Genomic DNA, 53,415 nt, shown 5'->3' on the forward strand with positions numbered 1-53,415 from the left:
GAAACACACAGTCCCACCGCCGCGGCAAGGACGCGACGGTACCCTTTCATTGGAGGCGCACCCGCGGGTTCTCGACGACGACGTCGGCTTCAAAAATATACCCGGCGCCACGTTCCGTTCGGATATATTTCGGGGTTGAGAGGCTTTGTTCCAGCTTGCGCCGCAGGCGCAGGATCAGCACATCGACGCTGCGGTCATAGATCTCCTGGTCATACATGCGCGTCGCCAAAAGGAGTTGCTCGCGCGAGAGGATCTGCCGCGGCGCGTTGAGGAATGCCATCAGCAGATTGAATTCACTGGCCGTCAGCTTGATGGTTTCGCCGGACGGATCGGTAAGGCGACGATGCCGCGTGTTTACGCGCCAGTTATCGAACGTGAAGATCTTGTTGGGTGCGGATCCCTTCCGCTCAGGCTTCTCGCGCATCGCGACCTTGACGCGAGCAAGAAACTCCATGAGGCTGAAAGGCTTGGCGATGTAGTCGCTGGCCCCCAGTTCGAAACCGATCACCTTGTCTGCTTCGTCGAGACGATCGCCACTGATGATGATGATGGGAATGTCGGACTTGGTGCTGAGGTTACGTACGATCTGCAGACCGTCCTCCTGGCGAAGATTCAGATCGACAATGACCAGATCAGCTTCCTGCGCCGCCATCTGCCACGTTAGCTGCTGGCTGTTTTCGACCGCCTTGGCTCCGAACGCATTCTGCGAGAGATAGTCGACCAGCAAATTTCGCATTGAGCTATCATCGTCAACGACAAGGATGTTCTTCATGACTATTCCTTTCCCCAATACATATTCGTTTCAAAGGAAGACAGTCACGAAAATTAAGGACCAAGACATGGTCCGACAACGCGCATCTGGCGCATGCCGCGATAACATAAACGTATGAGGACGATGGCGCAGCTTCTGAGCCCACCTCCCCGAAGCTGCACAGCAGCGGAAATTTCAGTTGTAAGAACGACAGTCTCAATCCTGTGGGTTTCGTCAGCCGAGCCGGCGCGGGTCTCGTCTAACGTTTGATCGATATTCGATAATAGATTGTTTTAAATACATTTTTTGAGAATTGCGGGCGAGCCGTCGGAGACAACGGTTGCTTTGCGCATCGCTACGATTACATCTGCAACCCAAGTAAAGTTGACACCCGCGCGCTTTAAAGGGCTTTTATATTCAAACAAAAATATTCAAAGATGTTGATTCATGAATATATTGCTATTTATTCGATACTTATTGTGTGCGTCAGTTTTAACGGGCAATAAAAATGCTCTGAATTGGTATTTAAGCTACGGATCAATTTTCGTATATACTTTTTTAATCGCTATTCAGCCGGAGCAAGCGCGTGCTGCGGTGTTCGAAGAACTCACAAACAACGAGGTCGTCGAAATGGAAGACGGGGCATCCGCCGATCCTCCCTCGTCATCTGAAAGAATGCCAGCTGCGCAGAAGACTAGGCTCGCGCAGACGCGAGCTCGGTCGCAATGGTCGAGCGCCATTCTTTTCGACATCGGTCGAGCTCCCGTGGGGCAACGGAAGAACATTGGCCGCTCCGCGCGCCAACCGGCTCTCGCCGCAACCGCGCCACGGCCGCTGTCGATGAAATTCAACTCGCGCCAGCAAAATATGCGCCGGATGACTGTCGCGGTAGGCCTGAACTACTCCGCCGCTGACAGCGTGAAACGCGCTCGGATCGACGGTAAGCTGTTTGCGGCGCTGTTCACAGCGATGATTCACCGCGAAAGCAATTTCGATCCCAATGCCGTTTCCCCCGTTGGCGCCCAGGGACTGGGCCAGCTCATGCCGGGCACGGCACGCGAACTAGGCGTCGAGAATGCTTTTTCCGCCAGTGAGAACCTAGATGGCGCCGCTCGATATCTGACGTCCATGCTAGACAAGTTCGGCTCCGCCGAGCTTGCACTTGCCGCCTACAATGCCGGGCCGGGCGCCGTACAGAAGTACGGCGGCGTACCTCCATACCGTGAAACCCAGCAGTACATTGTCGATATTTTCCATGCCGTCGGCCGTAAGCCAAGCTTTGCTGCCGATGCGTCATCGACGCCGGCAGGGAAGACTTTGGCTAGACGCAGATCCTGAGCCAGCAGTTCCCTCGAACTCGCCAGCCCCGACACCCCAAACAAGGCTGCCACACCCAAGAAGGAAATGGAAATGGCATCATTACACAAATACCTTCGCGAACTTGACTATGCAAAGCTGCTCTTCGCGACCATCATCTTTTCCATCGCCGCGGCGGAGCCGAGCTATGCACAGAACTTCTCTGGCATCCAAGCTTTCCTGACCAATGTCGTCAACGCAATCACGGGACCCATCGGCATTGCGATTTCCTCCATCGCGGTGATGGCGGTCGGCTTCTCGTTTATGACGGGTCGAATGGATTGGACGTTCGCGGTCTCTATCGTCCTTGGGATCGCAATTGTGTTCGGTGCCGCAACATTCACCTCCACTCTGACGAGGCTTTAATCCCGTCATTTTATAATTATCAGGGAGACAAGAATGCGGACACCTCTTTTCATCGGCCTCACCCGAGAAGTCACCTTTGCCGGGCTTCCGGTCATGTATCTTATTTTATTGATGATGATCTCGATGTTGGGTTTCATCCTGACTGGGTCCCTCACCTATCTCATCGTTGCTTCCGGCGTTGGATACACGGCGCTGAGGACACTTGCTGTGTATGATCCTAAGCTCATTGGAGCCTACATCTGCGCCATGCGGCAAACACGCATGAATCCCGGAATCCTGCGTGGAGACGGGATGGTGTATCGTGCTTGAGGCGCCTGCAACACGCTCGACAAGAAGCGTCAGAGACAAATGGGGGGATAACAGCCCGCTGCTTGTTGGAGGGCTACCATATCTCAGTGTCGTCGACGACAAAACGCTGCTGTTACGCGATGGCGATCTGATGGCATCATTCATTGTTGAGGGCATCAACGCCGACACGATTGACAGCCGTCACACTATGGATCTGTCCAACACAGTGTCACGCTTCATCGCGCAGCAGCGAGCCGACGTCGCTTACTATGTCCACCGCATCTCGGTCGAAACCCACCCGAGCATGCCGCCGATCACGACAGACCCATTCTCGGCGGAAATTGACCGCCGTTGGCAGATTTATCTCCAGACGATCGGTCTTCGAAACCGCATTACCATGGTAACGCTCGTGATCCGTCCTCCCCGCAAGATCAGCAAACTGCTGTCGCTCGTTCGCGGCAAGGAGGTCCACGGCCGGGAAGAACTTGCGCTGCGGGCAGCGAGGCTCGATCAGATGATCTCGGGCTTCATGGTAAGTCTGAATGACGCCAAACCGACGCGCCTGAAAATCTCTGATGGCCGTTGGCTCGGTTTTCTCAAGACGCTGATTTCGGGGAGCGACGCGATCGTCATTCCCGGACAAAAATTTCTGCCGGTCGCCGATCTCCTCGCCTCCTCGAACGTTGGGTTCCAGGGGCGTGTATTCACATACGAGGGAACAGCCAGTGAAACCCGGCGCTACGGAACGATAGTTTCTGTCAAGGATTATCCAAGTGAAACGTATCCGGGCATCTTCGATCGCCTGAACCTTCCCTACGATACGGTCGTCAGCCAAAGCTTCACACCAATTGACCCAATTGCCGCCCAAGGCAAAATTTCTCGTGTTCGCAAGCAAATGCGCGCGGCAGAAGATGCCGCAGTCTCACTGATGGCGCAACTCGAGGAAGCCGAAGACGACGTAGCGTCTGGCCGAGTGACCTTCGGCGACCACCATTGCAGCATAGCCGTGTTTTGCCAGAGTCTCGACGAGCTAGAAAACGCTATGAGCCAGGTAAATCGCGCTATGCAGGACGCGGGTGCTGCGATAGTTCGCGAGAACTTTGCGGCACGCGCCGTCTTTTTCGCCCAGCATCCGGGCAATTTTGCCTATCGGACCCGTCCGGCGATGATCTCGTCGCAGAACTTTGCGCAGTTCTGTGCTATGCACGGCGTTTCTAAGGGTAACCCTGTGGAAAAGAGCCCTTGGGGCGATTCCGTGACGATCTTGCCAACAGCCCGGGGCGAGACCTTCCGTTTCAACTTCCACATCGCCGGGGGTCACGGTCAAAGGACGGTTGGCCATTCTCTCGTGCTTGGCCAGACAGGCTCCGGCAAAACGCTTGGTACGGCGTTTCTGCTCAGCCAGGCGCAACGGCTCAATGCACGCACCATCCTGTTTGACAAGGACAACGGCTTTGAGATGGCCGTGCGCGCCATGGGTGGCTACTATTCAGCGGTCCGAATGGGCGAGGACACGCACTTCAATCCGATGCGCGCGGAATCCGATGCCCGCGGGGTCGCTTGGCTGGTCGACTGGCTTTCCGCGCTTGCGCAGAACGATGGCGCCAGGCTGACACCGGTCCAGTTGCAAGCGCTCAGCGACGCGGCCACGGCCAACGCAACGGCAGACCCACGCCTACAGAACTTCGAGGAATTCCGCAGCCAGTTGCGCGCCACCGATGACGACGGCGACCTTTACACTCGCCTCGGCCGCTGGGACGACACCGGCCAGTTTAGTTGGCTTTTCGGTGGAAAGGAAATGGACCGACTCGCCTTTAACAACCACATCACTGCTTTCGATCTGTCCGAAATCTTCGACAATGACATCGTGCGTACTGCGTGGCTGAGCTACGTCTTCCGCCGCATCGAACGGCTGGTCGAGGACGAACACCCGACTCTGATCGTCCTCGACGAGGCATGGAAGCTGCTCGACGATCCCTATTTCGAGGCCCGTCTCAAGGATTGGATGCTGACGATGCGAAAGAAGAATGTTGCGGTCGTCCTGCTCACGCAGCGCGTCTCCCACATCAAAAATAGCCGTGCTGGCGACGCCATTCTCGAAAGCGCAGTCACCCGCCTCGTCTATCCGAGTTCCTTCAATACGGAAGCGGAGCTGGCGCCGCTCAATCTTACCCCGGCCGAAAGCGCCTTCCTGCAGATCAGTAACGTCGACAACCACCTTGTTCTCTTGAAATCCGGCAACGACAGCGTTGTGCTTGACTTCGACCTGGGTGCCTTGGGCAAGGGACTAAAAATTCTGGGTGGCGGTCGCGGCGAAAAGGCACCTACCGGCTGGCGAGACCGCCCCGATTTTCAGATGGAGATGCTGCAATGACTCTCAGATGGACCGCGCTCACGATAATGTTGACGGCACTAGCCTCATGCCAATCTGTTCCAACAGAGCGGAGAAACAACTGCGCCTGCTTGTGGCAGGTGCCAGGATTCTCGAATGTACTAGGAGGGACCGTCGTATGAACCCAGTCTTGAGACTAGCCATAATCTTCAGTGTTGTGGGCGCGGCATCGGCCCCCTGGACAGCCGGCTTACCGAGAGCGCAGACCTTGATTGCCCCGTTGTCGGATCCGGTCATTGGTCGAGCCCCAAGCAGGCCGACCAACGCAAGCGAATCCTACGACGAGCGTGCTATCGAAGAGTTAATGAGGATGGTCGCGCTAACAAAAATTATTGGTGGCGGCGTTACTCAGCTTTTCGATTCAGCAGTAGCGCAGACGGCTGCTATCACCGGGCTGCGCGATGCGCAGATCGGACGACGAAATATACCTTTTCCTTTTCAGCAGGAGGATGTGGGGGGCCGAGATGGTGGTCCAGGCTTGCTGGAAATGGCCACTGGCGCACTTGACGACGCCGTCGACGCCCCTGAGGAATTTCGAGCGGCCCTGAGCCGCTTCAAGCAGACATACAAGCTCGATAAAGCGTTCGCACTAAAGAACGATCGCGCAGCAAGCCTTGCATTTGCAGCGCACGCATCTGCCCAGGGAGCGATTGCCGCTTCGACAGCCGAACAAAGCTTCAAGCGAGCTAACGACAGCATGTCCCGCATCAATGGCTATCTCCAAGCTTTGGACAACAGCAGCGATATCAAAACAAGCATAGACCTGAACACGCGCGTCATGCTCGAAATGACGCAGCAGATGAACGAAAGTCTGCGCACGCAAGCCGCGATCGCTTCGGTTGCTGGGACATATTTTATGGTCCTAGGCGGCGAAATAGGCGGCGACGACGCGTGGTCCAACCTTATCAATTTCAACAGGTGACGTCATGGGAATAATAGTAGACGTCATGAACCATATCGATCAAAGCGTGATCGAATACGCCGAAGATGTCTTCAATGCCGTCGCTATTCCGATCCGTAGCCTGCTACAAGCAATGGGCTTAGTCGGATTGCTGTTCATTGCAGTAAACACTTTAATCCAATTCAGGCAGATAAACTACTCAGAATACATGGGCTGGGGCATCAGATTCATTTTAATATACTCATTTGCTACGATTTGGGCGAACTTTAGGCTCATTTACGATGCTGTCAGCACGCTTCCCGATGAATATATATCGATTGTAATGCAGTATTTTTCAACAAGAATCACGACGCACAGGACAGATATACTAGATCCTAGCAAAATAAATGACATGTATACGGCGATGGACGAATTCGCGCACGCGATAATATGGATTGCGTGGGACTACATAAGAGATGTCTCGATTAATAATATTGGTAAAACCATGCGGAATTTGTTGATTGGCCTCGTGATCATTCTACTCGGCGCGATATTCACTGCAATATCAGCGATACTCGTGGCGTTCAGCAAGATCGGATTTGCGGCAGCAGTTGGATTGGCTCCCTTGGCCATTGTCCTCCTTATGATGGAACAGACGAAAAATTACTTCGAAACCTGGCTTCGGTTTACGTGCGGCTTTTTATGCATTCCACTAATAACAGGGATGTTGATGGCGCTTATTTTTTACATTGCAAGCGCAATGCTCACACAGTCCGATGCTGGCAGCGACAACAAGGATGCCTATTTCTACTTTCTATTTATGATGGCAGCAGCAGTTATAATGCTGTCGCAGGTGCCGACAATGGCGTCAACTCTGGGAGGCGCTTCAGTTGCCGCTGTGGGCGCGAGCATGGCGAGTAGCCGAGGTATGATGAACAATGCTCGCAAACTAGGCCACGCTGCCCAGCGCGTTAGAGATGGTGCAGGCGTGGCAAATCAAGCGAGACGAAATGGCGCAGGGCCAGGCGGCATCGCCATGGCGGCCATCAGTGGTATGCGGCAAAGCGCATTGAGCAGGGGTAGTCGCCGCGACCAGCGTTTGGCGAGCCGCATGCATGAAAAGCCAAAGGTCAGCGAGAAAGATGTAGCAGCCGCGACTAATGCAGCCGCGACTAATGCACCCGCAAATAAAGTACCTGCCGCCTCGAGCGCTACGAACACGGATCTAAAGAAGCCCCAGGACAAAACCGTCGGCCAAATGCGCGTAAGCGATCTTGCAGACATGCTTAAAGCCGCTTCGGCAAGAAATCAGGCGACAAACAAAACATCCGGGGACAAGGGTTCCGAAGCAACCAGCACCTCAGACAAAACCAATGAAAAGAACGCGGCGGAGCAAAATCGGTCCTCGCAGGCACTTAAGGAGGCGGCCAGCACGAAGATGCAAAGTGGAGAAAAAGATATCCGCTCGGCGTTGGAGCCAGGCAGTCGAGCAGGACCCGAAAAACGAGCTAGCTCGCAACATCCTAGCGGCAACTCGGCTCCAAAGACAAAAGACAAGCCTGAGGATGATTAACGATGACCCCGCAGTTCTTTGAGAAATTGTTTGCTCCGACAACTGTTGAACGCCCAGTGGTGGAGTCCGACGCACATCACGCTTTTGAAGACGAATTGTTTTTCACGCTTCGACAGCAGCGCGATGATTGGGCAAAAGTCGCAGTTGGTTCCGCGCTCGCCTGCCTATTAGGCATGGGTTGCCTGATAATGATCCTACCACTCAAGGAGACGGTCCCTTTTGTCGTGATGGTGGATAAGACGACGGGCGAAGCCGAGAAATTGGTCCAGGTTCGCCCGGCTTCTCTAGATCAGCAGGACGCCGTGCGACAAGCTGAACTAGTGTCTTACGTCATCGATCGGGAGACTTACGATCCGTTAGACAATTCGGTACGTATTCCCGACGTGATGCGGCGCTCTTCCGAGAATGCTTCTGCGACGTTATCTCAGCTCTGGTCGTCTTCCTCGGACCAGTATCCCCCGACTGTCTACGGCGAAAATATCCGCGTCCGTGTCAGCGTGAAATCTATCTCGATAAATCCCGCGACTGAGCGCGGCGCCAGCGATGTCGCCCGCGTCCGGATCACCAAGTATCGTGAGGAAAAGGGGCGCCAAATCGCCGAGCGCAGCTTCGTTGTTACCGTTGGCTATCTATTCCAGCCGAAGGAACATGCGACGCTTGCGGACATTTGGAAAAATCCACTGGGTTTCATGGTTACTTCGTACCGGATCGACGCCGAAACCTCCGGATAGCTCTTGAATGAAGATGGCCTGTATGATTCAAAAATTTCTTTCTACTTTATTTTCTACGTTTTTCCGCTGCAGCTTTCGCCGGCAGTATTCTCACAGAAACGATCCAGCCGACTGCATCGTCTCACCGTCTAATCGGCGCCGGCCTCGATTCCCGATTTTCCAAGCTGACGGATGCAGACCTAAAGATGGCACCATGTCCGCAACTTCCTGCTTTCTGATTGCCCGGAAGCGTCCCGCAAATAATTGCATCCAAGGAACTTTTAAATGTTAAAGAAAACTACATCAATCCTCTTGGCTTGCACCGTCGTGGTTCCGGCCCTTGCTGCTGAGGAGGTTCCGGCGCCCGCGGCCGCAACCTCTCATTCGCCTGCCGACGCCTCCCCCAAGCCCCCCCCTACCTCGACCGCCGTCGATCCAAGGATCAGGACGTATGCTTACGACGAGAAGAAAGTGTACCGGCTCGACCTTCACTTGAAGTCGGTCACGGCGTTACAGTTTGCCAACGGCGAGGAAGTTCAGTCGATCCTCATTGGCGATAGCTCCTCTTGGGAGGTGGTGAAGCTGAAGAGCGGCAATGTCGTCAGCATCAAGCCAATAATACCGGCCGCAACGACGAATATGACAATCTACACCGACAAACGCGTCTACTCTTTCGACCTGCGCTCGAATGGAACAGCCGCGTCTGGAAATGAGGGCGTGACGCTGTTCCGGACGATGTTTACCTACGCCGACGAGAAGAAACCTAAGCCTGTTCAAAGCGAAGCGAACATCGACCCGGTCAACACCGACTACCTAGTGTCAGGAAAGGCCAAATTTCGTCCTGGATGGGTTCAGGACAATGGCCGGCAGACGACGTTCTTCCTGCCGCCGGGAGCACAGCGCCCGGCAATCTTCAAGGTTGGGGCAGACAAGAAGGAAGAGCTCGTAAATTCCCGCACACGCGGGAACTTGGTCATCGTTGACGGCACGAGCGATTTTTGGGTGATGCGTATTGGTGACCAGTTCGTCTGCGTCGGCGCAAAAAGTGCCGTCAAGCAGAAAGCCGGTTTCATGGGCCGCTTGGAGATTGTTGATGCGCGATAACGAATTTAGTGCAAGTTCAGAAAATCAGATCAATCTCGAGCGGGACCAGCAGGTGGCTGACAGGCGCGCGCGCCAGCGTAGCGACGCCGGGGGCGCGAACAGGAAACTCATCATGACGGGCGCTCTGCTAATCACTGGCGGCCTCCTTGTTGTCGTCATCGCCGGCCCATCCGCCGCCCTGCAAATCTTCGGCGTCACGTCTGTAGAAACGCAAAGAACGTCGCAGATTGACCTCAAGGTAGATAAGGAAGCAAACGAACCGGTGAAGCTGGATTTCGTTGTTCCGGCCGATCCGGTCATCGAGACGCGGGAGGAGAACCCCAACGTTGGCTTGAGCGAAAAATTAAAAGAGCTTCAAGCGCAGATCGCGCTCATGGAACGCAACCTCCAGCCTGGCGCGTCTAACGAGCAGATCAAGAAAATGCTATCCGACTATAACGCGTCGGTCACACGGCAACTGGAAACTCATCGCAAGGAAATGGCGGAAGAGAACTCCCGTCTCAAGGCGGAAGCCGATCAGGCAAACGAATTGCGCCGGCGTGCGGAGGAGGCCGCGCGCCGGCAGGAGGAAGTTCTGAAACAAATGAGAGACCTAGACCAAAAGCAGCGCGAATCCGATGCCGTCGTTGTTGATGAAGGTGACGATGATGATTCGCTCGCGAATGATCCCGAAACAGACGATCTCACGGTTGAGCTTGACGGGAATAGGCGCTTTTTGAAGACTAACGCAAAGAGTGTCGTTGAGACGTCAATATCAGAAGATCTCACCGAACCTTCAAGCATGGTTGTCCAAGGTACGATTATCTCAGCCGTTTTGGAAACCGCGATCGACACAAGCCTGCCCGGCAGTTTGCGCGCGCAGATAACGGAGCCGGTCTACTCGTTTGATGGTTCGCGGGTTGTGATGTCGGAAGGCACCATCCTGATCGGTGAGTTCAACAACGACGTGAGCTTTGAACAAAAGCGCGTGATGATCGCGTGGAACCGCGCCGTAACACCAGACGGCAAGTCGATCGCGCTCGGCTCGATCGGAACCGATCGGCTCGGCCGCTCCGGCACGCTCGGCAATGTCGATAACCGCTACTTTAAGAAATTCGGTGCGGCCGCCCTAATCAGCACGATTTCTGCCCTACCGACTCTACTAGAGGCGAGCGGCGGTGATTCTGATTCCGAAAACGGTTCCCGCACGAACGTGACCATCAATCCGGGGGGCAATGCCGCAAGCGAAATCGGCAATGGTATCGGAAGCCAAGCCAGCGAGGTGCTGGGCGAGTACCTGTCACTGCCACCCCTGATCCGCGTCCCTCAAGGCGAAGAAATCCGTATCTTCGTGAACAGGGATCTTTTGTTCACATGAGCCATCATAACTATCACAACAACAGCCATCATGAGAACGAACAAAAGAATGGGGTAGAGGCTGGGCATCACGACCGAGCCCACCGCCCGCGGGAGATTTCCTATGTTGAGCAATATCTAAGCCCGCTAAAGGACTACCTCACGAACGACATGATCAACGAAGTTGTCATCAACCCAGACGGCTCAATCTTTGTCGAGGCATCGGGCGCTTCCCATATGAGGGAGATCGACGTATCGCTTTCCGCACATGCGATCAAACGCCTCGGCGCGCAGCTGGCCGGTGAGACACGCAACACGCTCGGAGCGCTAAATCCGATCGTTTCCGGCCGCGTCAACGTCTGGGGCTTCCCACAGCGGGTACAGGTCGTGGTGGAACCTGCGGTCGAGCATGGCGTGTCGTTATCGATCCGCAAGTATATGACAAGGGCGCTCGACAGCCAGCATATCACCTTCGTTAATGGCGGACAAATCCGCATCGATGAGGAGCGCCGCGAGCGTCATCGCAACATTCTTGCCCTGGCCGAAGCCGGAAACCTGCAGGAGCTCTTCCGTCGGGCGATCCATGAGAACTTTAACATCCTGATCGCCGGCGGCACCTCCTCCGGAAAAACCACGGTGGCGCGGTCCCTAATCGAGATGATGGACGTCAACGAACGGCTAATCACCATTGAAGACGCACAAGAACTTTTTCCGCCACACCGAAACCAAGTTGGACTGGTTTCTGATCGCAAGGCGAACTCGCCACGTATGCCGTCAAAGCTCCTCGAAAGCTGCTTGCGCATGCGCCCGGATCGGATAATTCTCGGGGAAATCCGCGGCACCGAGGCTTACGACTTTTTGGAGGCGATCAACACAGGCCACCCCGGTGCAATCACGACCATTCATGCGGATAGTCCCGCTCTGGCATTCGACCGACTAGCGCTGATGGTAATGCGCTCTGGTATCAAATTGTCACATGGCGAAATAATCTCCTACGCCAAACGGACGATCGATCTCGTCATTCAGGTCGGCCGCCGCAACGGCAGGCGCGGTGTTCTCGAAATCTATTTGCCCACGCAGGACGGGGGCCATCCATGATGCAATCAGTGAAGAAGAAAGTGGACCGCAATGGCTGAGGGTATTGACCGACGGACAGGACAGGAACTCGGCTTGGACGGCCAGTATGCTGGCAGGCCCGCCTTCCAGATCGTCAACGACGCACATCATTCGTTCCTTTTGCTGACAGGTCGGTTGATCAATCTCGAATACGGCTCGTTTGGAGAAGTCTTCAAGAGAGATCCGGCTTGGCCTCAGATAAACGTGGAACGAAGGGCCATTGCGGAAAAACTCTTGACGCTCGGAGGCAACGCGCTCGACGCAGCTGACTTATCGAAAAAAATCCGTCACTTGAACGAAGTCATCGACAAGATTGCTGCGGAGTGAGCCATTGAACGAGCTTTTCGAAAATTTTCAATCCGAAGGTCCGCTGGCAATGTCAAAGGACATCGCGATTTCGATTTTTGAAGACAAGATTATACCTGAGCTCGGCGTTAAGGCGCAAAGAGGACAAGGTTTAGAGCGACCGACCTGCATCATGGTGGCCGGAGAGCCTGGTGCGGGTAAATCCACAGCAATCAAACAGGCCGAAATGGGCCTGTCGGGACCGACGCAGAAGTGCTGTGGTGATGACTTTGTGGCTTATGTCCCGGGCTACTTGGAGCTTGCGAAAGAAGACCCTAATAGAGCACTGTCTTATGGCAGAGCCGCAGATCCAGGTTTTGCAGTAGAACTCTTAAACCGCGCTGCGCGCATGAGGTGCAATGTGATTAGGGAGCATGCAATACCGCACTCAAGTGTTGCCGTCGGGAAAAACTGGAAGGACCAAGGGTATCGGACTGAATTACATGTTATTGCGACGCCAAGCTACCAAAGCTGGGCGGGTGTTGTGGCTCGGGCAGACACGGCGCTGCGGAACAGTAACCATATCGGAACCAACGTTGTCATGAACCGTAACAAATACGACGCTTGCTACGGAGGATGGGCCTACGCCGTTTTCGAAGCTGAACAGAAGAAGCAGTATGATCGCATTGTTATTACCCGACGAGACGGCATCATCGTGTATGATAACGAACTAGTGCGGCAGCATGACGGGAGCTCACGGTGGAAATATAACATGCAGGGACTTGATAGTTTTTTTCTTGAGCGACACCGGAAGGTCGACGACAAGGCACGCGAAGAAACGATAGAATTGTGGGAAAAAGCTAGACTTAACAGTGATTTGCAAAAACACTTTGGATCGTACATCAACGTAAAGAGCTATCACGAAAGGTACGCCGAATACCTGCATGCCCCCGCCAGTCGCGTCGATATTTTTAACCTGACAGAAAAATATACGGTCGACGATCTAAGTGCTTGGAAAATGCGAATCGGACGAGAACTTCATTTCTACAGCGAAATCGCTAAAAATTTTCCTTTGTCTCAGGAATTCAATGCGAAGCTTCGGTTATATCGTGACGCCACGTTTGGTATCGCCGATCAACGCCTACGAGCGCCAACTCATCGCCTCGCCGGAACGACGCAGATCGCACATTTTGGACAAGGTCCTCAATCCCTACAACTGGCCAACCGAAAACGCGATCTCGGTCAGTTTACACAGGCAAGCACCGAAACGGGGCGAAATGGACTTTCGTTGAAAAGACTGAGACCATCGTCACATTTCCATGATGTCGCAGAGCAACGTTCGGCTCGTGGTCACCCTCCTCGTACCAACCAGGTGCAGAGCGCTATGCCAGCAGCAGAAAACCTGGATGCCAGTCGGGCGATAAAAGGAAGTAACCAACGACCTGCGCTGGAGGCTCGTAGTCGCGCCGCAGAGCGCGATTTCTGATTTGCGAACTTTTTTTCTTCCGGCTGGTACTTATCGCCATTTCCGGAAACAACATGGCGCATCAGAAGACCGGGGTGCCCGTTGTAGGCTTTACAGCCTTGTCTGCTACCTTTCCAAGCTCGTGCGGTCCCGATCGCGGGCATGCGCAGCGTCGAGTTCCTTTTCAATGTCGGAGTTCGTTCTCAGCGAACGGGAGCGCGGCTGAGAGGTTCCCGGCTGCTGCACTTTGACCAAGCGGTTCATGGTACCGTCCGTTCGCATCGGAGGCCGGTAGACGTCCGGCCGCAACAATTGTGTATGTGACAACGCGGTAGAGCGAGCAGCGTTCGAGGCGCTTTTCGGAGCGGTGATGGAAACTAGCTTAACCTCCTCCCTCGACGCTTTGCGCATTGATAATATTACAATCTTCCGACTACCATCCTGCGTCTTCGCGCTTAAGGCTGGATCAAGATAGATCTTCACTTTCTCGTCCGGGCTTTTGCCTACATCACCGTCTTCCGAGGCCACATCAGGGCTGTGCAAGCCCTCGATCGACGCGGAGGGGTTCAGTGTGGAACCTGATAGGCTATGCTTTAAAGTTGGCAAAGCGGAAGACTGAGCAGTCAATCCAGGCGAGAGATGTCGATCTTGCGCAGCCGGCCACGTCGGATCAACAAGACCGGCCAGCAGTTCTCGCTTGAAATTTGGATTTTCGTCGAGTCCTTCGAACATTTCGTCTTTGGCTATGGTAGCATCCGACACACCGGAGTCGGTCGACCACGCGGAAAACCGCGACGTCTCCATAACAGCGGGCTGGTGAGCGAAAGCCGACCCACTGAAAGCGCTGCTCCGGCCTGAGCCGGGCCAAGCCCGAAAATTCCCTTGAATTGTTGAAACGCGAAACGGATCGTCCATCCCCCCGGCAAGTAGCTGATCAGACATGTAGGTCGACGATGGAGGGACATTGATAGCAGCGGTCGGTAGTTCTGGAGGCGATGTGCGATGGACCTGCCGGAGAAAGTCGCTACGGCCGAGGTCGCCTTGGATGAGTGGCCGTCCGATTTGGTCGCTGGTAACCTTCTTGGCAGCAGCATGATGCTGACGCGCAGGTAGCGGCGGCAAGGGTTTGTCAAGTCGATTTTCAGGCTCGTCCTTCCGACTGAAGACGTCCTTAACCTTTCTTAACAAGCGTCTTAATCTTTGCTCTTCGGCCGCCACAAAAGTTCCTTTCGCCGCTATTCAATCCAGTTGCTGGCTTCTGTAGCCATCCAATTGCAGATGTCTGAGATGCCGCATTTCAAGTTCACCCTGCACGAAAGCTTTCAGCGCGAAGCTCAGTACGCGCCACCTCGATTATCTCTTCAAGCAATGATTGCCATTCTTCTTCGGTCACGCGCATCCGATCGGAGAGGAAACAGCTACCTCGCAGAAATTCGGGCGGCCACGTTTCCGTCGCTCGCTCTGTAGCGACACGCGTCGATTCCCAACGGGTCATGATGTTTCCTTCCGTCCGATCTCTGAATTCTGACAATTTCTTGCATCGTCCTGGATTAGGGCGAGATATCCACCTTGCGTCACCGGCTACGGCCTTGTGGGCGGCGATCCATGCCACGCTCCATCGCTGCCGCGTCTTGAAGCTCTGCTCGGCTCAGGCGACTACGTTCGTCGGATGCTACTGGCGAAACAGGAGAGGTGGGTCCATTTAAAGGCCCAACGCGTCCATGCTTGTCGTCCGGTGACTTGTCTGCCATTTGTTGAACCCCTTCCCGTGTGCACCTCCAGAAGCGCGGCTTGTATGCTCCATCCGAGAGCAGCACCCGCGCCAGGCCAGCGCTTAGCATCCGTTTTTTACTCCGGCTCGGATGGTACTTAGCAGCACCCAAGCTCGTAAAGTGTATTACAATTTCAGGTGTAATCTGCCCTTATACGTTTCAAATCTCGCGAGCCACGCCAACCTCACGGGTCTGCAGGGAGATGATTCGGTCGAGTAAAGCCTGCTGCGCGGCGAGAGCGCGAACTGCTTCCTCGCTCGGGGCTGCAGGCTCCGGTTCGATGTAATAGGGCTCCGCGGGGGCGGCGCTAACTTGCTCCTCGCTATAGCCCCATTCTACGCCGCCGTCGCCTTCCCCACCGACAGGCTGGTCATCCTGTGGCTCACCTTGATACATTGGAAGATCAACCGCACCCGGCATGACGTACTGCACTGACATAGCTGGCGACGCTGCGGGTTCGAGGATGGGCTCCGGCTGCGAAGCGGGTTGCGCAACGAACTGGGCGTGATCGATGGGAGCCGGCTCCGGTAGCGGTCCCTTTTGTGCCTCAAACAACTTCTTTAAAATACGGTCTGAATAATATTTGACCTTATGGAGCTTCACAGGCGGCTGACCTTTGATCAGGACAATCTCCGTAGCGTCATCAATGATGCGGACCTGCTCCGGTCGTAGCAACTGCGCGCCTTGGTTCGAAATAGAAACATTGGTGTCAAACATGTTGCTTGTACTGTAGGATGTCGACCTCTCCTTGAAAGTATATTCTCCGATCGATTTTGAAATATAAGTTGGCGTCTCATCGTCGGCCGTCGCCATGAAGACCTGCAACCCAGTATTACTAAGAAAATTTTGCTTGCCGGTTTCTTCGTAGGCCCCTGTCAGGGCTGACAGGCTTTGGATAATGAACATAAAGCGGCCGTTGTAACCAGCGATCGTGGTAATCGCAGTTTCGATCAATTCCAGTTTGCCAAGATGCTTGAACTCGTCGAGCAAGAACAGGACCTCGAACGTTTCGTCTTTGCCCGGCATGGTACGCTGTAGGATTGAGACGATCTGTTGGAAGAATAGCCGCACCAGTGGCGCGATCACCTCGAGATCGTTTGGGCTCACGCACAGGAAGATCGATGTCGGATCGCGACGCAAATCGTAAATCGAGAAATCCGAGGTGGTTGTCGCAGCCTTGATGAGCGGGTCGGCCCAAAGGTTGAGGCCCCCGTCGCCGAGCACCGAGGTATAGGACGTGAGGATCTTGGTATCGTTGCCGGCCATGTTGTCGAAAATGCGCTGCGCTTCGACGTTCTTCGTCTCCGCGGCCAGCTGTGCAAACATTTTGTACTTCTCGCCGGGCTGCGCGAACAGGTCATAGACGGCGCCGATTGTCGGTGTGCCACGCTCAATGCACGCAAGGATGCCCGCGACGAATAGATCACGCGCGCCATCTATAAAGCCTTCCGAGCCCTTGCCCTTGGCCTCGATCAAATTGTGGGCGAGACGACGAGTTTCGCTGAAGCGGCGATCCTCCGGCATATTGACGAGGTCTAGAACCGGGTTGTAGCAATGCGTGCGCCCCTGCGGATCAAAGGGAGAGAACTTATAGACGCGGTCGCCACGGGCAAGGCGAGAACGCGAGGTCATCTCGAAGAGTTCACCCTTCACATCAAGCGCTAGGATCGAACCGTCGAAGGTCAGGAGCGTTGGGATGACAATGCCCACGCCTTTGCCGGCGCGCGTCGGTGCGACCACGAGACTATGTGGCTGGTCCCCGTTGGTCAGATACCGCCCGAACCCGCGCGGTCCGGATGTCTTGCCGAAGATCGGACCGTTGATGCGGCTATACTTCTTAATGTACCCACCCGAAACCAGCTCCCCGAATCGCGCCCAACGCGCCGTGCCATGATGCTGACTGTTCCGAAGGAGAAAGGCTGCAAGGACCAGAGTGATGAGAACGGCCGTGAAGGCAATTATCCATAGGCCGCGGATGAAAACCTGTGTGGCATAGCCTTTGTAGAGAGGCGTCTCCCACCAGTAAGCGAGCAAATCGAAATTCTCTAGAACGGAAGGGTTGAAGCCGTTCTGAAAGCCAGCGTAAAGCGTTGCTAAGAATAAGCCGACAACAATGCCAAAGCCCAATCCAAAAAGAAGTGTCTGTAATTTTCCCTTCGTGTCCATCTCACAGATCCCGCTGGTCCCATTTCTCTCGGTTGCGGATCAACGCGAGCTATCGTGATCGCGTTTTCGGGGGTTCTTCCTTCTCGTCATTTCAACGCCCATTGCGCGCGCATCTCCGCTGCCACCTTGGTTGCCCGGCGCGTCGGTCGACATCCGCCCCTGGATTGTTGCAGCGCCCAGTTCCTGCTCTCGGCGATACTGGGCGCGGGTTACTGGCCCCTGACGCTCCATGCTCCCAATTGGCGCGCTTTCTGCCGGTGGGTTCACCGTAAAGGTGAACGGCAACTGCTGTGGATGCGAAGAGGAGTCCGTCACGTTGATGGGTCGAACGTTCGCCGCCTCCCGAGCAGCTTGAGACCGCGTTTTGACAACACGCTCAATGTCGTCTCCCCGGCGACGTGCCCGAGCCACCCTGCGCGCCTCCTCTCGCTCCGCATTCTCGCGGCGCAAGCGCTGAGCGCGGGTCTCGATGGAGCTATATGCAGCTTGCGTCGCGGGATCCGTTTCCGTCTGAAGCCGGCGAGCGCCACGAGCACCGGCACGGGCGGTTTCGGCTTCGTTCCGGCGTTCTTCATCCACCTCTCGACGTCCGTCCCTTCCGCGGCGACGCTTTCGCGCGTTGCCTTCATCGTTGAGAACATCGCGCTCCCGCAGCCCCCGAGTATCCTCACGCTGGCGCGCCTGCTGCTCGGCCACTTCACTAAATCTCCGTTGTCGCGATCTGCCGTGGGCCGCGCTATCACTCCCCATACCGGTGTCGTGCGCCGGCGCTCCATCGGTGGCCGCCTCGGGTATGAACCCGGTTTGCGCCTGATCCGGGGTCGGGTCCCGCAGTGGCAGGAGCGGCTCAGAACCGGCCGCATGAACGGTGTCGCCTGACGGTCGGAATTCGGAGCCCCCGCCACTGCTCGATCCGCCTCCGGAGGTGGGCGCTTGCTGCGCGGCCCGCATAGCCCTTAGCTCGATCGTCGCGGGGCCGGGCCCGCCCTCTTCGGGGATGCCAGCCTGCTGTTGTGCAAGATGATAGGCTCTTTGCAAATCCCGCAAAGAGCCTGCGTCTTTCAATGTCGCGACGTCGAACTGAGATTGGGCCGGCTCGTCGGACGCTTGCTGTCCCCGAGGGGCCATGCCACCACCCGCAACCATAGCTGACTTTTCCGCCTGGTTGTCTGTATCGATTGGTCCGTTTCGGTGGACTTCCGCTGCCGCCTTGGAATTGGGCCCGTTACCGTCCGTACCAGACGAACCGTCGCTGTTATCCGATTCATTGTCGTCGGAATCATCGGGATTCAGGTAATTGGTGATTTCGTTCTCGGGCCAATGCTCTCGCAGAAGGACGTCTTCTCGCGCCCGGGCGTGCGTTTCCGCCTCCGTCAAAGGACCAGCTTCCTCCGCCCCCTCACGTTCGGCCGCTTGTGCCGTCGGGTGCGCATTCATGATGCTCCTTTCACGCGCACGCATGTAGGTCTGCGCGATCGACGTTGAGCGTCCCGGTAGACCCCGGGCGGCGCGCGACGTGGCTTCAAGATCGATTCCATGATGACGGGCCACAGTGACGAGTTCTCTACGCATGAGGTCGTAGTTCATCAACTCGTTGCCGGGGGCCACCCACAATAGGGGGTGCCCCCCTCGTGAGCGATCCTCATTGAAGGCACGGCGATTGACGATGACATGTAGATGAGGATGCTCACGGTCAGTGTGGAATGCGGTGACGTAGTCAAACTCAAGACGCTCAAGCGTTCCCGCAAGTGTCGTGCCGAACATCAAACGCGCCCATTCACGACCCGCGCGGCGGGCAGCGTCTTGATAGGCCTGCCTTCTGTTTTCTGGATCGTTTACGACGTCATAGCCGGGCGGCGCGAAATCACGGAATCGAGGAAAAGACACAACGATGTGTGACGTCATGTCCTCGTCGCCATCGGAAACAAGTTGGCCTTCCACATAGTTGCCATGCTGGCCGGCCCATAGCCGAGCCCACTCCTCCAGCTCGCTATACGGCATGATCGCGTTGCCGTGACGCGCGGAAAATTGAAGTTTTACGTGCCCACTGCGTGTTAGATATGTCCATTGCGAACAAATTCGCGAGACTGTTCGCGCGCCACCTCCACGCACGACGTGAATGATTGCCTGGTGTGCCATGATATCATACCGTCCCGAAGAACCTCACCGCTTTGTACATTATGCTTTCGCGGCGTCCCTGAGTTGTAGCTTGCCGTCAAGGCGGCGACGCGCGATATTTAGCATCGACATCAGCGTCGCATCTAATCGCGCAAACTTGTAGCCAAAGGACGCGTGCAGCGCCTCGAATTCTTTCATATCGACCTTGCCGCTTTTTGTGTAGGAATCGTTCAGATCGGAGATATTTCGGGAGATGTCACCGATCGCTCGGAGCATTTCCTCAAGGCAATCCTGGGTACCGTCGTTAACCTCGAGAAAGCCCCCGATCCTGCGGGCCGCGATCCGTAGCGCCATGTTGCTGCTCAAGCCAAGCGCACTCGCCTGTTCGGCGAACGCCTCAAATTCCGCCTCTCTCAGTCGAACGCTGACAATCTTGTATCCGCGCAGATCCGACGGTTGCTTGCGTCCGTGGACAAGGGTGGTCGCCACCTCCTCGGGCAGCAACATTGGTTCTTTATACGACATTCGAAGATCCAATAAATTTCGCGAGATCAGTCTATCAAAAAACTTCACGCCAATGACAATTAGGTTGCAAGAAATATCTGGTCATGGTCAACATAAAATTCAATATTTCCAGACATTCCTATTACAACTGAAATGAATTATACCGTTAAATCTGTCTAATCACTATTGAATCGACCTTATACACTCTGTACGAATAAACACTATTACATATTTACTGCTGTATTCCGCCAAATTTCAAAAATCGACGGGAAGGTCATTGATGAAGCTGATCACATGCTGCTCGTTTAAAGGAGGTGCGGGTAAAACCACGGCATTGATGGGACTGTGCTCCGTCTTGGCGATGCAAGGAAAAACCATTGCTCTTTTCGAGGCCGACGAGAACCGCCCGTTGACGCGATGGAAAGAAAACGCGGTCAAGCGCAATACCTGGGACGATCGATGTGAGGTTTTTGTCGCTGACGACCTGCCGCTACTTGAAAATGCCTATGACGAAGCCGCCGCGCGAAAATTCGACTATGCCTTGGCCGACACGCACGGTGGATCAAGCGAGCTTAACAACACGATTATCGCGAGTTCGAACTTCCTCCTCGTGCCGACAATGCTAACGCCACTCGACGTCGACGAGGCACTTGCGACCTATCGCTATATCATCGAGTTACTACTCAGCGAAAACCTAGTCGTTCCGACGGCGATCTTGCAGCAACGCGTTCCGATCGGCCGCCTTACGACGTCGCAGCGCAAGGTATCCGACATGCTGACCGCGCTGCCTTTGACCAAGCAACCAATGTTTGAGCGAGATGCCTTTGCAGCGATGAAAGATCGGGGCATGCTGCATCTTAGCCTGCGCAACGCCCGCGTCGATCCCGGAATGCGGCTAATGCTGCGAAATCTCGACGCAGCCATGGAAGACCTCCGGCTTCTTTCCCACTCCATGCATGAGGCACTGGAGCAGTAACGTGCCTATCCGCAAGCCAGAGTTAACCGTGGCAGAAGCAAGACGTCTTGCCGGCATCCGAGCCGCGGCCACTGAAAAAATTACACGGTCCGGTGGAGATGCTGCTGCGGAAACTTCCGTCACATCTTTCATGAGTTCCACGCCAACGACAGAGGTGAAAGCCGCCGCCGATAACGAAGCTGCCAGGTCGCGCGAGCCGGTTGTGCCGCGGCGGCTCAGACGAGCAACTAAGACCCCGACTGCCACTCTAACAAGGCGTAGGGACGTAAAGAAAGTGCAGATTTTTGTCTCCGCCCTCGTTCCAGCCCCGAAAACATCGGCAGTCTTCGACATCCTGATCAGGCAATATCCGCCACAGAAGGCGCTTCAAATGATCATGCGCAAGGCGCTCGAGGACTACGAGGAAATGCTGAGCGATGGCACGTTCCAAAAACAACCGGCAACCTATCAGAGCAGCGACGACGCGGACGCTCTCGTGCTGACGTCACGCATGATGCCGACATCGTTGCTGAAGATTGCGATGGCTCATTTTGACCCAGTGGGGCTGGAAAGTAGACGGGCCTTCGGCTTCAAGTTAGCAACAGCTGCACTGGCAAGCTTCTTCGCACGGGAACGGCGATAGCGTCCAGCACGGTTAACAGATGAGCGTTGAGAACCCGTTTTTGTGGGTTGAAATCGAGGCTACGGCGGAAGTACTCCAGCTTGGCGCCCAGCTTCCGATCATTCGGGACCCCTTCGACCTTCTGTTTGGAGAGATTTACATAACGACCCCGTTACAGCGGCGGGGCTTGGGCAGCAGCACCTTCGTGACATAGGTCTCAAACGAAGTAGGTTCCGGCGAGTTGCTCATCAGTGGCAAGCTGAGGCCGTTCAGACATTACAGCTCCACGGCGCAAGGGTATGGATTTCGCTGCTAGGCCGGCCATTTGCCATGCGCTCGAGCGTCTGCGTCAGCCAGGCTTGGGGATCGACGGAATTCATCTTTGCAGTCTGCTGCGTCGCGATTGTCGCCCATGTTTTGCCTCCGCCGTCACTGCCAGCGAAGAGACTGTTTTTCCTTGTTATCGCCTGAGGTCTGATCGCTCGCTCGACGATGTTGGAGTCGATCTCGACACTGCCGTCCATCAGGAAGCGCTCGAAGACGTCACGACGCTTGATTGAATACCGTAGAGCCCCGGCGAGTTCGGATTTGCCTGACACTCTTGGCAAAGTCGTCTGCGAGAGAGTGAAGAGGTCACGGACCATCGCCGCCGAGCGTTCCTGTCGGGCAGCGACACGCCAGCAGCCAGCCAGATAACGCCGTCGTTGCCGCCGTCCTTGCGGAGGAGTTTGCTGCAGGCCCCGTCCCCGTGAACCTGCAGAATCCCGCGATAGCCGCTGAGGTGCCGTGCCACGCAGTCGGTCGCCCGACTGTCGTCGAAGCGATAGGCCACCATGGGCGGGCTTGTTGCCTCCGAACGTTCGGTCATCCCTGGCATAGGCCCATGGCCATGCGGTTTTCGCCGACCCGGACCCAGGCGCCAGTGTCGGCAGGTTCGTCTCGTCGGCAAGTATTCGTTCCGCCTTCGTAATTTCGTTCAGGATATAATCGGCGAGGATGTCGAGCTTGAACCCCAGCTTTCCCATCCATTGAGCCATGAGCCTGCGGTCAAGTTCGACCTTGTCGCGGGCGTAGATCGCTTCCTGCCGATGGAGTGGTAGTGGTATGCCACCGGCGTATTTGGACACGGCAATCTGGGTCAGAAGCGCTTCGGTTGGAATGCCCGCCTCAATGATATGTGTCGGGGCCGGTGCCTGGATCACGCCGTCTTCGTTCTTAAAAGCACATTTGGGACGGCGCGTGACAATGAGACGGAACATCGCTGCAACGACACCCAAGCGTTCGGATATGTCTTCTCCGATCAGAATTTTCGTCTTGCCCGCATGCTCCGGCAAGTCTTCCGGCTCGATCACCACTTCGATACGCTCCAGATGCGTCGCAAAGCCCTTGCGTGGCCTCGGTGGACGTTTGCCATCTTTGTTGGTGCCACTCGTAACCTTGGCCCTGATCGCCGCAATGCCGGTCTCGATCTCCTCAAAGACAAAAGCGTGCTGCTCGTCATCAACACTGGCCGCGGCAAGTTTCTCTGAACGCCGCCCGAAGCGCGCGCGGTCAAAAGTTTTCAGGACCTCTGTTTGCCGCTCGATGCACTCATTGGCATTCACCCCGCCCGGTTAATCATGTCGCCTGTAACCACGTTGACCACGCCCCACGCGCAAACCGGTCCCAAATCCGCATGAAGAGCAGCAGACACCGAAGAGCCCCTTGTTCGGCGCGAGCATCATGACGCCAGCCGAATAATTGTGATGGGATGTATGCCGATGCGACGAGTAACTGTCGAGACACTCGCTCCACGCTCCATAGCCTCAGCCACCGCTCGCTCCTTTAAATCATAGGACCAATGCCCCGCAACTGCCGCGGCGCGCCATCCAACCGTTCAATCATATGGAAGTTTCCAGTCCCAGAGATAGGCGCAGACATAGAAGCTCACAGCTGGTGAAAAGTCATCACGCAATAGCTGAGCCCGCGCTACTGACGGCAGATGGGGTCAGCTTCCCGCTTACGAGGGAAGCAACGGTTCGGACGGATATCCAATAGGGCGAACGAACACTACGACGTCTTGTAATCCTGGGAGCAAGTGATCGTATCTTGGGTCAGATCTGGCAAGATGCAGCCACGCGCCTGGTTGGCCAGCATTCTCCACAGAAAGCTGACGATTCTCACGATCGTGGCGCTGACGCGCCGGCGTGACGTTCCCAAAAGCGAGGGAAGACCTCACGCTAGTCGCCTCGGACACCTCTCTGGGGCCTGTCGGCCAGTTCAGCGCGCCGCTCGTTGGCCGAAGACTTCTCCTTCGTTTTTCCGGTCAAGAATGCCTCAGCCTCCCTGAAACTCATGGCCTCTTCGAACCTCGCGCCGATTTTCAACGCGACATCGGAGATCGTCACAGGCAGTGGCGTCAATGCCAGCTCTCGCACCATAAGCCTCTCGGAGTGAGGCCCACCCTGATGACGTTCCGCGACACTTGCGTTGAATCGGCACCAATCATATTTGTGAGACAGGTCGGACGCAGCTCTAGCAATGTTGTTGAGCGCATCAGGAAACCGGTCAAGCTCCTCTTCTGCCTTTGAAAGAAGGCGATGCAGGTCAAGTTCGGAGTTTTGCCGACTGGTGAGCTTATTTTCGTACGTCTTTATACCACCAGCCAGGTCTGTGCTCCGTTGGGCATGACGTTTGAAAAGCGCGAAAGCCTTTGCAGAGAAAAAGGCGCCGCTTCCTCCGCCGTTTAAGATGTTCACCGAGGCGTCGGCAACTGACTTGAGCTGCGGAGTATCTAAGTGCACAGCATTGAGCGCGAATTGATGCAACATCCTAGCTTTTTCCATGCCGTCAGGCGCATCCAGCGCGGCGCTCAACAAAGAGGCATTATACTCACGCCCAATAAATTTCATTACGGCATAAATATCGTTCACATGATCAGCAAGATACTTCTTTGACCAGGTCGCCGGGTTGCCTTTGCCGTCCGAAGCCTCGTACTCAAAGAAACCATTTTCGTCATCGAGACGACGTTTAACATGAGCGCTTTCGATGAACGTCTTGGTCAAGCTGACGGCATGGAGAGCTCCTTCTACTTTTGCAAAATACAAAGATTTGTTATCGAATAGTTCGGAAAACCTTCTTGATAACAAGCGATACTTCGCCAGGTCATGCGACCCATCATAAAGATCTCCGATCGCCGAATACGTCGCTATTAATTCAACTGTCTCGGCCGCTAGCTTGTGGATGCCAGGACCGTTTTCGTTCTTCCGCAATCGCGGAGCGAGACCCCCAGCAGAACCACTTACAGCAAAATCGATGATATCGCCGGCATCGGCACTCAGCGACTTCGTCTTCCGGCGATCAATCTCCAGCCCCTTGAACTCGGCCGGCTTTCCGGCCAACCGAACCGACCGGCGTGGTTCAAGCTGGCTTTGCTCCAGGCCGTCGCTGGAGCGCTTCCTCTTACCCAAGCGAAAAACCGATTTTTCCAAATGAACGCCTCGTTGAAATCCGGCTGACGTTTCATCCTGACATAGAGTGCGATCGCGATCGTCACTTAGTTGGCTACGTTTGAAGGCAACCGCCAACGTTGTTGCGTTCCTGCGCTGCGGCCATAACCATCGATACAAGCGAAAACTCACCACGGAGGGCCTTACGCGTCAATATTCTGAGATATCCCCCGGCCGAATTGATCTGGCCTGCTCGTTCGAGGATGCATGCGATTGCCGTCGCCGCGCCCTCCGGCCCCATTACCTCGCAAGCTTCCCGATAGGCAGAGGGACTGACGCCAAGCATCGATCGGACCACGACGGCTGCCGCCATCAGCTCGCGCCAATCGGAAACCTGGCCCCGTGGGCCGTACGAGACGATTTCCGGGCAGCATCGCGTCACCATGCCAAGCGGTAGAACTTTCGGCTCGTTTGCCGACGTCGGTTTTTCTGCAACCGGTATGTCGCGCGCGGCCGGACCGGCATCCCTGGTCGCTGGCTTTCCTTCCAAAGCCGGTTCAAAATCAAAAATAGATTCGGGTTTTTGATTCTGTATGTGGCCGCGGACTTCGTTGGCATTGGCACCTGTTTTTTCTGCTTTCCAGTGATTCTCCAGCCGCTTAAGTATGGCTTGCTTCATACGTGTGAGTGCCTGCTCCGCCTCCGTCAAAACTTTGGCACATTTGGCGCGTGTCGCTGCTGCGATCAGCGCTCGGAACTCTGCCTCAATGTCAGCGCAGTTGATGCCGGCAACTTCTTCCGACACCGCCGAGATCAGCTTACGGACATCGCGCCGCAAGAGCGTTATGCGTTCGCGCTGGATACGCATCTGCCGGCGTTGCGCGACAACGGCTTGTGCCAGAAGGGCAAACTCCGTGCTCCGGGCAAGGAGTGGCGCCAGGCTGAAGCCATAGGCCGCCTCCAGCTGCCCATCATCGCCCTTGCGGACGTAGCGCTTGCCATTCGGACTGTCGCGACGATGGATGATCCCGACCTTGACAAGGAGGTTGATATTTTCGCGCAACGTCGTCTCCGCGATACCGTTCGCACGCGATGAAAGCTGTGCGTTGGACGGAAAGACGATCAGGTTTTCATCCGCGGAGAGCTCGATCGTCGGATGAAAAGACAAAAGCGCCCTGAGAACAGCGATCGCGCGGTCACGCAACCCGAGTTCTGCGCGCACGTCGCAGATATCGCGCAGCACCATCCACTTGTCGACTGGTTGGCGCAAACGTGCACTTCCAACCTCGATCTGGCCTTTCACCTGCGCGAGCGTCACCGCCCCCCGACCAAAAGGCGTGGTTACATTTTCCGCTTCTATCATTCTTCACCTTTCAAAAAAGGCAAAAGAAACCGTTCACCCGGAGGCGTTCATCGCTTGATTGTATGTGGCGGAAGTGCTATCTACATTTCCTGCGAGAGAATGAGATAAGGCTTCCATCGGTAAACGCTTGGGGGCCTTTTTCCTTTTGCGAATTGACATCACATTAGCATCGACCAGTTCTGATCGTTGCCGTATTGGGGGCAAGCCCGCGGTTAAAGAAAATCTGGTGGGCTCGACAATAGCGGCCCATCGCGTTGCGGACCCATTGTCCGCGGATCACAGATACGCTTTTCGTAATGCTGTCCCCATTTTTGTAGCGCGCGCAGGATGGGCTCCAGCGTCTGGCCAGAGGGCGAAATCGAATACTCGACACGCGCCGGCACTTGCGCATACAACTTGCGCACCACCAAGCCGTCACGCTCCAGATCACGCAACTGGTTGGTCAACGTCCTTTGTGTAACTGCCGGTAAACGACGCCGCAACTCGCTGAATCTGGCGGTTCCGTCCAGGAGATGGAAAAGGATGATGCCTTTCCACTTCCCCGCAAGCAATCCAAGTGCCAATTCGATGGGCGCAGAAGCTTCTTTCCCGGCATGGCAATGTGGTTCTTCCAACATCTTGGTACCCTTCTTATACTATGCAGCGTTTACAATTCCAGACATCTTTCAGTAGTGCCGTCAGATTCTCAAGTGGGCACACTGTAATGCTTCCGCAGAACGGCCTACACCTGTAACAGTCCTGACCCATGGCACTCACCGCTCGCACCTCAACCGTCCCTGAGCCAATTCACCCTGAGGGCAGACAGATAACAATTAGTTCCCACCATCATTTCATGCTTTGTCGAGAAGTGCCTATCCCAATATCCCAAGAGGACCTTTGAAACGGCGATGTTCAAAATCAATTATGGCGCGAGCACTACGTTGCCGGTGGCTTTTCCAACGCAGGTCAAGATGTAGCCGTCATCTACGTCGCTCTTAGAAAGTACTGTCTGGTTGTCCATCTGTACCGCGCCGGAGATCTTTCGCATTTTACACGCGCCGCATACGCCGGCACGGCAGGAATGGGTCAGGTTGACGCCTGCGACATCCGCAGCCTCAAGGATCGTTTGTCCCGGCGCGATGCTAAACTTTCCTGAAGCGCCCTCGATGGAGATTTCGCCCGTTGACGATGTCGTCGGCGCAACCAGCGTGCGAGGAGTGGCACGGGGTATTGCCAATGGCTGGGAACTCGGGGGCGCTTTCGTTGTGAACGCCGCATTGAGGCCAGCGTTTGATCTGGGTGGCAACTGCGCGGAGTTTGCCGCCTGTCGTGCCAGATCCCCGGGACCGGTCTCGGTGGATTTGCCCACAGAGCCAGCTTTCGCCGCTGACGGCGCTACCGGGGAAGCAGTTGGCGAGGGCTTGCGTGCAGCGGGCACGTGTGGAGCGACCGGCACTACACCAAAGCTCTCGTCGTGATATTTCTCAGGAGGCAATCCCAGCTCGACCAATAGGGACTTCGCAACAGCCATATAGCCGGGCGGCCCGCAGACGAACGTTTCCCGCTCCTTGAAGTCGGGTACACAGGTCTTTACGAGCGTCTCGTCTAGCTTGCCGACCAGGCCGTGCCACGGCCGCGACGGCGATGCCGCCGCTGGTACTACCACCAATTTCAATTTCTCAGACAGGCGGGTACTGATATGCAGAAGCTCTTGAGAAAAAATGATGTCGTCGGGCGTTCGCACATTGTTGATAAAAACAATATCGGCGTCAGATGCCGTGTCTACCAGCCAGCGCAGCATGGACATGTTTGGAGTAATCCCACTACCTGCTGAAATGAAAAGTAGCTTCCGCGAGGGGTAATCGAAGCAGGTAAACTTGCCCGACGGGCCGCTGATTGCACACTCAAATCCCTCCACCATGTTGTTGAACAGCCAATTTGACATCCAGCCCATCGGAACTTTCTTGACGGTGATCGAAAGCGTATAGGGTCGTGAAGGCGATGAGGAGATCGTGTAGCTCCGCCGCAGAATTCCGTTCGGCAAGGAGATCTCGATGCTGATGAACTGCCCCGGCTTGTAATGAAACAACGATGGAGGATCGGAAACGAAGCTGTATGTTTTGGTATCAGCCGTTTCCCAGGTGACGGAAACACAACGGACGTTTATCTTCCCCCCCGTCCAAACGGATGTCTGTCCCGGAGACAAGGCCAATGCCGGCCATCTGCTCGCTGACAGCGAAGGAGACGCGACCGAAGGCGGAGGTGTGATTGGAGCTCCAGGGCGCTGGTCAAGCATTTGGAGGGGCGCTGGCCGATAAGCCTTGCCGAGGATCAATTTTAGGTCCCTGCGAGCTTGCTCTCGAAATTTTTGCTCACCCTGGGCGACTTTGAAGCCGAATGCGCTGTTTTCGAGCCGCTCCATAAACTTGCCGAGCGCTAAGCGAAGATTGCCACCACGTTCCACGCCCAAGACCGTCTCTGCACGATCGATGGCTTCACTAAGGGTGCCACCATCGACTTTAAACACCTCATCTTCATAGTCTCCCCAAAATGAAGAGTACTTGTCCAAGAGTTCTATGAGAGCGTTTCGAAGATCCTCATTTTGAATCCAGCTTGTATCTCGAATTAAAACTTGAAATTTTCGCACCTCGAGCGCGGTTATGTTCTTTTCCACGTCCGAAACATAAACAAACATGGAGAAAACGATCTTTGCAACCTCATAATTTATATTCGATGCCTCAATTTTCCCCACTGCATTCATTAATTCGTCCTCTTTAATAATATAAGTTTATTGACGCTATTTGGAAAGACACTTTTAGAAATACAATGCAGCTTGCACAGTTAATCCTGCGCTTGCCTACTCATTCGGGCCAGTATGCTGGCCTTGTTCAAGCCTTGCCTCGACGACGCTGCGATGACCTCCGGGGTCGGTGGTACCTGGAGAACTATCGCGAAGTCGCTCGTCACTTCTGGAACAATCGGCGAGCCCGGATAAGTAAGTTCCGCTTCCACGAAGTCTCCAGCGCCCAGTGCGACTTCGGGAACGAAATCCATGCGCCTTGGATCAAAAAACCTGATCTCCCCGCGTTGTATCAAGAAATGGCAGTAAATACCGCTTTTGGCCTCTACTTTGCTGCTCTTGACGTAACGCACGGCGTGAGATTGCATAGCGATGTCGGCAAGATCCGCGAGCGGCAATTTTGCGAGATATCCATTGCGTGTCAGCATCGCAAGGCGCATAACCGGATGAACGACGAGCGAATTGCCCATATCGGAATTGTCTTCACATTCAATCTCGATGTGAGGAGCATCGTTAGTTACGCCACCAAATGTCACGATGCTCTTCGATTTCAAAACAACGGACTCTTCGACAAGCTGCTTGCCGTTTGCATAGATCTTTCCCTCATCGAGGCGGACCAAACGAACCTCGCCATGCCGCAACGTGATTGCGGCATGATAAGCCCAAATGTCCGGATGACTTATCGAAATATCGTTGTCGAGCGACCGGCCAATCGTTACGTGACTTTTCGTTGACGTGAAGAGTTGGTTACTTTGCCCCCCGACCCTAATCGTTGCGCGTAGTGACGCATTCTCGGCGCTTACATCCGATACGCTAGCCACTCCAGCCATGTATTCGAAGGCGGCGACGAGCAGCGGATGCTCGCGGTTGGGTAGGCCGCCGACAATTTCTTCGGCTGTGTCCCGCGCTACTTTTTGATCGATGTAGCCGAACACCATGAGGCCTACCGCCTTGATAACCGGATCTTTGAACTCGAGCATGTGCCGGAGGTTAGTTGCCGTATCGAGGCTTAGCAAAACGGTCTTTCGGTGCGTCCAACGTTGCCCCGCGGATTGCGAATAACCTGCCGCCTCGGCGTCCGCGTCACCGTTAAGGATTGCGAAGATTTTGGGGTCGAGCGCCTCTCGCCAGCTGATATCCGGGTTTCGGGGAACACTTTGCCTCAGAACATGGGTGAGCTCTTGACCCAATAGCGAGGCTAGACCTTTAGCGAATTTGAGATGGTCCGGCTCCGCGCTCCCATTATGAAGGATCGATAGTGCCTCGACTCTTATTTCCTGCTCCCGCGCCTTCATTGCACCATGCAGCAGATCGACCAGCGCCGTTCCAAGAGGATCGGAGACAACAACTGACTCAATGCACAACCGCAAGGATTTCTGCCGAAACAGGCATTCGAGCATCTGGTCGAAGCCTTCAGAAACAACCGGGACATGCGACGATAGGTCCTGAGCCACACGCTCGTGGTCTTCATCGTTAATCTGCAAGCTCTGACGCAACACTTGAATCGTTGCCTGAAAGCTAGCGTCAGCGAAGACTTCTTGAAGGGAAGATCCCTTTTCAAGCCGAGTCATCAATGCATTGCTGAGAATAGTACGATAGTGGCCCAAGGACTCCTGCCGTTCCTCGTCGGTTATGAAAGGCATGCCGGCCCCGGGCATATTCGTGAATCCGAGCTGTTCCAATAACGTTTCGTGCTCTTCCTCAGAAATATTCATTTGAGCTCGAAAATCTTTCAAAAGCTTGAGCGATCCAGCACTAGCGGTCCGGCCATTGGCAACCGCTTCTTCAAGGATATTGCGGTATGCGTCGAGCCTCTGCTGCTGGGAAAATCCGGGAAGAACTTTCGTCAGGAGGTATACTTCCTCAGCCTTGAGGCTTTCAAGCTTGCGGCCGTCGAGAAACTTGCTGACATTCACCTTCATCTTCTTCAGCTCGCCCAGAAGATTGGAGGCAATGCTCTCCTGCTGGTAGCGGATTGGACTCTGCTGCAGCGCCAGACGCAACCAGATCGTCGTGAGTGCAACAATCCCTATATCGATGACGCGCCCTACAAGTTCGGGAAACAAAAGGATATTCGGGCGCCCACCGAATAGATAGAAGGCGTTGATCGAAGCCCAAGCTGCAACGCAAAGGCAATGGTGTACGATCAATTTTTCGGAAAAGTTTTCCTTCCTGCTGCAATAGCGACGGTACAGGTTTTCCAGGCCCCATCCAAGCAGAAGCGCCGTCACGCAAAAGAAGGCCAGAATAAGGGGGGCAGATAAGAGCTTAGGGATGGGAAGTGCCTGCCCGTTCAAGAAAATGCCTGCTCCCAAAATTCTGGTCGCAGCGCCCTCTTCGTGGGTCCAGATACCGGAGAAGTAGTAGTCCCAGTTTCCGGCATAAAGATAATAGAATCCGTAAAAACCCAATATCAACCCGAGAAACATGTAGTATACGTTTCGGCGCTGGGGATCGAGAATTCCGTTCCAGTAAGATCTCTGGAGGTCGATGTCCCCGCAATTGGCGGTACATGCGACGCAGGCGCTGACATCGCCGTTGGGCGTGGGCTTACGACACATGGACTGCGGAACCGCGGGGCGCGAGAAATGTGGCGCGCTTTCCATGATACCGCCCGGCTCCGTGTATATCTTCTGGACGATGTTTGCCGGGCAGAAATAGTTGCACCACGTTTTCCCGCCCCAAAGTACGCCCGTCAGCATCGCTAGGCAGATGACCGTCAAAAGAGCTATGGCGAGCGCGGTTCGGTCCGTGTTAATGATAAGGAGACGCGCTGTGATGCCGGTAAACAGCATCCCGAACTGGATGTACCAGCTATTTCTAGCGATCCATCCGTTGGGGGAAATCAAAGGTATCTTGCGCTTGATGAGTCCGGTACGACGCTCTAGCTTGCTGCTGAATCGCCGGATCCCGAGGTAGCCGGGGATCTGAGATGCCAGCGAAAGCGGGCACACCCTGCGCCATGCCTCGTGACCGAAAACCATTAAAAATAAAGGAACGATCGGGACGAGCATCGTCCAAAAAATGCGCGTTCCCATGGCGTACGGGGTTGCGACTAGTTTCTCGCCCTGGATGTTGACAATATGGTCGTCAACGCGAAACGGACTATCGAGTTTGTCGGGTTCCGTCAGAGTAATCGAGAAAGGATCCCAGAAGAGTGAGGCAATCAATACTAGCCAGCCGACAAGAAGCAGGCTGCGTACGCTGAGCATTCGCCGTTCAGAAACGCGTGAAAACATCCCGCTCCTCTTAATGCATCTAAGTCGCAGCTTGGCACCAGAAACCCATGTCGGCGAATTCCAGCAACCAAGTCGTTCTCGGTTGAAGCCAGGTCGATTTTCTGGGCGCAACTTGTTGTCCAAGCTTCAGATTAATAGTGATTCCATGGCGGCAAACCGTCGTTTTAGCTATGGTGGAATAACAGCCGCGCATGATTGTTTCCGAAGCATTTCCGGCTAACAATGCGGCGGCTATTACTTCCGGTTGCAAAAGATGATGAGGCGCGGCTCGTGAGAAAAAAATGCGAAGCAGAGTGCCTCGAAATCCGATTTCGTTTTGCTTTCCGCTCGGCATGTAATTTTTCTAGGCAGGGCATGCTGCGTTTGGTTCCCTCGCCGGGCAAGGCCGTTTTGTGCACAGCAACAAGCATCGGGTTTACGGCCTTCGTCGCCATAGCGAATGATCTATCGCCGAACGAGCCAATCACGCCAGTACCGATCGAGACAAAGCTCGATCAACGCAAGGTCACGCTAGGCGGAAAACTTTTTAATGACAGCAGGCTTTCAGCAGGAAACGGGCTCGCCTGTTCAAGTTGCCACTTAACGCATCTTGGTATGAGTGACGGCTTGGCGGTGTCACGCGGCGCGTCGGGGAGTCCAGGCGTACTGAACACGCCCACACTTTTCAATGTGGACTTGAACTCTAAATATACATGGAGCGGCGGAATGACCTCGCTCGAACAGCAGGCCCATAGTGTTGTGGAAAGTAAGACCGCTATGGCCACCCGATGGGAAAAGGTCGTCAAAGGCCTAAATAATGACTCTGCCCTTGTTGCAGAATTCACTACGATATACCCTGGCGGTATAGAGCAGGATAGCATTGTCGATGCTCTTGCGAACTTTCAGCGCTCGCTCAATACACCAAATGCTCCGTTCGACCGCTATCTACGAGGCGAAGCAGCTGCGATCAGCCCGGGGGCGAAAGCCGGCTATAAGTTGTTTAAGGATTTCGGTTGCATATCATGCCACCAGGGCGTGAACATTGGCGGCAACATGCTGCAAGTTTTCGGAATTTTCGGCAATCCGTATTCTACTACGAGGGGAAGTATAACTCCTGGTGCTGCCCTGGAATCCGGTATTTCTGAGGACCGCCCCGTTTTCCGTGTTCCGACGCTGAGAAACATCGCACATACCGCTCCTTACTTCCACGATGGTTCCGCTCAGACTTTGGAAGAGGCGATCGGTGTGATGGCCTCGCATCAGCTTGGCCGGACGTTGACAGCCGATGATACAGCCAAACTTGCAGAATTCTTGAGGACATTGACTGGAGAATATCAGGGTACATCTCTTGACGATCGATGAAGCCGAAAATGTCCAAAGCAGCCAGCCAACAGGAAAGAAACGGATCTTGAAGAACTCCTCGATCAGAGATTTTGCCTCCTTGAAAGCTGCATGGATCGCATGTCTCATCCTCATACTTGTTTTCTCGGCAAGCCTTGGCGGCTTAATCTGGCTGTTGCGGACCCCAGACAACACCGTTCCCGCCTTCCGCGACGATTTCGAAGCCATGCGTGGCCTTGACGCGCAATGGGATACCGAAATTCTCTCGCTACAGCTTGGGGTAAGCCCAAACTACGACGCCGTTACCGATGCCGCAAACAACCTTAAACTCGGCCTTCAGGGCCTGCAGAGCACAATAGCGCGGCAACAAAGCCTTTCTCCTTTGGCCGCGGACTTCAAATCCTATGTAAATACGGTCAATGAGAAGAGCAGGCTGGCCGAGCAAATGAAGGCCAGCTACGCCATGCTTCGCAATTCCATGAGCGTTCTTCCGGATGCCATTGCAGACTCCTTTGCTGACCCTGACTCATTGAAGATGGATGAGCCAGCCAAAAAACGAATTGCGGACCTTGTGACTGAAGTCATCACTGGCTTAGTGAGCTTCTCGACATCGCCGTCGCCTCTGCTGCGCGAAACTGTGATGGCTCGTATTGAGACTGCACGTAGAGCCAGTCGCCGCGTATCGCCAAACCTTCAGCGCTCCCTAGAACGGTTTTTGCTACAGGTCGAAGTTGCGGCAAAAGAGAGGCAGAGAGGCAACGACTTGATCCTTTCTATGAGCTCAATTCCAACAGATTCGGCTGCCGATCGAGTGCAAAATAAGATACAATTGCTCGAAGCGGAGCAAGCCGACCGTTATAAATTACTATGGTATGCAACTGCATTATTATGCTTACCCCTAAGCCTTTCAATAATCTCACTTCTATTCGTCTTGAGACAAAATTACATTAAGGTCGGCGAGGACAATAAAGTGCTTCAACAGGCAAATCATGATGTGGAGGAAAGACTTTTACAGTCTGCAAAGCTGACGGCTCTAGGCCAGATGGTCGCCGGAATAACCCATGAAATAAATACGCCGCTTGCATACGTAAAGGCCGTATTTGAGGTGATTAAGGAACGACTGACGTCGGATCCTGAGATTGCCGTCGGCGCCCAAGTGGGTGAAAAAGATGAAGCCTTGCGTGAAAAGCGTGAGGAAATGCAGCTTCTCCTAGAAGACGGCTTGCATGGGATCGAGGAAATAACGACGCTCGTCAAAACGATGAAGAATTTTAGCAGGCTAGACAAGGGGCATATTGAGAGCTTCTCGGTTGAGGAAGGGATAGAAAGCGCTCTATTGATTGCAAAGCCCCAGTTGAAATATGTCGCTGACATCCGAAGAGAGTTTGATTTCGTCCCTCCTATTATGGGATCGCCTTCACAACTCAGGCAGGTATTATTGAATCTGATTGTGAACGCTGCCGATGCAATGGCCGAAAGCGGTAGAAGAGGCACATTGACACTACGGACGCGCATTACGTCATCCGACACCGTCGAAATCGATGTCTGCGACGACGGCCCGGGAATGACGGAGGAACAAATCACTAAAATATTTGATCCGTTCTATACCACTAAGGCCGTTGGTAAGGGAACGGGTATGGGACTATCCATATGCTACCGGATCATCGAAAATCATGGCGGAACAATCACAGTAAATTCAAAACTAGGTAAGGGCGCTGTGTTTACAATAACGCTACCCCGACAGGATGACAAATATTCTGATTTCATACCGCAAATGGAGGCAAGTAGCTCAAATGCGAACATTTGAAGCCGCGTGGAGGAAGTCTTTCTTGTGTGTATTAATTGGTGCCACGATCAGCCTGAGGTTCGATAAATGAGTGACAAACCCGTTTTGCTTTTCGTCGACGATGAAGAACGCATTGTGCGTCTCCTTAAGATGATCTTTCGCAGCGAATACGAGGTCTACACGGCACTAAGCGCCCGCGAAGCCCTCGCCATTCTAGAAACCATTCCGGTCGATGTGGTCGCCAGCGACCAGCGCATGCCGGAATGTACAGGTATTCAGCTGCTGTCGCAGATACGCGAGCGCTGGCCCGACACTATACGTATCCTTCTGACAGGATATAGCGATCTTGTTGCGATCATCGGAGCTGTCAACGAGGGTGAAGTGTATCGCTTCATTAACAAACCTTGGGACCAGACAGAGCTTCGCACAGTCATAGCCGATGCTGTCGAAACGGCGCGCAGTTCGAGGATGACGCGAAAGAACATTACACCGATCTGGCAGGACGACAACGCAGAGCCGCAGTTCAGCATTGCGTCCCAGTTGCTTGCGATCGATGGCTGCGACAGCGATCGTCAGGAAGTGGTCGAAATGTTCACCTACGATTATCGGGTGCATGCCGCCTCTAGTATCAAGGAAGCAATCAAATTCATCATTCAAGAGCAGATCGGAGTTATTGTTACCACTACGGAGGTAGATGGGGTGGATATGACAGAAATGCTGTCGGAGGTGGCACGTATCGATCCGGCAATCACAGTCGTTGTCATGACGTCTAAGCCGCAAAGCGACACCATCATCAAGCTTATTAACAGCGGCCGAATCTATCGCTTCGCGATCCAGCCGCTCAGCCCCAACCTCTTTCGATTGGCAGTCAACGCCGCGATGCGCGAACACCACCGCCGTCTTGCCGATCCCCGTGTTGTACGCCTCCGCATGCAGCGCGAACTCAACGGCGATGCCAACAATAACGTGGTGTATGAGAGCTTCGTGAAAAGCCTTCGCCGCTTTACCGAGGTCAGTTGACACAGAGGCACCGCTCTTGGGGTCGTACGAGCGCCAAAGACCGGCTCGGGGACAGAGGTGGTTCGGTTTGTCTGAATAGTTTCGGGCGTCTTGCTAAGTGGATTTCTGCCTCGATTATGCCGCCACCATGATTGGTGCCAGCGCGTTGAAGTCGGCCCGATCCGGCGTCTGCCGCTCAAGGGATGAATGTGGGCGTCGGCTATTGTAAGAGGTCAGATATCGGCCAATGCCGACGCGGGCCTCGGACACGGTCTTGTAGGCGTGGAGGTAGATTCCCTCGTGTTTGATCGAACGCCAGAGCCGTTCGACGAACACGTTGTCCCGCCACGCACCCTTGCCATCCATCGAGATGGCGATTTCCGCTTTCTTCAGCACCGCCGTGAAGTCCATCGAGGTGAACTGCGATCCCTGGTCGGTATTGAATATGTCGGGTTTGCCATAGCGAGCCAGTGCCTCCTCGACCGCTTCGATGCAGAAGGATGAGGGCGACCGGTTGGATTAGCGTCGTAACGTAAATGACCGGTGATACGATGCCAATGCTTCCGTCATTTGACGTTTCTCAAGCGTCGACTGGCCTTCGGCTTCATCCGCCGGTGATCTGGTGGCGCGGTGTTTTTTCAACCAGTTCCAGCTCCATTGTGAGCTGGCCGACCTTGCGTTCGAGTGCCGCAATGTGTACTTCGTACTCGGCAATAACACTAGCCTCCGCTTCCTCTTTGTTCCGTGCACCCCGATCGAACTGCGTGAGCCACAACTGGATGAAGTTGGCCGAAACGTAGGTGCGCTGCGCATCGCGCCGTTCAATAACGCCGTTTCGGATATCATGGCAAAGCCGCAATTTGGATGGCGTCGATATGGACCTCGGGGACTTCATAAGCCTTCTCCGATTGAGGCCCGCGGAGTGTATCAGTTTTTCCGTCTCCCATGGTCCAGCTTGAGGGGTTCATTGCAACGCCGCGTCAGTTCTCAGTGGCAATCAACACTCAGTGCAAATCGACAATACAGACGCCTAAACATAGGCATAAACACACGCACACCCGTACAGATATACGAATGTTACGTTCTCCTATTTCCTGTATGCGTATAATTTCTATGGCCAGCAAAATTCCATGGTTTGAAGTCACGTGATCTGCCCTAAACAGATAGTTCTCATTGTCACGTGTAATGGCGTGATACCGGGATGGCAGTCGGTATCGGTAACTCTCTTCTGGCGATGGGGAAAATGCCACGTCACCGCAACTTCCATTTACAGGGTTGCCCTTCCGCCGACTGCCCTCGGCGTCTCACATAAAGCGGGAAAGATATGCAGTTAACCAATCATGGAACGCCACGTTTCCTCGCAACGGCGATCCAATTCATAACCGCCCGAAATACAGTCAGCTCATATCACGTCAGCTGACAATTACCTCAAGATTACAGCGCACTGCTGATCTGCCGCTAGGTCGCCGACCAGTTCTAGCCCCTGAAAAACCTGCTCAACTAAGATGCCACCCTCCTGACTTATCCCCAGCAACCGCAGGCTCCAACCATAAATATCTAGCCATCCGTCCTCCTTTGGCTTCCATTCCTCACCACATTTCCCTTTCGCAACTGCACTTGGTAACTGCAAACTCACCCCAATTTCTTACATACTTTGCACTTATAAACTTTCAAAGTTTCATACTCGTTCCATATTTCCATTATCAACAACAATGGCTTCCACTGCCGCCCCCAAGAAACTCGCCATCGCCGGTGCCGGCCCTGGTGGTGCTGAACTTTTCAAGCGGCTCATTGCCGAGAAGTTTCTTCGCGAACAGTACAAAGACGTGCCTATCGATGTTTACCTCATCGATCGATGTGGTCTTGAGTTCTTCGCTCGTGGCAGCACTTGGAAAGGGGACGGTGCAATCAACACCAGCATTCCCGGCATGCCCGAAGGGCTCGATGGTCTTCCCGCCGCCGTTGCACCTTTCTACGATCTTGCTGCTCGATGCTCTGACTACTTCGTCGCCAACCGCACAAGCCTCACCGAGCGTTACAAGAAGCGCAATCCTGCTCTCGCGACCCTCTTCCACAAGTCGTTCGGGACTGACGGCAAGCCTGACACTTCCAAGGCCTGTGCTGGTCGAAATGAAGTCGGCATTGTCAACAACTCCAATCTCATGAGTGTGGTTCAATGGGTCCAAGCTGGCAACGTTCCCGGTCTTACGGTCACTCTTCTCCCCAACACCGAAATCGTAACGCCCGACTATTCCGACGGCCAGCACCCCAAGCTCACGATGAAGAACCTCAAGACGGACCAGGTCACTACCATGACTTTTGATTGGATCGCCCAATACAGTGGCACACCTATCACTGCAAACATTCCCGGCAAGAACCTTGGCAACATCTTCTCCGGTGAGGCTGATTATGATGAGATGCGCGCCTTCCTCCGCAGGCTGAACGCGCTCGACAAGAATGACAAACTGCTTCCCAACAAGCGCTGTGCCATTGGTGGTGAGGGGCTCTATTCCTACGACCTCTATGGCGTCCTAAAGGCGTTCGATCCAACCTTCGTACTGGCGCTCGAAAGCCCTGAGGGGTATTTTATTGAGAAGGCGCTCGCCCCCAAGTTCAAGCACAGCGCAACCTTCGTCAGCTCCGGCGCGGGACGCCCTGCTCCGCCCCGCCTTTCTCAAGCCGAGGATTGGCAGGGTTTGGACGATCCTGCCCCTCTCCTCAGCACCAAGGAGATGCACGCCCTCAGCTTGGTCCCTGGTTTTGACCGCACCTCCGTCGCCCTTCTCTGCCTCAACCACAACATCGCGCATACTTATGGAAGGGTTCCGCTTGAGAATGCCATCCCCCCTCCCAACTCCGCCGCCTATCATGAAAAGTACCTCAAAGAAATCAGGGATTATCTCCACAACAATGTGCAGATCACGGAAACAGCCCTTATGCGGCAGGGTCTCCAGTCTGGCTTCTATGGGCGGGGCTTTGAGCCGAATGCCAAGAATGCGCAGAAGGCGCTTGAAGAGAGTTCTCCGCTCACTGCGCGCGGTCGTGGTTCGTGGCACCAGGTCGCTGCAATGGGCTACGAGATGAGCCACATGAAGGCAGGCACCGCCGAAAATCGCGATTACTTCGCTAACCGAGACTACACTCGTTTTGAGGCCGCTGCATCGCCCGCCCACATAGCCCTGGCAGTTTCCATGGGCTACGAAGCGGAAACCGCCACTCACTTGTACGCTGATTTCAGCAGGATCGTGGACAATGGTGACGTCGTTGAGATTAATGGTCAGACCTTCGACTTCGCATTTCTACCTCCTCGCATCGATCGCTCTGCCGACAACCTTCTCGCCGCTCTTAAGGGGCAGGTTCTCATGGAGCAAAACGGAGCCCCTGTCTATGAGAAGGGACGCCGCTACTGCAACACTCAAGGACCGATTAATGTCTCCGAGGGGGGGGCTGGCGGATGGGGTATCTCGGCTCGAGGTGGCGGCATGGCTAATGAGCGCTGGGCTGGAGACACTGTCGATCTCGGCAACACCCCTCTGCGTGCCGAACTTGCCGCGAAGCAGCTACTTTTGGAGTTCTACATCCAACACCACGGCCTTCAGCAGGATATCGACAAGCTGTACCAACTGGGATTGCCCTCGCACAGGGAGTTTGCCGCAGACTGGAACCAGTTCAAGCCTATCTACGACAACTTCGCTGAAAAGTACGCGTGTGCTGTTGTCGCCAAGGCTTTGCCCGATTTGAACGCGCAGAACTTCCGCATCTGGGCCGATCAAATCGGGAACGACGCTACCCGTAATGTGTTCCTCTCGTCGCACTTTGACCGTGTCGCTCAGGTTAAGGCCGATCTCCTCCCTCCCTTCCCCGAGGCCAACCGCGATAAATACTATAGGAAGTTCCCCGACTTCACTCTCATGGAGTTGGACGCCATGGCCGCCCGCGCTGAGCAAGAAAAGGAGCATGGTACGATCGAAGACCAGCTTGCTGAGGCCATGGAGGAGTAACCGGTGGACCGGGGATGGAAACGTTGAAAGTTAGTGGTCGAATTGCTCGGAGGAATGGCCCCCAGTGGTATGATGGGCCACATCAATTATGTTCTACTGCGCTGGCGCACATCTTTTACCTAGAAAACAGCAGTTCGTAGCTTGATGCAATGAATGCCCTTTGATCAAACTTCTGTCTTGTCTGCGCCATGAATTCCTAGCTTCCTTGTTCGTGGCCGCGCTGATCCGAACCCTTCAAATTGCACCAGTTCTGGATAAAGCTCCCAAGGGGTCCACCTGAAAAGGAACGGAAGACGATGAAGGCATCTCACTTATTGGATTGTAAGAAGACGTTGATCTAAAAGTGCGGAGAATAAATATTGGTATATTTCAACAACTTTTATAATAGAAAAAATCAATTTATATAACCCAGAAATCAGCTAGATAGCTCCGCGTCCAACAAAGAATTATCTTGCAATATTCTACGAACACACTCGCGATACCAATTATTCTTTAATCCGCTCGCGTAATTAAGGACCGCCATGTGCATCGAGCTATCACATTCCCCGTTATCAAGCTGATCGAGGAGCTCCTCCTGTTGATGTTCCAAATTAGACCATTTCTCAGGAAATAAGCGTGGCATAAGTCGCTGAATGGCCAGATTTTCTGCAAGAAACTCGACGTAATCGTCACTGGGAGTTGAAAAGTGGTTTTCGAGCCCGCCGATACACCTATTCAGTTGATCGGGAGAGACGCGAAACATTTCCCCGTAAAAATTACTGCGGGCGGTGTCCTCCATAGCAAACCCACGCTTAGTGACCTCGAGCGAAAGGCTGGCGTAGAATTCGACAGTTTCCTTTGAATTTGGGTACTCCCCAGCGGCAAATGTTTCAACCCAGCGCTGGGTGAAAAGCCGCTTTACTCCATCTAGGGCTTCGCGCGCGTTGCAAAGCCCGGTTCCGAGCTTGTGGTCAAGTATTTCGCACTCCACCTGAGATGCGGCCAAATTAACCGCATCACCACATTGTCCGACGCCCTCCTCTGCCCGCAAATTGCAAAGGCGAAGGAGTTCGTCGTTATCCGCGGTATGAAGGTAGAACGTCATTTTCTTGACCCGTTCTCTGTGATGAGAACGCAACAGCGCATGGCTGTAATCCGCAACGTAGGCGAGACCAACCAACAACAACCTCAAGCTTCGGTGGTTTTCAAGTCTTGGTTTTAATTCTTCCGGCGTGACTTCGTTATAGAAGGAGCGACCTTCTTCAAGCGAAAGTCCGGCGGCGGGTCCCCAGCGCGTTGCGGCTTGCACAAAGACATCATCCTGGTCCTCTATCGCCAATCGACCTCTGTCCGACTGACGTGTAGCTTGGGTAGCCTGATGTGCTCGGTCAAGGATCTCGTTTGGGCTCAGCCCTTCGTCGCGATATACATCCGCGTGTTCGATTAAGTGACGGCGAACGTTCCGATGCTGTCGCGCGGCGCCAAGGATATCCTGAGGACTGAACCCGGTCCTAGATAAATGACGAGCATGATCGATCGCAAACGTCCTCTCCGCGCTCCGTAGCAACGCAAGGCCGTTCAAGTCGCTGTCTTGAAAATTGGCCCGCCTCAGAAGGTCTACCTCAGATGCCGAGAAAATTGAGTACTGCGGAAGCTCATAAAATGCCTCGGCTGCTGAGGAAACATGGTGCCATCCTGGACGATAGGCCGGTTCTTGAGAGTGTTGGAAGCCATGATCATAAGCCGGCTGGGTGTAGCCGCGGCGCATGCGGCGCTGATCAAACCTTCCTGGGAAGTTATGTGGTGGTTGACGGTCCATGTCTGCGGAGGGTTGAAATCAAGAGGAACTCTTTGTGCTTGGTACCTGCCTTGAAAAAGGCGTGACGATGATGGTCTCGGACACACTGAGGCAAACTTTTGAGGGCTCTATATGCAGCCTGAGCATGGCTACTGCCTGAAACCATTTCTCCGGCCGCCACGTCACAGCCCTCTTGGCATCAGGTCATGCGCTGCTTTTGTCGTGGTAAGACGTAATTTCAATGGATGATAGCGCCCACCCTTGCAAAGCTTGTGCATATACGAGCTGACATGGTTGCAGGCCCAGTTTTAAGACAGCGAAATCTCACGTCAGCGCATGTAAAGGGGAATGTTATTGTAGATCTTAATTTCTTTTGAGATCAGCTTATAATGCAATAAGGCATTCCTCTGCTTCGCAGTCAATATTGTTTGAAAAATTACACTATTGTCACCATTTTCATTATTGACAGCGCTTCAAGTTGCTTCGAAATTTTGAGATTTGAATATTGTTCCCGAAGAGCAGCATCACACTACATGTTCACATGACGTACCTTCAGTCCCAAAACGTTTTCTCCGTCTCGGCCGTCGCAGCAGATGATAATGTATCCGTCAATTCTGGGCGCAGCGGTTATAATTAGCCCGGTGTCCTGAGGTCCGCAGAGACGCTACAATAAGCGCCTAGTGCAGGTTTGTTCATCCAAACATCAACAGCAAGACACCTTACTTTAACACCTGCGGCAGCACCAATGAGCGACCCGACAGAGGAGGGAAGGCAAGCAAGAAGGAACAGAGTGATGTAGCTAGCGCAGCGCGTGGCGAAGCCGTAATCCGAGCGTAGCGAGGGATAATATCAAGCAAACTACATCAACCTATATCCTGCCAAACAGACAAAATGGCTGGCAGGTGAACCGCGCCAGGTTCGGCGACCAGCTGAGGCGAGAGTTTTCCGGCTTCATTCAGGGCGGCGGTCTGGTTGAGTCTCCTGATTGCATAGCGAAACTGGCGCCGCCACTGCAGTTGACCAGGTCTTTGACCGCCTCTCCCAAAATCTATGTAGTACTGCCGCTCGATAGAGACGATGGGCGATTTTACGTTGTATAAACGCCCTGCCCCCGAGCCTATTAGTTGCTTTTCCCGTATTCTATCGCCACAGTCCGACTGCAGGGTTTTAGGAGAATTCCATGGCATCAAGCGCGACCAAACAGGTATCGCCCATGAGAGACGGGCAGCTCACGTTTGGGCTGGATACCGCCGCCGTAGTGCGTTTTCCAGCACCTTCCAAGCTTGCCCGGGCCATCGAAGCCGAGGATTTTCCGTTTGAGCATCTATCAAATCTGGCGGAAAGAGAATCCTGGCGGAAAGAGGTGAACCGCCCTCTCTCCCATATCCATAAGTGGTGGGCGCAGCGTCTTGGCTCGGTATTCCGTGCAACCGTCTTAGGGGCTCTCGCGCCCAAGGGCACCGACATCCTTGAGCATTTCTATAGCGCCACGCGCTTTCCTGATGCGGTCGTGTTCGACCCCTTTATGGGATCTGGCACAACGGTAATTGAGGCTCTAAAGCTGGGCGCGAAAGCCATCGGAAGAGATATCAACCCGGTTGCTCATTTCCTGGTGAAAAACGCCGTCAACCAGCACAAGCGTAGCGAGGTCATTGAGACATTCAAGGCTATCGAGCGCGACACCGCGCCGAAACTTCGCAGCCTTTATGCGGCTAGGCTTCCTGATGGAACTGAAGCGACTACACTCTATTATTTTTGGGTCAAGCAGGTGGATTGCCCCTGCTGCCAAGAACCCGTTGATCTCTTTTCATCGCGGATTTTCGCACGCCATGCCTATGCACGCAAATTCCCGGAATGCCAGGCCACATGCCCGGAGTGTGGCGAGGTCAACAAGGTCCGATATGACGCCACGCACGCCAATTGCACCGCCTGCCACCAGGATTTCAACCCTTCCGTTGGCCCTGCAAGCGGCCAAACTGCCTGCTGCCCCTCGTGCGATCACCAGTTCAGCATCGCCAAGACCGTACGCGCGTCAGGTAATGTTCCGAAACACCGCCTTTATGCAAAGCTTGTGCTGCTTCCGAATGGGGAAAAGCAATATCTTCGTGCCGATGCCTTTGACCTTGAGCTTTTCGAGGGCGCCAGGGCTGCGCTTGCCAAGCTTAACAACCCCTACCCCGTGGCGCACATTGAGCCCGGCTACAATACAAACCAGGCGCTTAATTATAACTATCGACAGTGGCACCAATTCTTCAACGAGCGCCAGCTTCTCGCCCTGAGCATCCTGGGCGACCGTATCCGCGAAATCCAGAAACCAGAGATAAGGGAGCTTTTTCTTTGCCTTTTCTCCGGCGCTTTGGAATTCAACAATATGTTTGCATCCTACAAGGGCGAAGGCACTGGCGCGGTGCGCCACATGTTTTCCCACCACATCCTCAAGCCGGAACGGACCCCGCTTGAGGCTAATCTGTGGGGAACTCCTAAGAGTTCAGGCGCTTTCTCAACCCTTTTCTCATCCCGCATCCTTCGGGCGCTAGACTACGCAGACGACCCGTTCGAGCTTCGTGTTGACGGTGGCGCCAAGGCTGACAAGTGCTTTGGGCTTTCCGAGCCTATCGGATACACTAACGCCACAGATTTCGAGGATCTCGAGCAGGGTAAACGCGTATATGCCTCTTGCGGTAACAGCGGCACTACCGATTTGAAAGACAAATCAGTCGATGCGATCGTTACCGATCCGCCTTTCTTCGACAATGTAAACTATTCCCAGCTCGCAGACTTCTTCCATGTCTGGCAGCGACACGTCCTCGATCCAAACGGTTGCGAACCCAATGCAACCACCAGGGCGGAAGATGAGGTGCAGCATGGCGACGTAGACGTTTTCCAAGACCGCCTTTCCATGGTTTGGCACGAATGCTACCGTGTCTTGAAAGACGACGGCCTGCTCGTGTTCAGCTATCACCATTCCCGTACGGAAGGCTGGCGATCTGTTCTCGCCGCCCTAATGACTGCAGGCTTTGAGGTCGTGGCCTCCCAGCCGATCAAGGCCGAAATGTCGGTGGCGATCCCAAAGCTGCAAGCCAAAGAACCCATTGACCTTGATATTCTGCTGGTCTGCCGCAAAAGAAATCTTCAAGCCAGCATTCCGAATGCCTCCCGCATTTTGGTGGGCGCCTCAGAGGCGGCCGAGCGCCAGATTAAACGATTTGCAGAAACGCAACGGAAATTAAGCAGAAACGATGTTCGCATTATTTTGATGGGGCAACTTCTGCGGCAACTGTCTATTTGCAATTCTATACTAGAGGCTGTGGAACTTCTTGGATCGTTCGAGAAGGAAATAGAGCCACAAATCAATGATCTGCATAAAATGCAGTTTGAAAGAAAGACCGAATAAGTATGACAGCCGCGTTGATTTATCGGGAGTGTGTGGAAGCCATTCGCCGTGGGGATCTCATCGAGCGTGAAGGTGCCAATGACAAAGAATTCCACTTCCAAAACTGGTTTGAAAAGCGCCTTATCGGCCTCGGTGTCAATTATGACCAGCCCGGCCGCAACTCTTACCCCGATTTCCGCCTGGTCGATTCCCCCCACGGCTACGAGCTGAAGGGACTTGCTTACCCCGGCCGAGATGCAACGTACGACTCCAACAGCCAAGTTCCCGTTGGCGTGCACCACGGCCGTACCGTCTACTACGTCTTCGGCCGATATCCGAAAAATCCAGATGGCAACCGCTACCCTGTCACGGACCTTGTTGTCTGTCACGGCGATTTCCTCAATGCGACTACCGACTATGTTCATAAGAACAAGAGCTTCAAAGGGTTTGGCTCTTACGGTGACATCATGGTGCGCGATCGGAAGATGTACGTCGTGCCCACACCTTTCGCGTTGGCTGAAGGAACTGCACATCGCACCACCCTTATTCTCCCAGCGGGGGAAAACCCTGGCGCCGGTTTCACTGAAGTTGGCAAGCTCGTTCGTCGGGAAGTCAATGAAGTCGTCATTGCCTACGAATTTGATCTGCGCACCAATGCCCTGGTGACCAAGACCGCTCCGAACCTTCATGCCGGACGGGAACACGGTTTCGTCGCTTACCGCCTTAATGGCGAGCCGACAGATGCGGTTTCCATGCGATCTGCCCGCGATGTCTTGGCGCAGATGAGTGAAGACGCCGACGAATAAAACTGGGGTCAGAACAAGAGCCGAAAACCTACGGCTCTCCTGAAAATTGGATGGACGACGGGTCTCACGTCACGCACTCAGTTTCCCCGACACTTTTATGAGTAAGCCCACGGTGAAGGCCGTCTTGCGATGACGGCCTGCTGACTGCCAATCCTAGTGGTAACACTAGCAGCAGTCATATGACGAAGCATCCAATTGAGGTGATCACGTCCGTGTAGCGCCGTCGGCGCTGGTCACGCGAAGATAAAGAGCGCCTCGTCGCTGCCTGCTTTGAGCCAGACGCGGTAATCTCCGAGATTGCCCGCGCGGCTGGCATCCATGTCAGCCAGTTGTTCCGTTGGCGCAAAGAGCTTTGCCGGATCGAAGAGGCAAGGTCTGACACGGCGACTTTGGTGCCGGTGATCGTGTCCAAGGCTGCTTCGACAGCCTCTCCAGTTCAACCGGCTTCGCCCACCACATCCCATCCTCGTCGGAAGCGTAGCGATGTGACGATCGAACTTGGGCGGGGTCGGCGCGTCCGCGTGGATAGCGACATCGACCGAAGCGCTTGGCCGTATTCTCGATTGCGTATTGGGTCTGCGATGATCCCGGTTCCGAGTGGTGTGAAGGTCTGGCTGGCCACGGGCTATACGGACATGCGCAAGAGCTTCCCCGGTCTGTCGTTGATGGTGCGAGAGGCGCTGAAGCGTGACCCGATGTGTGGGCACTTGTTCGTATTCCGCGGCCGCGGCGGTGGCCTGATCAAGGTGATCTGGCATGACGGCCAGGGAGCTTGCCTGTTCACGAAGAAGCTTGAGCGAGGACGCTTCATCTGGCCGTCAGCGGCCGATGGCACGGTGGTGATCACGCCTGCGCAGCTCGGTTATCTGCTGGAGGGCATCGACTGGCGGATGCCGCAGAAGACCTGGCGGCCGACGTCGGCCGGATGAGCAAAAACACTGAAATGATGGGGTCAAATATGATTCCATCCTGTCATGCGACGCGACCGAAGAGCTTCCGGACGACCTTGCCAGCGCCCTCGCCTTGCTGGCCCAGGAACGCGCTCGACGTGTTACAACCGAAGCAGAAGCGGCAACCGCCAAGGCAGAAGCCGCCAGTGCAAAGGCACTCGTATCGCATTCCGAAGCGCTGATCGCTCGGCTGAAGCTGGAGATCGACAAGGTCCGCCGTGAACTCTACGGCAGCCGATCCGAGCGCAAGGCGCGGCTCCTGGAGCAGATGGAACTGCAACTCGAGGAATTGGAAGCGGACGCCGGTGAAGATGAACTGGCCGCGGAGATCGCAGCCAAAGCTTCAACCGTCAAAGCCTTCGAGCGCAGGCGTCCGTCACGCAAGCCCTTTCCCGAACATCTGCCACGCGAGCGCATCGTCATCGCCGCTCCCGCCAATTGCGCCTGCTGCGGATCGGCCAAATTGTCGAAGCTTGGCGAGGACATCACCGAGACCCTGGAGGTCGTCCCGCGCCAGTGGAAGGTCATCCACTCCCTGATCGAGACGCATGTCCTTGCCGCCGAGCGACTGCATGGCGACGACGTCCCGATCCTCGCAAAGGGAAAGACCGATACGGGCCGCATCTGGACTTATGTCCGGAATGATCGGCCGTTCGGAGGCCTCTCACCGCCGGCAGCCCTTTACTATGCCTCGCGCGATCGGCGGCAGGAACATCCGGAGCGCCACCTGAAGATCTTCACGGTATTCTGCAGGCGGACGCCTGTGGTGGCTACAATTCGCTGTTCAAGGATGATCGCGATCCAAATCCGCTAAAGCAGGCGTTTTGCTGGGCACACTCGCGGCGCAAGTTCTTCATGCTCGTCGACATCGCCGCAAACGCCAAGCGTGGAAAGAACGCCGTGCCGATCTCGCCTATGGCGCTCGAAGCCGTCAAACGGATCGACGCCCTGTTCGATATCGAGCGCGAGATCAACGGGCTCACCGCCGACCAACGCCTGGAGAGTCACCACAAGGAAAGCCTGCCGATCGTCAATGATCTGCAGGCTTGTGAGCGATCTTGCTGCGGAACGGTTGCACTGTACTTCTGGTGAGGATGGCATCAGTGCGCCAAATCTAGTCTTTGTATCTCTTCCAATGTGACCCGGAGTACAATTCTGATGCGTCACCTTTGGCGCAAATTTTAAAGCTGCTCTGTGTGAGGCGAATAACCCCCGATCTTCTCCTCATAATCGTGCAGCATCCGAATGTCCTTCTCATCCTGTTCTATGATCGGCGCAGGAACCAACAATGCTGCATGTCTATCGAAACATCGTTTGTAGTCATCGTTCAGCAAGCCCTTACGCGAGGTAACGACCGCTAGATCTGCCTCGAGAGCAGCGACTGCAATCCGGGCGATCTCGTTACAAAACGGAAGGCCGGAGTGGTACGGATAAATGCCATTGATGAGCGGCGCAGAGAGAATGAATAGCGAGGTGACGGTATTTCCGCCGGCCGAAACAGGATGGAATGCCTCATCCACATTGACACCACCGAGCAAGATATCCTGCATTTGGTAGGAACCCGTATCCGATAACATTTCCGCGCTGATTTTTGCTGGTGCGACCATACCCGTTTCAACGAGGGTAGGAAAAGGAAAGTCTTTGAAATCAATTCCCTTCTGTCCGCGGCAATCAATCAACAAATCATAGACTCTCGTAACCGTCTTGCTTGTGAAATGATCCTCATAGACGAGATCAATTGAGTCTTGGCCGTCACCGACACTCGCCTTCCAAGACTGACCGATAGCTTCGACCGAAAGGCAGCCCGCGTCGTGCAATGCTAATAGTTCCTCGCAGGATTTTTGCGGCAATACAGCAACAAGGTGTGATATGAGCGGCATTAAATGCTCGCGCACGCGAAGTAGGTCTGCGGCTTCAAAGTATCTTGTGTAGAAATTTAGCATGTAAGTTACGTCATCGAGGATTTCCTTCCAGTATATTGGTCTTCTGTCTCGAATTGATGCGAATGACGCAGCATAATCCTGTCTCAAAAGCTCGAATGGCTCGTTGCTTTTACGGCTATTTATCATGAAGTCAGAAAATGCTTCGACTGTCATTGGAGCAATCACGTCATACAATTCCGGCGATTTCGTCCGGATCGCGGATTTCACAACGTCTTCGAATACAAAATCTAGTGAGAGGCGGTTATTATTTTGCGCGATATGACGGTGAAGATCAGTTCGGGTAATGTATGAGAAAAGCTCAAACTGAGGAAACTCGAAATAGAACCGCAGCGTGGGAAGAAAACCGCTACGGGAATGCATCGTGATTTTAAATCCGGCCGCCACGTCATGGGGAATATACTTTAGGCGGCCGTTAAAATCTCGCTGAAAGCTGCCGTTGACGTGCGCGAGACTTAGACATGAGTCGACGGCGGACAGAGACGTTCCAATGAGCCCGATCTTTTTTGCGTTAGCTGTCTGCAGCTTCGAGATGGGCCACGGGGAAGACATTATGCGGGGGCTGGCATTGTCTCCGGGCCAGAGATGTCCCGTCGCCACGACTACATAGTCGAAAGGAAGAATCTCACTAGATTCAGTATCGTTTCCAAAGACGACGGCAACGCCCTCGGCAGTAGGCGTGATGTCACTCACGTTCACGCCCCCTACACAGCGAACCGTGATGCCCATCTTTACTGTGGCGGCAAGCAGTTCCTCAAACTGCGCCTCAAGATATTCCCCGAGAACTGCACGGGTAGGAATAAATCCCGGTCCAAGGGACAGGCGTGCTATGCCGTGATCTGCAAGCCACGAGTCGGATCGGTGGAGAAGCCAGTCTTGCGCCAGTGTGTTGAGAGGGGGTATCTCGTTGCACGCGATATTTGCCAAGCATTCTGGGCCTACCCATTTGGGGCTGTAGGGCATTCCCGCTCCAAAATTATTGGACGCGTTGAAGACAGTAATCTCCAGATTCTCGATCTGTGCATGAACAACGTGTTTAAGAAAATAAACCGCAGTTGCCCCGCATCCAATCACGGCGAGCTTCGCTCGTTTACGATTATTTTTTGTCACTTCAATACCTGAAATTTCTACCCTAAAAACTATTGGACATCTATTTGGATTATTATCATATTTACCTCATGAAGCGTAAATAAATATCAAATACTAATAATATATAAAACATAATAATATTCAGAAATTGATTATTATTAGTTTACAAGTACGCGACTATATTTCGGCATTAATCCGACTTATCAGTTCATGCACATCGTTGCTTCATTAAGAAATTTCCCCTCTAATATCTGAACAAATCTCGGCGTTCAACATTCAGAGCGCTACGGTTGTAGTCTATGGATCAAAGCAAAGTGAACCCGCTATGCGTTAGCCGCCGCGCCGGCAAAAGGTCGTCCACCCACCGGTATACTGTTGCGAAATTTCAGGTCGTGGGGCGAACTTCGAACCAACTGAGTGGAATTCGCGGGGTCGATGACCATTTTCTGGACTGCCTGCAAGCTATTTATGCCGCAACAAAGGCGGCAAACGATTTCATCTGTCATAGTCATCATATACGGGAAGAAAGTTCCTCTGACATGTGCCAGGCTGCTCCAGAATTCACGCAAGAAAGTTTCGGAGAGAAGTATGGCACGTGAAAGCAGCTCAGCTAGCGAGTCTTCGGCGACGAGTGACGGCAAAGACGTGCTCCCAGCCGACGCGACAGAGCAAGACCGTTTTCGACGCACTCGGCAGGGATCTTTAGCCTCCCGCAAGAAGCAAATTCATCCTGATGTCGGAGGATACCTCGCCCTTATGACTGGTATCAATTTGAACTACGCACCAGCCAGCAGGGCAAGCACTGCTCAAAGCTTAGACACTACCGAGTCCGATGAAGCAATAATGACGAGGCAGGTCCACGTTCCCGTCGACCCTGTGACGAAGGCTTACATTCGTGACATGACAGGCGTGATCCTACAGTATTCAAGTGATAGCGGCCGCAACCCCGAAGAACGCTTTGATGCCCGGACACCGTCGAACCATAGCGACGAGAATCAGTCCCAGGGGAGCTTCCGCAGTCGTTTTTCTCCTTTATCCGTGCTTGGTTCCTCGCCATCTAGTAGCCGATCACGATCCCCTTCTGTTACCACACCCCGCAACGACATCTTTATTGAAGATCCGGATCACCTTTTACCAACTGATGGCCGCTTAGCACTGGCTACCGGACGTTCTATTGAGAGTGTTGAATCGTCCCCGGCGCCGATCGACATATATCGAGGACCGGATGGCAGTCGCCACAGAGATCAGGATCCGTTTTTCACAATCGAACGTCGCTTAGCACTCGATGCAAGCCCCTTAAGCGATAGTAATGATTCGTCCCTTCCTTCGCTGGATGTATATAGCGGCCCGGATGGCGGCCGCGACCACAGCGTTGAGGGATTTGCCATCTACCAGGATTCGGACGCCAGTGAGGAGCAAGCTGATCGCCACCTATTCGCCTCCCCGGTCGACCGTGAACCTAGAGCTGATCGTAGCGCGGATGCGATCGACGGAGACCCCATTCTGCCTGAAATCCGCACAGCGCTTCTCGCAGAACACGCGATCCAAAGCCCTCAATCGTTTCGTGCCAGGTTCGAGTCCGATAACGAGGCGTCTCGCTATGACAGCCAAGATGGCCGCGACTACGACGGATACGCCATCTACGAGAATTCGGACTACAGTAGCGAGCACGCCGATCGCCATCTATTCGCTTCTCCGGCCGACCGAGAAGACAGAGTTGGTCGTGACGTTGATGCACGTGACGAAGACGTTCTGCAGAGCATTGAAAGCGGATATGACGGTGACATCGACGATGTCTATTCCGGCCCCGGCTCATCGTCCGACAAGTACCCCGAGTTCGATTCTCGAACACAACGCTACTTTCAAGAAATGACTGGGATAGATTCCTATAAGCTCCAAGAGTTGTGGAGGGACGGGACACCACCCCACATTAAGGATTCCCAAGAATCGTCTTCGAACAAGGAAAACGAAGATCCGGCTCCAGCATCGACACCAACAGGCTTAGCTCGAGTTGATCGGATCACTAGAGAATTCCTCCGCCAGATGACTGGCACGGCGCCACTATTTGTTTCTGTTGAACGACAAATCAGAAGCCCGTCATCTCGCCACGAGACCACCGAGCGAACACAATCGCCTGCCAACGGCACAGAAGTCAACGAAAGTAAAATACGTCGGCTGGACAGAGCGACAGTTCAACTCAGCCCTATCGCCGATACACACGACAATGGTAAGAGACAACGATCATCTACAAGTGGAACGGAATCCCCCAGTCCGAAGCGTCTAAGGACCGATAGGGTATCGCCAGACAATATTCTTAGCTCGGAAGCAAGCCATAGTTCCTCCGCTCTTGAGGGGTCCACTGATCGGCATCCAGCAAACGACCCTAAAAATGGCACCACGAAGTCCCCGCGCGATTTCGTGCGACCGGAACGCGATCGGTCTGTCGTGCGCGATTAGCGTGAGCGCATGAGGATTTCACGAGGTCTGAAGCTACTTCGCGGCTGGGGCGGGCCGTAATGGTCAATCGGCGCGGAAAGTTCGCTCTGACACAGTTTTGTGGTCGCGGATTTTATCCCGTGCCGATGACGCGGGCCCAAAGTAAATCAAGCTTTCCGCGGCCATACATCTGCGTTTACAAGTTTGAGCTGGGTGATCTGCCCTTCCGTCTGGCCGTTCGACCATGGAGAAGTAATCGCGGCGCAGACGGCAGCACGTAAGCCTCCGGTGAAGGCCACAGGTCAGGCAGCTTGAGCGTTGACGGTCGGCGGCGTCCAATTCCACGGAAGCAACTGCTCCAGCCTGATAAT

37 protein-coding genes and 4 pseudogenes are annotated in these 53,415 nt (G+C 54.3%); 24 read left to right on the top strand and 17 right to left on the bottom strand.

Translation table 11 applies throughout. The annotated features are described in order from the left end of the window. Nucleotides 1-46: 46 nt before the first annotated feature. Nucleotides 47-772 carry a response regulator gene (locus tag F3H58_RS25845; protein ID WP_149744274.1) on the bottom strand — a complete coding sequence of 242 codons (726 nt, stop codon included), beginning with the start codon at nt 770-772 and terminating at the stop codon, nt 47-49. A gap of 426 nt (nt 773-1,198) precedes the next feature. Here F3H58_RS25845 and F3H58_RS25850 point away from each other — a divergent pair, with 426 nt between their 5' ends. The 12 genes from F3H58_RS25850 (at nt 1,199) to F3H58_RS25905 (ending at nt 13,642) form a co-directional block, all read left to right on the top strand. Beyond that, on the top strand, nt 1,199-2,089 hold the full coding sequence (locus F3H58_RS25850) for a lytic transglycosylase domain-containing protein (RefSeq protein WP_286170129.1): 891 nt from the start codon (nt 1,199-1,201) through the stop codon (nt 2,087-2,089). A 72-nt stretch (nt 2,090-2,161) separates the two neighbouring features. Next, a complete protein-coding gene (locus F3H58_RS25855; RefSeq protein ID WP_149744275.1) occupies nt 2,162-2,473 on the top strand; it encodes a TrbC/VirB2 family type IV secretion system protein in 312 nt (103 codons plus the stop codon). A gap of 33 nt (nt 2,474-2,506) precedes the next feature. Then, on the top strand, nt 2,507-2,782 hold the full coding sequence (locus tag F3H58_RS25860; RefSeq protein ID WP_149744277.1) for a VirB3 family type IV secretion system protein: 276 nt from the start codon (nt 2,507-2,509) through the stop codon (nt 2,780-2,782). Next, nucleotides 2,775-5,135, top strand: coding sequence for a VirB4 family type IV secretion/conjugal transfer ATPase (locus F3H58_RS25865; protein WP_286170130.1), 2,361 nt, complete (start codon nt 2,775-2,777; stop codon nt 5,133-5,135). Before F3H58_RS25860 ends, F3H58_RS25865 begins: the two co-directional genes overlap by 8 nt. A gap of 226 nt (nt 5,136-5,361) precedes the next feature. Beyond that, nucleotides 5,362-6,075: a type IV secretion system protein gene (locus tag F3H58_RS25870; protein ID WP_188129075.1), complete on the top strand. Its 714-nt coding sequence runs from the start codon at nt 5,362-5,364 to the stop codon at nt 6,073-6,075. Nucleotides 6,076-6,100: 25 nt separating this feature from the next. Further along, on the top strand, nt 6,101-7,606 hold the full coding sequence (locus F3H58_RS25875) for a TrbL/VirB6 family protein (RefSeq protein ID WP_188129076.1): 1,506 nt from the start codon (nt 6,101-6,103) through the stop codon (nt 7,604-7,606). Nucleotides 7,607-7,608: 2 nt separating this feature from the next. Further along, a complete protein-coding gene (locus F3H58_RS25880) occupies nt 7,609-8,337 on the top strand; it encodes a VirB8 family type IV secretion system protein (RefSeq protein ID WP_286170132.1) in 729 nt (242 codons plus the stop codon). A 264-nt stretch (nt 8,338-8,601) separates the two neighbouring features. Next, nucleotides 8,602-9,420 carry a TrbG/VirB9 family P-type conjugative transfer protein gene (locus tag F3H58_RS25885; protein ID WP_149744280.1) on the top strand — a complete coding sequence of 273 codons (819 nt, stop codon included), beginning with the start codon at nt 8,602-8,604 and terminating at the stop codon, nt 9,418-9,420. Continuing rightward, nucleotides 9,410-10,777, top strand: a complete 1,368-nt coding sequence (locus F3H58_RS25890) for a TraB/TrbI/VirB10 family type IV secretion system protein (protein WP_286170135.1) — start codon at nt 9,410-9,412, stop codon at nt 10,775-10,777. The genes F3H58_RS25885 and F3H58_RS25890 overlap by 11 nt, the downstream gene beginning before the upstream one ends. Then, nucleotides 10,774-11,853 carry a P-type DNA transfer ATPase VirB11 gene (gene virB11 / locus F3H58_RS25895; protein ID WP_149744281.1) on the top strand — a complete coding sequence of 360 codons (1,080 nt, stop codon included), beginning with the start codon at nt 10,774-10,776 and terminating at the stop codon, nt 11,851-11,853. The genes F3H58_RS25890 and virB11 overlap by 4 nt, the downstream gene beginning before the upstream one ends. Before the next feature lie 30 nt (nt 11,854-11,883). After that, nucleotides 11,884-12,198, top strand: coding sequence for a hypothetical protein (locus tag F3H58_RS25900; RefSeq protein WP_149744282.1), 315 nt, complete (start codon nt 11,884-11,886; stop codon nt 12,196-12,198). Between the two features lie 4 nt (nt 12,199-12,202). After that, nucleotides 12,203-13,642 (top strand): zeta toxin family protein, encoded by a 1,440-nt coding sequence (locus F3H58_RS25905; protein WP_149744283.1) that lies wholly within the window; start codon nt 12,203-12,205, stop codon nt 13,640-13,642. A gap of 105 nt (nt 13,643-13,747) precedes the next feature. Here F3H58_RS25905 and F3H58_RS25910 read toward each other — a convergent pair whose 3' ends face one another. The 5 genes from F3H58_RS25910 to F3H58_RS25930 form a co-directional block, all read right to left on the bottom strand. Then, nucleotides 13,748-14,839, bottom strand: a complete 1,092-nt coding sequence (locus F3H58_RS25910) for a hypothetical protein (protein ID WP_149744284.1) — start codon at nt 14,837-14,839, stop codon at nt 13,748-13,750. An 85-nt stretch (nt 14,840-14,924) separates the two neighbouring features. Next, the gene (locus F3H58_RS25915; RefSeq protein ID WP_149744285.1) at nt 14,925-15,116 is read right to left on the bottom strand and encodes a hypothetical protein; all 192 of its coding nucleotides are present in this window, start codon (nt 15,114-15,116) and stop codon (nt 14,925-14,927) included. A gap of 436 nt (nt 15,117-15,552) precedes the next feature. Next, on the bottom strand, nt 15,553-17,559 hold the full coding sequence (gene virD4 / locus F3H58_RS25920) for a type IV secretion system ATPase VirD4 (RefSeq protein WP_149744286.1): 2,007 nt from the start codon (nt 17,557-17,559) through the stop codon (nt 15,553-15,555). 39 nt (nt 17,560-17,598) lie between these two features. Beyond that, complete coding sequence (locus tag F3H58_RS25925) at nt 17,599-19,560, bottom strand: relaxase/mobilization nuclease domain-containing protein (protein ID WP_188129077.1); 1,962 nt, start codon at nt 19,558-19,560, stop codon at nt 17,599-17,601. Between the two features lie 177 nt (nt 19,561-19,737). Continuing rightward, entirely contained in the window at nt 19,738-20,202 is a 465-nt protein-coding gene (locus F3H58_RS25930) for a DNA mobilization endonuclease VirD1/MobC family subunit (protein WP_149744288.1), read from the bottom strand. A gap of 259 nt (nt 20,203-20,461) precedes the next feature. Between F3H58_RS25930 and F3H58_RS25935 the strand changes: the two genes are divergently transcribed. Together F3H58_RS25935 and F3H58_RS25940 are read left to right on the top strand one after the other, a co-directional pair. After that, a complete protein-coding gene (locus F3H58_RS25935) occupies nt 20,462-21,157 on the top strand; it encodes a conjugal transfer ATPase VirC1 (protein WP_149744289.1) in 696 nt (231 codons plus the stop codon). Between the two features lies 1 nt (nt 21,158). Further along, the gene (locus F3H58_RS25940) at nt 21,159-21,779 is read left to right on the top strand and encodes a VirC2 family conjugal transfer protein (protein WP_286170141.1); all 621 of its coding nucleotides are present in this window, start codon (nt 21,159-21,161) and stop codon (nt 21,777-21,779) included. A gap of 248 nt (nt 21,780-22,027) precedes the next feature. Here the strand turns inward: F3H58_RS25940 and F3H58_RS25945 are convergent. The 7 genes and pseudogenes from F3H58_RS25945 to F3H58_RS25975 all read right to left on the bottom strand — a co-directional run. After that, nucleotides 22,028-23,359, bottom strand: a pseudogene (locus F3H58_RS25945) (IS66 family transposase); the annotation flags it as partial. A 119-nt stretch (nt 23,360-23,478) separates the two neighbouring features. Continuing rightward, nucleotides 23,479-23,559, bottom strand: coding sequence for a hypothetical protein (locus F3H58_RS27765; RefSeq protein ID WP_353619454.1), 81 nt, complete (start codon nt 23,557-23,559; stop codon nt 23,479-23,481). Between the two features lie 418 nt (nt 23,560-23,977). Further along, a complete protein-coding gene (locus F3H58_RS25955) occupies nt 23,978-25,228 on the bottom strand; it encodes a hypothetical protein (protein WP_149744292.1) in 1,251 nt (416 codons plus the stop codon). 73 nt (nt 25,229-25,301) lie between these two features. Continuing rightward, nucleotides 25,302-26,549 carry a plasmid replication protein RepC gene (repC, locus tag F3H58_RS25960; RefSeq protein ID WP_353619452.1) on the bottom strand — a complete coding sequence of 416 codons (1,248 nt, stop codon included), beginning with the start codon at nt 26,547-26,549 and terminating at the stop codon, nt 25,302-25,304. A gap of 212 nt (nt 26,550-26,761) precedes the next feature. Further along, the gene (locus tag F3H58_RS25965; protein WP_149744293.1) at nt 26,762-27,166 is read right to left on the bottom strand and encodes a winged helix-turn-helix transcriptional regulator; all 405 of its coding nucleotides are present in this window, start codon (nt 27,164-27,166) and stop codon (nt 26,762-26,764) included. A 284-nt stretch (nt 27,167-27,450) separates the two neighbouring features. Then, nucleotides 27,451-29,289, bottom strand: a complete 1,839-nt coding sequence (locus tag F3H58_RS25970) for an FAD-binding oxidoreductase (RefSeq protein WP_149744294.1) — start codon at nt 29,287-29,289, stop codon at nt 27,451-27,453. 80 nt (nt 29,290-29,369) lie between these two features. Further along, entirely contained in the window at nt 29,370-32,567 is a 3,198-nt protein-coding gene (locus F3H58_RS25975) for an FHA domain-containing protein (RefSeq protein ID WP_149744295.1), read from the bottom strand. A 270-nt stretch (nt 32,568-32,837) separates the two neighbouring features. On the opposite strand from F3H58_RS25975, the gene F3H58_RS25980 reads away from it, so the two are divergent. From F3H58_RS25980 to F3H58_RS25990, 3 genes are all read left to right on the top strand, one after another. Then, complete coding sequence (locus tag F3H58_RS25980) at nt 32,838-33,908, top strand: cytochrome-c peroxidase (protein ID WP_188129078.1); 1,071 nt, start codon at nt 32,838-32,840, stop codon at nt 33,906-33,908. Further along, on the top strand, nt 33,895-35,694 hold the full coding sequence (locus F3H58_RS25985) for a DAHL domain-containing sensor histidine kinase (RefSeq protein WP_149744297.1): 1,800 nt from the start codon (nt 33,895-33,897) through the stop codon (nt 35,692-35,694). Before F3H58_RS25980 ends, F3H58_RS25985 begins: the two co-directional genes overlap by 14 nt. A gap of 66 nt (nt 35,695-35,760) precedes the next feature. Then, a complete protein-coding gene (locus F3H58_RS25990; protein WP_149744298.1) occupies nt 35,761-36,693 on the top strand; it encodes a response regulator in 933 nt (310 codons plus the stop codon). A gap of 114 nt (nt 36,694-36,807) precedes the next feature. Here F3H58_RS25990 and F3H58_RS25995 read toward each other — a convergent pair. Beyond that, nucleotides 36,808-37,176, bottom strand: a pseudogene (locus F3H58_RS25995) (transposase); the annotation flags it as partial. A 100-nt stretch (nt 37,177-37,276) separates the two neighbouring features. Continuing rightward, nucleotides 37,277-37,567 (bottom strand): transposase, encoded by a 291-nt coding sequence (locus F3H58_RS26000; RefSeq protein WP_149744299.1) that lies wholly within the window; start codon nt 37,565-37,567, stop codon nt 37,277-37,279. Between the two features lie 817 nt (nt 37,568-38,384). Here F3H58_RS26000 and F3H58_RS26005 point away from each other — a divergent pair. After that, nucleotides 38,385-40,673 carry a hypothetical protein gene (locus tag F3H58_RS26005; protein WP_149744300.1) on the top strand — a complete coding sequence of 763 codons (2,289 nt, stop codon included), beginning with the start codon at nt 38,385-38,387 and terminating at the stop codon, nt 40,671-40,673. Between the two features lie 415 nt (nt 40,674-41,088). On the opposite strand, the gene F3H58_RS26010 is transcribed toward F3H58_RS26005, so the two are convergent. Beyond that, a complete protein-coding gene (locus F3H58_RS26010) occupies nt 41,089-42,471 on the bottom strand; it encodes a hypothetical protein (RefSeq protein ID WP_149744301.1) in 1,383 nt (460 codons plus the stop codon). A 1,159-nt stretch (nt 42,472-43,630) separates the two neighbouring features. Here F3H58_RS26010 and F3H58_RS26015 point away from each other — a divergent pair. From F3H58_RS26015 to F3H58_RS26040, 5 genes and pseudogenes are all read left to right on the top strand, one after another. After that, a complete protein-coding gene (locus F3H58_RS26015; RefSeq protein WP_149744302.1) occupies nt 43,631-45,844 on the top strand; it encodes a DNA methyltransferase in 2,214 nt (737 codons plus the stop codon). A gap of 2 nt (nt 45,845-45,846) precedes the next feature. Beyond that, nucleotides 45,847-46,629 carry a hypothetical protein gene (locus F3H58_RS27360; protein WP_188129079.1) on the top strand — a complete coding sequence of 261 codons (783 nt, stop codon included), beginning with the start codon at nt 45,847-45,849 and terminating at the stop codon, nt 46,627-46,629. 230 nt (nt 46,630-46,859) lie between these two features. Then, nucleotides 46,860-47,162, top strand: a pseudogene (gene tnpA / locus F3H58_RS27865) (IS66-like element accessory protein TnpA); the annotation flags it as partial. 48 nt (nt 47,163-47,210) lie between these two features. Then, nucleotides 47,211-47,558 (top strand): IS66 family insertion sequence element accessory protein TnpB, encoded by a 348-nt coding sequence (gene tnpB / locus F3H58_RS26035; protein ID WP_149744311.1) that lies wholly within the window; start codon nt 47,211-47,213, stop codon nt 47,556-47,558. Nucleotides 47,559-47,598: 40 nt separating this feature from the next. Then, nucleotides 47,599-48,623, top strand: a pseudogene (locus F3H58_RS26040) (IS66 family transposase); the annotation flags it as partial. Nucleotides 48,624-48,760: 137 nt separating this feature from the next. Here the strand turns inward: F3H58_RS26040 and F3H58_RS26045 are convergent. Then, nucleotides 48,761-50,629 (bottom strand): FAD/NAD(P)-binding protein, encoded by a 1,869-nt coding sequence (locus tag F3H58_RS26045; RefSeq protein WP_188129080.1) that lies wholly within the window; start codon nt 50,627-50,629, stop codon nt 48,761-48,763. Nucleotides 50,630-51,196: 567 nt separating this feature from the next. Here F3H58_RS26045 and F3H58_RS26050 point away from each other — a divergent pair. Further along, entirely contained in the window at nt 51,197-53,065 is a 1,869-nt protein-coding gene (locus F3H58_RS26050) for a hypothetical protein (protein WP_149744304.1), read from the top strand. Nucleotides 53,066-53,415: the final 350 nt, after the last annotated feature.

This window comes from Rhizobium sp. NFACC06-2 (assembly GCF_900101425.1).
GTDB classification, from domain to species: domain Bacteria; phylum Pseudomonadota; class Alphaproteobacteria; order Rhizobiales; family Rhizobiaceae; genus Agrobacterium; species Agrobacterium leguminum.

Excerpts from the sequence above, each read along its gene's own strand:
- F3H58_RS25845 (WP_149744274.1), bottom strand. The coding sequence starts at position 772 with ATGAAGAACATCCTTGTCGTTGACGATGATAGCTCAATGCGAAATTTG.
- F3H58_RS25850 (WP_286170129.1), top strand. The coding sequence starts at position 1,199 with ATGAATATATTGCTATTTATTCGATACTTATTGTGTGCGTCAGTTTTA.
- F3H58_RS25855 (WP_149744275.1), top strand. The coding sequence starts at position 2,162 with ATGGCATCATTACACAAATACCTTCGCGAACTTGACTATGCAAAGCTG.
- F3H58_RS25860 (WP_149744277.1), top strand. The coding sequence starts at position 2,507 with ATGCGGACACCTCTTTTCATCGGCCTCACCCGAGAAGTCACCTTTGCC.
- F3H58_RS25875 (WP_188129076.1), top strand. The coding sequence starts at position 6,101 with ATGAACCATATCGATCAAAGCGTGATCGAATACGCCGAAGATGTCTTC.
- F3H58_RS25880 (WP_286170132.1), top strand. The coding sequence starts at position 7,609 with ATGACCCCGCAGTTCTTTGAGAAATTGTTTGCTCCGACAACTGTTGAA.
- F3H58_RS25885 (WP_149744280.1), top strand. The coding sequence starts at position 8,602 with ATGTTAAAGAAAACTACATCAATCCTCTTGGCTTGCACCGTCGTGGTT.
- F3H58_RS25890 (WP_286170135.1), top strand. The coding sequence starts at position 9,410 with ATGCGCGATAACGAATTTAGTGCAAGTTCAGAAAATCAGATCAATCTC.
- virB11 (WP_149744281.1), top strand. The coding sequence starts at position 10,774 with ATGAGCCATCATAACTATCACAACAACAGCCATCATGAGAACGAACAA.
- F3H58_RS25900 (WP_149744282.1), top strand. The coding sequence starts at position 11,884 with ATGGCTGAGGGTATTGACCGACGGACAGGACAGGAACTCGGCTTGGAC.
- F3H58_RS25915 (WP_149744285.1), bottom strand. The coding sequence starts at position 15,116 with ATGACCCGTTGGGAATCGACGCGTGTCGCTACAGAGCGAGCGACGGAA.
- virD4 (WP_149744286.1), bottom strand. The coding sequence starts at position 17,559 with ATGGACACGAAGGGAAAATTACAGACACTTCTTTTTGGATTGGGCTTT.
- F3H58_RS25925 (WP_188129077.1), bottom strand. The coding sequence starts at position 19,560 with ATGCCGTATAGCGAGCTGGAGGAGTGGGCTCGGCTATGGGCCGGCCAG.
- F3H58_RS25930 (WP_149744288.1), bottom strand. The coding sequence starts at position 20,202 with ATGTCGTATAAAGAACCAATGTTGCTGCCCGAGGAGGTGGCGACCACC.
- F3H58_RS25935 (WP_149744289.1), top strand. The coding sequence starts at position 20,462 with ATGAAGCTGATCACATGCTGCTCGTTTAAAGGAGGTGCGGGTAAAACC.
- F3H58_RS27765 (WP_353619454.1), bottom strand. The coding sequence starts at position 23,559 with ATGGAGCGTGGAGCGAGTGTCTCGACAGTTACTCGTCGCATCGGCATA.
- repC (WP_353619452.1), bottom strand. The coding sequence starts at position 26,549 with ATGATAGAAGCGGAAAATGTAACCACGCCTTTTGGTCGGGGGGCGGTG.
- F3H58_RS25965 (WP_149744293.1), bottom strand. The coding sequence starts at position 27,166 with ATGTTGGAAGAACCACATTGCCATGCCGGGAAAGAAGCTTCTGCGCCC.
- F3H58_RS25970 (WP_149744294.1), bottom strand. The coding sequence starts at position 29,289 with ATGAATGCAGTGGGGAAAATTGAGGCATCGAATATAAATTATGAGGTT.
- F3H58_RS25975 (WP_149744295.1), bottom strand. The coding sequence starts at position 32,567 with ATGTTTTCACGCGTTTCTGAACGGCGAATGCTCAGCGTACGCAGCCTG.
- F3H58_RS25990 (WP_149744298.1), top strand. The coding sequence starts at position 35,761 with ATGAGTGACAAACCCGTTTTGCTTTTCGTCGACGATGAAGAACGCATT.
- F3H58_RS26000 (WP_149744299.1), bottom strand. The coding sequence starts at position 37,567 with ATGAAGTCCCCGAGGTCCATATCGACGCCATCCAAATTGCGGCTTTGC.
- F3H58_RS26005 (WP_149744300.1), top strand. The coding sequence starts at position 38,385 with ATGGCTTCCACTGCCGCCCCCAAGAAACTCGCCATCGCCGGTGCCGGC.
- F3H58_RS26010 (WP_149744301.1), bottom strand. The coding sequence starts at position 42,471 with ATGGACCGTCAACCACCACATAACTTCCCAGGAAGGTTTGATCAGCGC.
- F3H58_RS26015 (WP_149744302.1), top strand. The coding sequence starts at position 43,631 with ATGGCATCAAGCGCGACCAAACAGGTATCGCCCATGAGAGACGGGCAG.
- F3H58_RS27360 (WP_188129079.1), top strand. The coding sequence starts at position 45,847 with ATGACAGCCGCGTTGATTTATCGGGAGTGTGTGGAAGCCATTCGCCGT.
- tnpB (WP_149744311.1), top strand. The coding sequence starts at position 47,211 with ATGATCCCGGTTCCGAGTGGTGTGAAGGTCTGGCTGGCCACGGGCTAT.
- F3H58_RS26050 (WP_149744304.1), top strand. The coding sequence starts at position 51,197 with ATGGCACGTGAAAGCAGCTCAGCTAGCGAGTCTTCGGCGACGAGTGAC.